We start from the raw sequence: 55903 nt of genomic DNA, 5'->3' as shown, positions 1-55903 counted from the left end.
GCAAAAACGTACTGATATAGAAGGTTATTTTGAAGGAAAATTAACCAAAAGCTATACCAATGCTTTCTATGAAAAACTGATAGATAAGGAATATATGATAGAACGCTTACAGATGTCGTTCTTAAATCAGGTACTCTTTCCTCGTATGGAGTGGTTTCATAAGGACAATGAAAAGTGGGAAGAGGAGTTTTGCCCTGTGCAGGGCAGTGCTTTTATTCCTTATGAGTTAGAAGCAGAAGTGGTATTTGAAAAAGAGGAAATTGTAACAATTGTAAAGGGTGAGTTAAAGAGGAATTATAACCTATGGGATTTGTTGGACGGTATTAGAGCTATAGATGATATAACTCCCATTAGAAGTAGTTTTGAAATTACATATAGAACCCAAAGAGATACACAGCAACTTCTCAAAATAGATGCAGAGATAACGCTCTATAATGAAGGAAAATTGTATAGAAAGAATAGTATCAATCTAAAATCTATAAAACACTAAAAATATGCCAGACAAAATAGCAATTACATTCGATGAAAAAAATAAGCCAACAACCAAAGGAGGAACTTTTTACGTTACCATAAATGACGAAAAAACTTCTAAAAGATATAGATGGTGTATCTATAAGAAGGGAAATGGTAATCCTTTTATTAATGAGATAAAAGAAGATAAAAAACCATTGAAACCAATGAAATTTGGATCTTTTGGAAAAGACGGAGGTACATTTATCATTAAAATATATGATATTGAAAAAGTAAAAGAAAAAAAAAATTCTGAGCTAAGTAATTTCTCAGAAGAGGCTTCTCTTGAAATAGAGATTAAAAAAGAAGAAGAAAAGGTAACAACAAGGCATAATATAGAACCTAAAATTTTAGAAGTACACCTTATGAAAGAGGGTGAAGGTAGTATAACAAAAGTAAGTTATCAAGACACTTTGATTGCTTTTGCAAAAACACAAGGATTACAGGGAAAAAAGATACATTTTCATCTATGGGAAAATGATAAACAAGAAAATGATTCAAAACATAGTTATTCAACTAAAGAATTTTCGGCTGAAGTTGAAGCTGATAACATAGCAAGGTTAAGAATCCCCTTAATAACCCATCAGAAAACATTACAATATCTTGCAAATCGTTATTTACCACAAGGAGCAAATGGTGAAGGTACAGAACACGAGTTTTGTGTAACTGCAAGTTTTGGAATTTTAGAAAAACATAGTAATGAGGTTCAGGTAAAAAGAGAAATACAAAAGGCTTATTTTGTTGATAAGGATAAAAATAAAATCACTAAAATAGAAGTTGGAGATGTCATTCAAGTATGTATAGAGTCTACAGGTATGATAGGAGCTGCCGTCAAGTATACTATTTGGGAGAAAGATGGTAAAACAAAAAAGGAAAGAATGGAAGAAGACGATCCTGTATATCAAAGTGGTCTTTTCTATTTATGGGAAGATCAATATTATTGTAATAAAATAACAGTTGATAAAGAATTTTTTGAACGAGGTAAGTATCTCTGGGAAGGAGATTCTGAAAGTCAGAACTACTCCATAGAGGTACATACTTTTAGAGATAGCAAGAAAAGTAAACCTTTTGAACTTGTATATGAAGATGTAGAAGTCAAATATGGTAAAAGCCCTGTAAAAGTAGAGGTTGGAGAAGTAAAGAAGGAAGAAAAGAAAGAAGAAAAGAAAGAAGAAAAGAAAGAAGAACCATTAGAAGAAGGGGCTTGCCCATATTGTCATAAAAAGCATATTGATTTACGTAGTAAGATAAAATTTAAACCTCAAGGAAAAGGGAACTTAAATTGTAATCTAACTTGTAGAGAAATTTTAAGCGGTATAAAGGAAGTGAAAAAAGATGAAGATGAAAACAAACAAGTCGTAACAACAACAGTAATTATGCCAGAAGGAGCTGGAATAGAATCTAAAGCTTATCCTAATAATAAATGGTATGAGTGTGAGTTTCAGTTAGCTGATGAAAACAAAGAACGAAATAAATTAATTTTTAGAGATATAGAAAAAATAAATAAAGCTTATGAATATTTAGATAAATCCTTGGAACATGGACTTCCTGTTATGGTTGGTGTGAATCATACATTTAATTATAAACCGAAGGATAAAATAGATAAAGAAGGTAAAAAATACAAAGATTACATCAATGAAACCACAACAGATCATTATGTTGTTATAGTAGGAAGAGAATGTGATAATGGTAGTATAAAATACAGATTTTGGGATGTAGGTTCTTCAAAAGGAGATAACGATTGGTTTTTTGAAAAACAAGAAGATGGAATATTTACAGCCTCTAAAACACATAATTCAAAAGAATATACAATAACACAAATAAGACGAAATATAAGAAAAATAACAGAAGAAATAACAAACAAAAAAACAAATGAAAAAACAAAAAAAACAAAAAATAAAATTATTACTTATTAGTTTATTTTTAATAGGGACAGTGAGTTCTTGTGAAAATGTTGTTAATAATAACACTGAAAAAGATCCACTAAATGAATCATTAAGTATCGAATCTGATACCAAAATAAACAATCCACTAGCGAACAAAAAGTTTTATTATTTAGATAAAAAAGAGGAGAATGGGGAATTGAGGCTCTTAATATACCCATATCTTGAAGACGATTATGATATGGCTAAAATTATTTTTACTGACTCAATGCTTATTGATGGTTGGAATATTATGGAACCACATGAGTGGAAAATAGAAAGGGTTTCCCAACAAGATTCTCTTTTAATCTATTACTTACAAATGATGTATTATCCAGAAACTCAAGATACTTTTTATTTTAATTATAATGAAAAAAAAGGTATTTTATATAGAAAGGATAGAGATACGACTTATATTTTAATAGATTCTTTAAAGAGTAATAGTGTGAGAAAAGTAAAAGCAGAGTTGATACCATGATTTATATCTCAGTTATGTTCTAAAAAAAATAGAATCTATATTTCTATAAAAAACCTTACCTTTGCAACAAAATTAACAAGATAGAACAATGAACAATCTACTCACCCATTATCCTGTGAATTGGATAGACGGAATGAAGCTAAGCAGCAGGCATTTTACTGCTGTGCAGGACTTTGTTACCGACAGCATTAGAGATGCCATAGCCTTGCAAACCACAGACCTTAACTACGGCTTACAGCCAGTGGAAGGCGATGCGGTAAAGATGCACGTGCTGATGGATCACTACAATCAGCTGCAACTAACCCTTGAAGAATGCCACGCTGTTACTCCTAATGGAATACGTATACAAATCAGTGCCTCACAAGAAGGACAAACCTTAACGCTAAGCAAGGATATGACAGAGATGAAGGGTAATGCCACCTTCTTCGTGTTTATCACCGCTGAATTGTTTAAACCAACTCCTTACGGAGAGGCAGCGGCACAAGAATACCCACCGCGTATTCCTTTTTTGCGCCCTACCTACTCCCTTTACCTCTATACAGATGAAGAATTAAAGAATAAGGATTTGGGTGATGGTTACCTTATGATAGGTAGGGTGATTATGGACAATGGACAAGTGCGTTTGGACGATACCTATATACCCCCTTGCAGCTGTGTGATAGCACATCCTTCCTTACAAACCCTCTACCATCGCATTCGTAGCTTTTATGCTAAGATGGAGAACTATGCCATACAAATCTCACAAAAGATCCATATCAAAAAGCAGAATAACGAGCTATCAGCAATGATAGACAAGATAAATGAGCGTATGTTGGTGTTTTTAGGGCAGGAAATCAATCGTTTTGAACTGCTGTCGCCTTATAACCCACCTTGCGAATTACTGCTTTCAGTAACAGCCTTTGCACGTATTGTGAAGAACTTTACAGATGCTCATTCAGGCGCAGGCAAAGAGGAACTGCTGAACTATTTTTCTGAGTGGTGCAACCTTACCCAAGGTGCTTTTGAGCAGGTATTCAATACCCTTATCAACACCCACTACAACCACAACCATATCCGCAAGCATATCAAAGTAGCAGAAGAGTTTATGGACTTGATAGAAGACTTGTACAACAACCTAAGCCGCTTGGATTATATCGGTAAAAAACCTGATGGCGGTATATTTGTGGCTGAAACAACCAATGAAAATCAAGATATAGTAAGGCGTACCCGCAGCCTATTGGTAGATTAATTTGTTAAATAATTAAAGTTATAAATACTATGGAAATAGTCAATAAAGAACAACGCACAAAAGCCTATTGGTTTTTCGTCCTCTTTTTTGTCCTCACAGTTACCATTGTGGTGGTAGCGATGTTTGCCAATGTGCACTTCCCTTTTGAGGAAAACAAATTGCTTAAGGAGAAGAACGCCAAGTTGGAAAAGGATATCGCCATACAAAACCATTTCGCTGCTGATTTAGAGAAGGTAAAAGTCGCGATGGACTCCATTGGGGTATCCAATCTTAAAGACGATTTTTTCAATGAGAAATTAGCTTTTTCTATTTTGACAGATATGTATAAGCCTTTCTTGAAGAGTGATACACTGACCAATAAGAATATGTACAACAACACCATTCTTATTTGTAAGCAGTATATTGATGCTAAAAAGCACATCAAAAAACTTACTGCTGATAGGGTTTTGTTGGATAGCCTAAACGACATCAATCAGATCCTACAAGAGGAATACGATAAGATGAAAGTAGACTTAGAGGTTTGTAAGCAACTATATCAAAATCAGTAAGTAAGCCAATGCCACAGAGAACGTATATCGCTATAGCTTTTGCACTTTTAAGTTGGCTTACCACAAAAGCACAGTCCTTACCTTTGCCACAACCTAAGGTGATGGAACAGTGCGATGTCAGTCAACCTAAAACCAAATTAAACGGCTTGCCGTATGTAAATGTCCCTCCTATGTACCTGAGAGTGGACAATGAGGAGTACACTTACGCCGCTTTGCAATTAGGAAAGAGGAAGAATAGTATCTTCCTATTTTTGAATATACTTGCCCCTTCCACTTGTCTGAAAAAGGAAAAGATTGTAGATGTCTATTTTGAGTCAGGAGAGATGATAAGCCTTAAGAATCAGTATCCACTCAATTGTGATGGTTATTTTGTAAGACAACTAAGCCGCTCAGAGCTTAAAAAGATGCGTAATGATAAGATTACAAAGATTTTAGTGTATTCATTCCAAAAAGTGTACGAGTTCTATCTGGGAGAAGGTGGAGATAAAGAACTCAAAGAACACTTAAAATGCCTTTATTACTATCGTTTAACCACTAATTAAGAGCCGTTATGTCCTTTATGGAACTTGACCTAAATATCCGAATGAGTGAAAACCCGCTGGCATTAAACAAGAGCGATGCGGGTGAGGAGGTAGTGGTAGTACGTGAGGAAAGCAGATTTAAACAGCATACCATCAGTATGCTTATCTCAGATAAGGAAGCAGGCAGTGTGCAGCTCAATATAAACGGTACTTTATTAGAAGTGCCTACCTACAAACTCACTATAACCGATGATAAAACAGAAGAGATAAAGGTGTTTCAGATAACAAGGGATATTCCTCACTTTACAGAAGAAAAGCAGCATAAAAGCCTACTTTCGTTTATAGGCATCAAGCGTTTTGATACGACTTCCTATTTGTATGAGAATATCTGCTTTGAACCCGACAAGGACGGTATCACTGAATACACACTAAGCAAATACCGAAGGAAGACCGAAGACAGCCTCTCTTATACTTTTACTCACGAGGGACAAACTGTTCTCTTATATGCTGGTGATATTGAAAACTTTCAAAAGCCCAATGATGTGGATTACTTCTTTATCATTGTAGATACGCATGATGGACAGAGTTTTATCGGCGATATACACTACCGCGAGCAGCTACTCAAACTCACCCCCAAGGTACAATTGCAGCTTATCAAGCGCAAACAACTCACCAAAGAGATAGAGTACACCCAAAAGGGACAGATAAAAAAGAAAATATATTTATGATGATGAAAGGCACTTACTACAAAACCCCCATAGACTTCAAGGCACTGATAGAGAAGCGCGACCTTGCTAAGACCACGTTAGAGACCTCCATTGACCAGCAACTCTTCCTACTGGCTACCACAGCTTGGGGAGAGTGTAAGTTTGATGAAGGCTTTGGCATAGGCTTTTGGGAAGCAGACTTTGATATGCTTAAAAGTGATGCCAACCTAAAACTCTTGGTAAAAGAGAGTTTAAAAGAAGCTATACAGCGATACGAAAAACGTCTATTCGTGCAAGAGGTTGAAGTAGAGGTAACCAATCAAAACCTGAGTACCTTAGAAAAGACCCGTACAAAGAAGAAAGTAATAATCTATATCAAAGGATTTATAAGAGAGACTAACAACCCTTATGAGTATAGAACACACTTGTTTATAGCACCTTTGTCTTATTAATAAACACATCTAAAAATGAATTAAAGATGAATCAAGATAGAATAAGAGACCGCATATTAAGACGTGCCTCACGTATGTGGGGCTATAGTGAGAGCGAAACAGAAAACTCCTTTGACCCTTTGGTGGGACTACTGATTTCGGCTTGCGCCTCAGAACTTGAAAAACTCAGCTTTGAACAAGAAAACTCACGCGCAAGGATTATAGACCGCATTTTAGAGGTGATGTTCCCTGAAGAAGTTGCTGGGGCACTCCCTGCACATACAATCTTGCAAGTATACCCTTCCCAAAACAACAAGCCTATCTCATTATATAACAGCTTTGCAACAAAGAAAAGAGTTCAAGATATCTATAACCCTCAAGATACTAAAGAAATAGATATCACTTTTTTTCCAACGATTCCCTTAAAACTCACTACTGCCAAAGTAAAATATATCGCTTATGGCAATGAACTGATAGAACAAGAGAGCTTTTTCTTTGATGAGCAAATAGCCAAAGGAATAAAACCACTCCCAGTAGGTGAGCTATGGATTGGAATAGAAAATACCAATAATGAACCTTTGGAAGACCTTCAGTTTTTTATCAATGTGAACAACAATGAACATAAAGAACTCTTCTATCACTATTTAAAATTAGCTACTGTAAGTGCTCAAAACAAGAAGTTTACGCTACTCAATGGATACAATGTTGCAGATAAACACCTTGATTTAGAGCATATCATTACCAAAAATAATAACTCATTAACCTCTATATACAATGAGGTCAATCAATTCTATCAGCCTAATTTCTATACCCTTAAAGGTGTATTAGAACCTATTAATTCAGATAGAGATGAAGAAGTGGTATCTCAGTTATATAGTCATTTTCCTAATATAGAAGAGCAGATCAAGGAAAACATTCAGTGGATTAAATTAGTGTTCTCCACGGTAGTACACTCAGAGGTTTTTCGCAGTGTCCGCTTTATGCTCAATTGTGTGCCTGTCATCAACATAGAACACAGAAAATTCTCACAAATACTCAAAGGAAGTCTTAATATATTTCCATTACCCACAGAGCATCACTTTTTGGATATTGATTATATTATTGATAGCTACCAGAATAGAATTGACTTAAAAAACCACCAAAGCAAAGAGCAAGATACCGTTGCAGTGGTCAGACGAGGAGGAGTTGCCCGACTTGACAACAGAGAGGCAACCGAGCTATTGCAATACCTTTTAGAGGTTATAAAAAATGAAGCTGCAGCCTTTGCTGCTGTTGGAGGCGATTACACTAAGGATGTGCTAAAAGAGATTTTTCAGCATATAGCCTCTTTGGAGCAGAGAAAAGATAAACAAGGTATCGTAAAGGATAACAATACATATCTTATCATTTCCACTACTAAGAGCGAAGAGCAAAATAACTGTGAGGTAGCTTTCTGGCATACCTCAGGAGCGGAAGGCAATGGACTAAGAGCAGGAACAAAATGTAGCCCACCTACTCAAACTTCTTATTTTACAGCACCTGCTACTATCCTAAAAACCTCAGTAGGCGGTAGAAATAGACTCACTTCTGAGGAAAAACTCTTAGAGCTAAGAAGTGCCTTGCTCTCACGCGGTAGGATAGTAACCATCGCGGATATAGAAGCTTTTGGGATGAGCCATTTTAAGAGTGCTATAACCGCCATTGAGGTAACAAAAGGCACTAAGAAAGAAGTATCTACTACCCAAGGCTTTAGCCGTACTATAGACATCTACCTTACAAAGAGTGATACTGTAAAGAATATGGAGAGAGAAGAATGGGACTACCTTAAAGAGAGTTTTATGCTAAAGCTAAAAAACGCCTCTGCTAATATGTACCCCTATCGACTTTTTGAGAGGGGGTAAGAACTCTCCCCTCACCCAATAGCTTATATGCACACTATATAAACACTATGTATGTAAATTCCGTATATAAGATGTATATAGGTTTGCGAGTTATCTACTTTTGATGGTGGAATATCACAAAAAAACTCACGAATCTGTTAAAGTTTTGTTAAACTTGATAAAAGCTCTTGTGTGTTAAATAATATTGCGTAGTTTTGCACCGAGATGCATCTATAGATTTATCCATTCTTGGATTTGAATGGGAAAGTAGGTGCGAAGAAGCGTAATAAAGAAACAATATTAACTTAATACATAAATACTATGGCAGTTAGCAGTAAAGGTATAGGCGGAAATGAAGTCCCCTTAGATGCCAATGAGGCAATTGCAGACATTCCTCAGAATAGAACCCTGATAGCACAAAAGCTAACAGCAGATGACCCCATCAAGCCAGAGCTGGTAGAAGGGCTTACTACTGTTGAAAAAGTGTTTGAACATTTTAAGCCACACGTAAATATAGATTTTGAGGATGCCCAAGGGGCAATGAAGAAAGAAACGCTTTCTTTTGCTAATCTGGGAGATTTCGGAGTAAAAGGCATTACAGCGCAAAGTAGCTTTCTTACAGGTTTAGAGACAGAAAAAGACCAATTGCAGAAAATTGTCAAGCAACTCAAGAGCAATAAAGTGCTCAAGGCAGCTTTAGAAGACCCTGAAGCCAAGGCGGCGCTGCTCAGTACCTTGCAGGGACTAATTGGTGAATTAGAAGAAAAGAAATAGTTTAGTGATTAATTTAATATATTAGAAACAATGGCAGATAATGCAGCTAAACAAACACAAGGTGCTCCCTTAGCGCAACAAGGGAAACCTGTTTCAATAGAAAAATCCATTGAGGCTTTAGCACGCTATGGCGGATTTGACCTTTTAGAGAGTTCTATTGAGAATATCCAAAATGTAAATCCTGAGCGCAAAGCGCGTAGAAATATCTTTTTATCAGAGGCTAACAAAGCCAAAGAGCGCGAGACCTTGAAAAAAACTTTAGAGTTATGGCTCAATGTACTTAGCGATAATGAAACAATCACTGATATGGTTGCCTCTTGTGAGGATCAGAAAAAAGCCTCTGAGGAATTACTCACAAAGAACTTGGCTTATGCTGTAGACGCCACCAAAGAATTAGAAGCTAACTATCGTACAGTAGCCCTATTCTATAAAAACACCGAAGAAGATAAGGTTAAGAATGTAACGATTGTCAATGCTACTCTTGACCAGTTAAAAGATTTAGACAACACCCGTTTTATTGATGCTGTCCACGCAGAACTTACTGATAATTACGATAGATTAGACCTTAAAAACAACTACTCTATCTTGGTTATACCAGGTTACTTAGGTTCTAATGCAGTACTTGAGAAATGGGCTAAAATAGCACATAGCAATAAGGTAATGCTCGTTACCGACTTCCAACACTTGGATGAACCAGATGATGTAATGGAAATGTTTGACGAGGCAAACCACACAGGAGGAGATGTATACCGCTCTAATGTACTGATGACTTGTAATTGGCTTGTAGGTCGTGGGCGTTTTGAAGAAATAGAAGAAGCAGATGATTTATTTGTACCCCCTTCAGCAGCTTTGGCTGGTAAGATTTACAAGACATTGATGTCTCAGGTAACAGCGGGTAAGAAATTTGGGGGTATCAATGAAGTAGAAGGGGTGAAGTTTGACCTTAAGAAGAGTGAGATCGCGAACTTAGAGAGTTTGGGACTTATCCCGATGGTCAATGAATACGGCAAGGTAATGGCATTTTCAGCCAAAACCTTATTCAATGGGGATAATATAGGTTTGCAGACCTACTCAGTGGTACGTGTGTTTGATTATGTAACCAAAGTACTAATGGATTTCTTGAACAGACGCGCTTTTGAGAACTATTCCTCAGTAACCCGTAAGGAGATTATGGGACAGATAGTTCGCTTTTTAGATAGCATCACAGGTCCTTATAAGCTGATTGAAAAGTTTGAAATCAAGCGATTTGAGCAAGATGCTATACAAAAAGACAAAATCCATTTGGATATTCATATGACCCCCTACTTCCCAGCAAAGAACTTCCTCATTAAGATGGATGGACAAAAGGGTGATGATGGCAACGAGTGGGATGTAGAATATGCACAGAATTAAAGAAGAATCAAAAATATATAATATACATAATTATTGTAATTAAGATGATAAATTAAGAAAAGCCAATTGAAAATTAATAGAGAGTAAGGAGAGAAAGAAGGCAAAATATATTTTCCATAGTTGGTAGTATTAAGTATTTAAATTTTAAAATATATTTAACATGGCATTTAAAGCAAAATTAGTGGTTGCGGGTAAAGAGCGCAACATTCTTTCCGTAGACTACGGAATGTTACAGGAAACCGATGCGTCAGGCAGACCATCAAGTATCTCAAGAGGTGGAAAGATCCACATCACTGTGGAAAGTACAGGGGATACCGACCTCTTTGAGTGGATGACCAATTCTTTTGAAAGAAAGGATGGGAGTATCGTCTTCTTAAAACGAGACAGTGAGGCAACTTTAAAAGAGTTGAAGTTTAAAGAGGCTTATATTGTTAAGTACCAAGAAGATTTTGATGCTACAGGAAATCAACCTCTTAAAGAAACCTTTACGCTTTCAGCTAAAGAGATTGAGCTTGGCACAGGCAAACACGTCAACGAGTGGGTGTAGCATTAGGTAATTTATTTTATTAACTCTTTAATTTTCTAAAATTATGGCTTTTAAGGCAAAATTAAAAGTAGCAGGCAAGGAGTTTAACATCCTTAAAGTGAGCTACGCGTTGTTCCAAGAGACAGACGCAACAGGAAGACCGTCAAGTGTTGCCCGAGGAGGTAAGATTGACATAGAGATTGAAGGCACTGAGTCGCCTGAGTTTTTTGAGTGGATGGTTAATTCGTTTGAGAGAAAAGACGGCAGTATCGTCTTCTTAAAACGAGATAGCGAGGCAACGCTTAAAGAACTCAAATTTACTGAGGGGTATTTGGTAAAGCACAGAGAGAACTTTGAGGCTTCAGGACAAAAACCTCTGACGGAATCCTTCACAATCTCTGCTCGTAAGATAGAGATGGGTACAGGTGCGTTTGAGAACGAATGGGTTTAGAAGTATAGAGAGCAGGTGTGAGCAGTTCATACCTGCTCTTTCTACAAGTATACAATAAATAAAGATACAAAGTATTAATAGAACAACTCAAAAATAAAAAGATTAGATTATGTCGTTTCTTGCAAAATTAGAATTAGATGATAAGACTTACAATGTTTTGGAGTGTGAATACGATTTCACTCAAAATATTGATGAAACAGGTAAACCCAAGGGAATGCCTTATGGTGGTGAAATATCCATTAGAGTAGAGAGTACAGGAACACCTGAACTGCTCAATTGGATGTTAGACCACAACCAAACTAAAGATGGTAAAATTATTTTTTACCGTAGAGATGCTATGAGTAAGCTCCAAGAAGTGCTTTTCAAAAAAGCTTTTTGTATTAAATACAAAGAACATTTTGATGCGCAAGGTACTGAGCCTTTGCAGATAGAAATACGACTCATCGCACAAGGATTTGATGTAGGTGGGGTAGCTCACAATAAGATGTGGAGAGGATAAAGCTATTTTAAATTACTAATACTAATATCTTAAAGAGCATTTTTTTATGGAGTTAAAAGATTTCAAATTAAAAAGTTTTACAGAGTTTCTTAATGATAAGACCAATCCTGTGGTTTATTGTCTGCTCAGTTCCAATGGCAAAGATTTCTTAGCCAAAGAAAGCTATAAAGTAGAGCTACACCAATACAATTGCCAGCACGATACCTTTACCATTGAAACCCCAGAGGACTCGTTTGATAAGTTCCACGAATACATTATGGAGCACTCTCGCGATCTGCTTGGCGATCCTCTTACCATTAAGTTTTATCAGTATGGCAAGGTAGTACAACACTTCTCGGGAATTATCACTAAGATTCATTGTAAACGAAAGACAGGAGGCGGCTATGGCACGCTCTATATCTCAGGCAATGCACCAAGCATTCTCTTAGATAGCGGTAAGGAATGTCAATCTTATGAGAATAAAACACTACAAGAAATCGTTGCAGCGGCTACCCAGGAGTATGATGAGTCCGCAAAAGTGGATACCTCAGCAGGGGTGAATACCACAAGGACGCTTCCTTATACGGTACAATACCAAGAGTCTGACTACGACTTTATTTGTCGTTTGGCTAAGTATTACGGAGAATACTTTTATTATGATGGCAGTAAACTTATTTTTGGCAATAAACTCCAAGAGACCATTGAATTAGGTGAGAACCTGAACCTGATTGATGAAGAGTTCTTCTTAGAGGTAAAACCACAGGATTTTCAGTATATAAACTATAATATACATCAAGGAACATCTGAAAATAATGACTCACGAGATGCTGCTAATGAGTATAAGAATAACCCTATACAAACTGATGCAAAGAATGCTTCTAAAAAAATCTATAAAAAGATCCCTCAAAAATATCACTCGGCTACTTCATTAGAGCAATCAAGTATAGATTTAGAGGATGTAGTACGCTTAGAGAAAGACAAACGCGAATTGTTGCTCAAAGTAAAAGGACAAAGCCGTGACCCGCGTCTCAGGATGAATACCTTTGCGTGTCTTACTGATATTAATGCACGTGCAATGGAGACTTATAGGGTGGTAAAAATATCACATTATCACAGTGGTATGGAGTATTACAATTCCTTTGAGGGTATCCCGATGATGCGTACGCCTGCTGATTTTGATGAGAATGCTTTTCCTCGCAGTGAGCAGCAACCAGCAATTGTAAAAGACAACAACGATCCTTTAGGAATAGGACGTGTACGCGTGCAATTCTTATGGCAGGCAAAACGCAATGAAATGACCCCTTGGATACGTGTAGTGCAACCTTATACAGGAGGTGGTAAAGGTTTTTATTTTATCCCTGAAATAGGTGAAGAGGTAATGATAGATTTTGAAGGAGGCAATGCCGAACGTCCGTTTGTGCTTGGAGCGCATTATAATGGTGAGGCAAAGAGTGGGTATCACAATGCTGATAACCGTGTAAAGGCAATTCACACCAAAAGTGGACATAAGCTCATCTTTACTGAAGATGAGAGTATCCTGCTTACTGACAAGAATGGCAATGTGATTAAGTTAGATACTCAAGGAAAAAACATTGAGATTTCTGCTCCTGAGACAATTAATATCACTGCTAAGAACATCAACTTAAAAGCAAGTGATAGCATTGATTTAGATGCCAGTGTAAATATCACCGAAACGGCTGGAAAGGCTAAGAGAAGTGATATTTGTGGGGATATGTTTGTATATGTGAATGGTGCTTTAACTGAGGTGATTGAGGGTGATTTGCATAGTGAAACAAAAAAAGGGAAAACTATGCTAAATAGTGGAGAAGGAATTGAAACTATTTCTGAGAAAAACATAAAAAGAAATGCAAAAGAACAGATAAAGACCAATAGCGGAGAAAAGTCAAAACTATAATAACTATGAGCAGAACAAGAATTGTAAAAGGCAAAACAACTGAAATCATTGGAGGAGATTATAGTATATATTCATTAAATGGAGATATAGTAGAAAAATCTCAAAAATTGATCATTGAAGATAGTCCAGAGATAATTTATGGGAAGTACGAAAAGTATACTACTACTTTTTCTAAATTAAAGAGAAGTAATTATAAGTTAGAAAGTTCTTTTGCTTTAGAACAACTTTTTTATTTTGCGGGAAAAGATAGTATGATAATGTTTTATTTTTTAATGGTTGATATTTTTGGAAGAGATATACCAATAGAGGCATATGAACAATTGTATAAGGATGCAAGTGATAAAAAGAGTAGTATAAATCCACAAATTATTGTGGTTGAAAAATTACCAGGCTCTTTTATGGCAGCATACTATATGGGAGAAAATGAAGATTTTAAAAACAAAATTCTTGTCTCAGAGTATTTTATAGATTTTGCCCTAAAAAACAATGAGAAAAGTCAAATGTTAATGCTTGCTCTTGTTGAAGAGTTTGGGCACCATCTTGATTATCTATTGCGTTATAAATACTCTTCTATAGGTGGAGATGCTATAGGTGATGAAGGAGCCAAATATACTTCCACTGCTAATAAGACATATAATAAGTTTTTTATTGATCCTTTTGAAAAAAAAGAACAACCTTATGCAAGACTGACAATAAAAGGAAAGATAAAACAACTTGTTTGGGATTTTTCTGATATTCATTTAGCTTTGAAAGAATATGTTGATAATCGTATAGAACTTGATGATAATGATTATGCTGATTATGAGTTTTTTTCAGCAGGAAAAGGAAATTCTATACATGGATTTGGACATAGATATATCGAAAACAAAGCATTTGAATCTATTAAATGGGAAGAGGAGAATGAGGAAACCTTAGTTAAAGATCAAATCTATTTAGGGAATTGGTTACGAGATTATTCCCAATTTGTAGATCCTATGGTTATTAGACCAATGGCAAACATTTTAGCTTCTGATATTTCACAATTTGATTACAAAAAAATTTCAGAAAAACTTAAAAATCTATTTGATGAAAATAAACTTAGAAAAGGAAATAACAATTGTGGATGTGATATAAAGGTAAAAAAGAGTATACCAACTGACTTCGAATTTTCTTTGTTTCCCCCTAATTTTTCTATAACAAAATGGGATGAAATAAAATTAAATCCAGTCAAGTTCAGTAGAGCTACTATAACAAACTTAGTAGGTTATCTAGCTCTGAAAGAATTTGGGGAAATAAAAATTAAAGAAGATGAAAAAGGGAATAAAAAACCCTCTAATTATTTTAAATATATAGAAAAATTTAGAAGTCGTTTCATTTATATAACTCCTGAAATTTTAGGAGTTTATCGACCTGAAGAACATATAGATAATCCTTATGCTTTAATAAGAAAATCAGGAGAAAAGAATGTTAATAATAAGTTAGATTGTGATTTTGTTAAAGACCCTATTGATGCTCAATGGGATAAAAATAAAACTCATGGAACAAGAAAATATATCCGTACTGATAATGAAAAAGATGAAGATATCTTTCCATTTCCAACATCTTTTAAATGTTTCAAAGATTTTATTAATAAATCTGATCCTAACAGCGTTATAGGAAGAATTAATTTTGGTGCTGCATTACATATCTTAGAAGATTATTACGCACATAGTAATTTCTGTGAATTAGCTGTTATGAAGGTATATGATCCTAAAGTTTATCCTTGGGATAATCCTAGTATGACTTCTTTAAAAAAAACAAAAAATTCCAAATTAAAGAAAGGAGAAAAAATTAATTATTCTAACTACTATATACAAACAGGTAGTTTTAATAGATTAGATACTATAGCAAGCATTTTACCTAAATTAAATGAGCATTTTTTCTCAGTTACTATTAAAGATGAAAAAGAGATAGAGAAAGGAGAAAGAACTTGGAAAGATGCTTTCATCTATGAAATACTAAAAGATATATCTTCTGCACAAGATACTGACGCATCAGAAAGTAATCCTAACTATAAAGGGAAAAAGAATGATTCATATACAAAAATATATGATAAATATTTGTGTATTAGAGATGCTTATGTTGAAAAACGTGATTTTGGTTTTTTTGGAAAACATTCTTATAAAGATATTTTGGAAATCTTTGGTATTTTTAACTTTTTAGAAGATTATATCCGAATAGCTAAAAATGCTCTAACTCATTTTTTAATTCTTTCAGCAACTAGTTTAATTGATGACTATCAGACTTTTTTATATTCAGAATTACTAAAAATAGAAGATGAAGAACATCCATTTTGGAAATTAAATGAATATGGACCTTCTCATACACAATTAGCAAAAGATAGTGGACTACAGCCTCTGCATGGATTAGCTATTGAATGTGCAACAGAAGCTGTTACAAAAGTTTTAAAAATTTTTCTTGATAAGAAAAAAACACTTGAAGATAAGAAAACAGAAATAATTAATATAGTAGGAGAGTATATGCAACATCCAATATATACAGATTCAATGGATGATATTGTATTAAAATGGTGTGAAAAGAATGAGTTTAAATTATCATTAACACATGAGCCTAGTATTCTTTTATGGGGAATTAAAACTTCTATAGATGAAATAGAATCTTTCTCAAATAAAATAATAGAGACAAAAGGTATAAAGAATGTGAATATCAGTAAGATAAATGACATTGTAAATAATATAAAATTTTTGAAAAATATGGAACTAAATGCTGATGAGTATTTTTCTATAAAAAATAATGCAGATGGAATAATTTTCTTAAGAAACAAACTTAAAGTATTATGGAAAAAAAATAATATGGATTCTAATCTATTAAATACAAAAGTCCATCATAATCATTAAAATTATATTGTAATATGAGAAATATTATATACCTATTTTCTATTCTATCTGTTAGTTGCCAACAATTTACAGGATATTCATCTAACAGTCCTAATATTGATACACTCAGTACTAAAAACTACACTTCTGATACAGGAAATCACTTCCGTGTGGAAGAAGATACTATATTGTACTACAACGGGAAGCAGTTCCTTTTAACAAACTCAATACAGGAGTTGATAGGAATCATCAATGTACCTTATAGAAAAGAAGAAATGATTGAAAACACCTCTATTTCAAAGCGTTGGTATTGGAAAAAAGGAGCTCTGGCTTATTGGTATAGTGAAGATGATGGTGGTATTCGTTTTTTCAAGAGTAAAGAAGACTACGAGAATGTAGATATAAGCGCCACCGAATACTCCTCAGAAAAAGAGATGATAAGAGCACAAGGAATGTATGATAGCCTGTATGTGAAGGAATACCCAGAGAAAGTGCTATCTACTTTTTATATATGGGATGAATTAGGCTTTAATATTTCTACACGAGGTACAAGCGATACTATTGCAAGAATTTGTATATTCCCTCTACCTATGCGAGCCATAAGGAGTCCTTTTAGCAAAAATAAACCTAATAGCCAGCCAAAAGCCATAGCAGCAGAGAAAAAGGACTATGAAGATTACACAAGAAGTCTTCCCAAAGGTGCTTTTAAAGGAAAAATCACTTATAATGGAAATACTTGTGATTTCTCACAACTAAAAGCAACTGATTGGGATAAAATGGTAAAACAATTGGGGCTTGAAGGTGCATACTATGATGACCCTGGTGATTCAAAACAATGGAGTAGGAGGAATAGATCTTACGAAGTTCATATTACCTTTAATCGTATGACTAATGAAGGATCTATCGATTACCGCTCTCCTGATGAGGTTGGTAGTATAGATTTTGTGGAGAAAATCATTATATCTAAGTAACAGTATTTATCCCTCCTTCTCCACCAAATACCTCAGCTCAGGATCGTTGGCGATGCGTTCTTTTTCGCGTTCAATGATTTCAACGACATCTAACTTTATTTGACGGTAATTGGCTTCTACCTGTTCTTTGGTAGTGTCGTTGCCGTTGGCATCGGTAAAGGATAGGACTTCAGGGATTTTCTGGTAGGCTTTGGTCTCAGCAGCTACTTTCTTGTTATCTACTATAATCTGAGCGTGGAATATCTTCTGCTCAATACGCTCGTCAAAGTTGTCAGAGACTGCCCCAACGAACATTCCTTGGGTGAGGTTCGCAATCTTACTGGCAGGGATAAGACTATCCAACTGCGTGGATATAGAGGTAGAGGTGTCATTGCGGTTAATCGTAGTAGATTGCCTTTTCTGCAATACCTTTCCAAAACGTTCAGAAAGGGTTTTAGCTGTTTCCCCTACTACTTGTCCGCTAAAAATATTCCCTACAGTATTCTGTATTACCTTGCTTTCCTTATCGCCATAATCACGGGTGAGCTGTGAATAATCTTGAAAACCTAAACAAACAGCTACTTTATTGCTTCGGGCTGTGGCTATTAGGTTATCCAATCCCCTAAAATATATCGTTGGCAGCTCATCAATAATCACTGAGGATTTGAGTTGTCCTTTCTTGTTGATGAGCTTTACAATACGCGAATTGTACAAACCCAAAGCTGCCGAATAGATATTCTGCCTATCGGGATTGTTGCCTACACAAAGGATTTTAGGTTCTTTGGGGTTATTGATATCCAACGAAAAATCATCGCCTGTCATTACCCAATAGAGTTGAGGCGAAATCATTCGAGAGAGCGGAATTTTAGCACTGGCGATTTGCCCTTGTAGCTGGTCTTGTGCGCCACCTTGCCAAGCATCCATAAAAGGCGATAGGTAATTCTCAAGTTCGGGGTACGAGGTGAGAATAGTAAAGACATCGGCATAAGGCTTGTTTAATAGCTCGATGGCGTGTGGAAAGGTACAGTACTTACCACCTTTGTAAATCTTCAAAAACCAAATAATAGCTGCCAATAGAATGATAGGCGACTCTACAAAGAAATCCCCTTGCTTTTGAATCCACGAGCGGTTGAGATTGAGCATAATCGTATAAGCAGATTCATAAGCATCGGAAATATCACTCATAAAGTTAGGGTTGATAGGGTTACAACGATGACTACGACGAGGATCATCAAAGTTTATCACATAGAACTTGGGCTTGACCTTGTACTTATCTAAATGCTTTAAGAGGTGATTATAGGCAATGGTAGAGAGGTCATCAAACTTGAAGTCGTAGATGTACATTGCAAAACCTTTCTCAATCTGTTGTTTGATATAGTTGTTCACTATGGCATAAGACTTCCCTGAACCAGGAGTACCCAGCACTATGGTTGCCCGAAAGGGATTTACCACATTGATCCAGCCTTTGTTCCACTTCTTGCGGTAGTAGAACAAAGTAGGTAGATTCACAGAATACTCGTTTGTCATCAGGCGTGTTTCCTGCATAAACGACTCGTTTTCATTGTTGAAAACATCATCTAAAAGGTTGTTTTTTAACAAGCGACTCATCCAAGAACCTGCCATAAGGAGCGCTATGTAGCCCAAAGATAGAGTAAGGATATAGAAAAAGGCAACCACTGAAGCAGGAAGGCGCAGGTATAAAATCCAAAAATTACCAAAGTAAAGAGCAGCTCCTACCCCCAGAGCGATGTAAATCTTTCGCCAAGTAATCTTGTCATTTTTTACACCTGTTGTTCCCAAACAGCTCAAGGCTAAGAGCAGGAGGGCAAAGCATTTGGTGTATAGCGGGTGAGAGAACAGTCCTGCTGTTCGTTGGAAGTTGGTCAAGATTCTATCCACTACAGCTAATATCCACTTTTCGCCTTGGAAAAAGCCATAACAATACCAATAGAGGTGCATTAGTACTATGAGAATACTTACTGCACGCATAAAAGCCATAATCTTGGCTAATGCTCTTAAATCATCATCGTTTTGCATATTTATTTCTGTTTTTAGTGTTTATCAATATTTTATACTTAGCTATGTCAGCTCAATAGCCACACCTAAGATTTGTTTTTCATTTTTCGCCGTTTGGTAGTAGCACGTTTCATTCTTCTGGTAAAATCCTCTTCTTCGTAATCTACCCCTTGATCATCCAAAGAGAAAAGAGTAAAGAAAGCATTTAAGGCTGAGTCCTTGCCAAAATTCTCTTGGTAATGTGTCCAAGAAGTGTCAGAAAAAGTATCCTCTTCAACAGTATTAGTATTGTCGTGATTTTTACTTGCATAAGGAGTTACAGATGGCATATTTACCTGAGAGGTTAAAGCCGTAGCAGGCTCTTCTAACGATTTTAGCCACTGATGAAAAACATTGGCAGAAAACTCCTTCCCCAGCTGAGAGCCATTATACACACTTTGGCTGTTGTGGTCGATAAAGGTTACCCCGTAGGTTCTCCCTTCTTTGTTTTCACGAAAGACAACCTCTATTCCTTTAGCTTTTAGTTCTTGAACAAATTCACTTTTGCTATGAGCTGTTTCTTTAGAAAAGGTGATATGTGCCTTTAAGGAAGTGGTGTCTTGTCCTTTTAGGTATTCGTGTCCCTTTTGCAAGTGTTTTTCGATATAAGGTAAGCTCAGTGTTTTGCCGAGCTTGGAGGCTTTAAAAGGATGGCTTGCCTTATTGCCATTTTCATCCAATACCACATATACCAAGCCCTTTTTAGGAATACCTTGCAGTTCGCCTTCTACCTTTTCTACCGCTATGTTAAACTGATTGAGCAAGGCGTTAAATGCTCCTAACGAGGCAAAATGATAGTGTTTTAGCAGTTGCTTTACCATATAAGTCATTTGCTTTTTAAGGTCGTTTTGTCGGTAATCTAAGGGGACTAATTTAGACAAAGGCAAGAGCTCATCATCTGTTAGCTGTGAATCATTGGTGATAGCAGGGATAAGTTGGTATTTCGTTTCCAACTCTCGGCATACTTTCATTGAACGTATTTTTTCAAAAGTATCAGAGATTTTCTTGCCGTTTTCATCTATCCCCAGCGATACAATGTGAATGTGTTTGCGCTCAATATCTGAATGTTTGTAAACCACAAAAGGTTGGTTGCCAAAGCCCATTCGCTGCATATAGTCAGTAGCCAACTTTACAAAGGTCTCGTCGCTTACCTTATCGTTAGGATCGGGATTGAGGGAGATGTGTAGGATAGGTTTTTCTGTCCTTATGTTGGCATAGAGATAAGGGGCAAAAGAACGAGATACTTCCGAAATGCCTACACTTCCTTGCAGAGGTTGTATCACTTTTTGAGCGTATAACACCTCACCTTGTCCTTTAGATACCTTGTTGTGATTGTACAAAAGTACTCCTAACAGCTGCGCCCCTCGATGTATTTTTGCTATCATAAACTGCTGTTTTCTTCTTAAAAACTACTTTAGTTTTTGCTCCATTTGTTGCGAAAGTTCTAATATTTGTTTGCAGATAGCAATCAATTGGGTAGTTTCTTTCTCCAATTTATAGAGGTAAGCAGCCGCTTTCTTCTCCGAAAAATTACGGTAGAGTATCTTTACAATCTGATTGTAATTGACCCCTACCGAACGAAATTGCGCATAGAGTTCAGTGAGTTTAGTGTAATAATCTAAAGCAGATTTATCAATTTTCACCACTTTTATCTCTCGGTTAAAAAGCAAAGAAGTGATAAAATGTGCTTTGACTTTCATTCCTGATTGCTCAAAAAGGGAGAGAAACTGATTGTTTTCTTCTTCATTCAATCGAAAAACATATCTAAAAGAAGTAGGATTTATCTTTTTGTTCCTACCTATGGGGCGTTTGTGAGTTGTTTTCTGTAAGGTCATATAAATTCAGTATTATTAAAAAACCACGACTTCGGAGTGCGTTTTAAGCTCCCTGCAAGGGCAAGTGGTTTTGAGGTGCCTACACGCCTAATGCGTGCCTCAAAACACAACTTGCTCTGTTCGGGTGAACAGAAAATTCTCCCTAACGGTCGAATTTTAATTAGCCATAAAGAGAGAAATTAACACTACGAGCGGGTAAAGTAATTTCAGGGTGCAAAACAAGTGATTTCTTAGCAAAGGATTTGTATATAACATAAAGCCAATCACTTCCTTATAAAGCCATTTACAACCCTACATAAGGCTATATGTATATTTATATGTTCCTTTGCACCCGCATACCAAAGCAAGTATGTATGGAAGTAAAAATGTATTTGCGTAGCTATGTAGCTACACAGCTATAAAGCTACCAATGTATGTACATACGCAAGTAATTAGTCAATTAGATAATTAGCTAATTACTTATATAACGGTATAGTTACAGAGATAATTACTTAAATAAAGATAGTTGTATTTGAATAGCTATGCACTTATATACTTACTGAATTACAAACATATTTAAACACATATATATGACATCAACGACAAAATTCATTAGCTTTTCCACCCAGAAAGGAGGGGTAGGAAAAAGCACTTTTACTACCTTAGTAGCCAGCTTGCTACACTACCGAATGGGCTATAATGTAGCAGTGATGGATTGTGATTATCCACAATACAGCCTACACCGAATGCGAGAGCAAGATCTTAAAACAGTGATGAACAACGAGCATTTTAAGAAAGCTGCTCATAGACAGTTTAGTGAGCTAAACAAAAAGGCATACCCCATAATACAATGTAAGCCCAATGAAGCCCTTGAAAAGGCACAACAGCTCATCGCAGAGACACCTTTCCCTATAGAGGTTATACTTTTTGATATGCCGGGGACAGTAAACACCGCAGGGATATTGACCCTGCTAGCACAAATGCATCACATTTTCTCACCTATCACTGCCGATAGAGTGGTAATTGAAAGTACTTTGAGTTTTACTGAGGTACTTTCCAATATCATCGCTAAGAATACTGAAAGTGCTATTAAAAGCGTACATTTGTTTTGGAATCAGGTAGATGGGAGAGAAAAATCGCCTTTGTACAAGATTTATGAGCAAGTGATCGCTGATTTAGGTTTGAACCTGATGCAAGCCTATATCTCTGATAGCAAGCGTTTTCGCAAAGACGGCACAGAAAACCAACGATTGGTATTCCGTTCTACTTTAATGCCTGCTGATGAGAAGTTGATGAGTGGTTGTCATTTGGACGACTTTATTAATGAGTTGGTACAGATTATTCAGTAAGCCTTAAAGATATGAAGACAGTAAAACCTATAGACGAAAACGAACTAATGGAGCTAATGGCAGGCAAGCAACCCACGCCTGCCCCTGCCATTGCTACGGCTCCAATAGAGACAGAGAAAGCACCCCAGAAACCAGCTCCTACCAAGAAGAAAAAGGCAGAACTCTATGAGTATGAAAGTTATTTTTTTGAGCAGGGAGAGACTTCAGCAAGAGAAGGAAAATCGGTGTATATACGCCCTGAGTTTCACCAGCGAATAGCCCGTATTGTACAGGTGATAGGAGAAGACAAGATCAGTCTGTATAACTATTTAGACAATGTACTTAAAGCGCATTTTGAGCAGTACCAAGAGGAAATTACACAGAGTTTTGAACAGAAATACAAACCTATATTTTGACAATGGAAAAGATTATCATTTTACTGCTTATTGTGGTCATTTTGTTGTTGCTATCGGACAAAATGCCTATAACACTATCTAAAAAGAGAGCTACTAAACCTAAAACGACCTCTATACCCAAGTCGGCTTCCTCAACTTCGGTAATGGGGGAAAGCAGGTTTGTGCCTTCTACAAAGGTAGCCACTACAGCTATCCCCTTAACAGAAAAAGAGCAACAGGATATTCTGACAGAATGGGAAGAGGAACCTACCATAAACCTTGAAGATGAAGAAGAGGATTTACGCAGTTATCGCACAGAGGCAGAGGACAATGATTTTGCCACAGGGCTTTCGTTTGAGGACTTGGAAAAGGTAGCTACTTTCCTCTCTGAGGACAAAGAAGAAGTTACCACCGAGAACATAGAGCTACTACAAAAGGTAGAGGGTACCAGCCTATTAGAAGCCATAGAAAAAGCCTTACCCCAAGCAACTCTTAAAGTGAGTGCGCTCTTGGAGAAGGCGTTGCCTAAAACTGTAGAGAGTAAAACGGAGTTTGATATTAGGGAGTTTGTGTAATATTTTATGTTATAAAATACTCTTCATCTTTCTTTTTTTCCTGAATAATTCGTTTGCTTAACTCGTTTATATTCTGCTGTGCCCATTCTGAAACTATAGGATTACTATTGTCCACAATGCTTTCAAGTAATTTTTTATTAGATTCAAGTAAGGGTACAATAGAACCTGACCACGAGAAGCTATTCATATTAGCCCCTAATCTGTCAAGAACCTCTTTTATATTTCCAAATTCATCTATTAATCTTTTTGCAATAGGATTCCATTCAGTTCGGTCTTCATTATATATAGGAACTAATTCAGCAATAAGAGTAGGTGCAATAGGTTGATTTTTATTACACCAGTCTATAATTTTTTCAACATTATCATTGTTAAATAATATATCTTTTTTTGTATATATGTTACTAACATATCCTCCCAACAGTTGCTTTATTCCCCAGAATTTCATATATCCATCATTCTCATTGATTATAGCAGAGGATATAATAGCCCAAGTGCTATCAAAATAATCACTCAATGCAATTTCAAATATGCTTCTATATGGTTCCAAACTAAGTGCAGTATCCCAGTTTATATAATTGATAATATCGTTTACCACAAATGAACATAATTTCTCATCTTTTTCTTCGTTTTTAAGAATATTTCTTATATGATTAAAGTATTGAAAGTTATCAATGTTATTATTCCATTGTACTCCTATTTTATATATACACTCTTTCAAAAAACCATCTATGACAATTTGTTTTTCAGCATCTTGAGTACGAATAGAACTTAATAGCTCAAAAATCATTATATACCCCTGTATCTCATAATTTAATAGCTTATTTTGTAAAGATTCAATCTCTTGTATACTGAGTTTTTGTAAAGCCATCCTATACTTTAAATGCCCTAAATAACTAAACAATTGAGGGTGATTATCTATTAATTTAAATAATTGATCAAAGTGCTCAACTCCTTTCTCATCATTAGCAACAAAAATAAACAGAAGATAATTTAAATACGATTTTTCTCCTACTTTTTGATAAAAATATTTCTTAATTTCTCTTTCTGATTGCTCAATAAAGCCTAATAGAATTGAATAATCAAACAATTCTTCGCCTAATTCTTCTGCTATTGATAATGATATATTAATAAATTTTTCACTTTTATCTATATTATCATTAAAAAAATCACTTATTGATTTGCCAAAATATGATTGATATATTACATAGATACCTTGCTCTCTTTTGTAAAGTTTAAACAGTAGTTCTCTTTGTTCTACTTCTTTAAACTCTATAAAAATCTTAGCTAAAGAATACATTCGTTCCTTTTCTTTCTCTTCAAAGTTTTCAAAAGAGTAATCTTTATCATAGAACTTATCATAACTTCTAAAACGAGTTATAAAATCCTCTGATAATTCTTCTATAATCTTTTGTAAGTGTGTTCTATGTTCTTCTGATATTTTATTACCTTCAAAAGCTAAGGTCATTCTAATACTATCTAATCCTTCTTGCCAAATTCTATTTTTTATAGCAATAACTTCATCTATATATGGTAGTACTATAGCTATCAAGCCTATATTAGTTAAACCTCTAATGGAATCAGCAATAATTTTACTTACTTCATCTATATATATACCTTCACTTCTAATAAGATTGATAAGTTCATCTAATATACTCTTATAGTATTCTGATATTTCATCATATGTAGGGACATAATCTTTTATTTCATCTATTCCTTGCCTTTCTGCACCTTTCATTCTTGCAAAATGGTTAGTTGTTAAACCAGAAGCCATTGCTTTAATAGCTAATTGGGTGAACTTTTCGTCTTTCATACCTAACCCCCATTTGATAATCTTTAATCTCTCCTTTAGAGAAACTTCTGTCCCAGCTAAGAAAATATGGAATAATTGCAAAAATTGTCCAGTTGCATTATTAGCCCACGACTCATTCTCTGCAACTGCAAATCTATATAATATCTTAGCACTATTACTGAACGTATCCTTATTGAAGCATAGTTTTTCTAATGCCCATATTATATTTCGTCTTCCTTCTTTAAATTCTAATAGCTTTTCTGTTTTTTCATTGTTAAATTGTCTATAAAAGTTATCAGATATCGCTACTGGATTCACTTCTACAAATGAACGGAAGAGGCGTGAACCCAACTCAGTATTTAAAACTTCTATACTATCAAAATAAGATTTATACCCTACAAAATTATCAATGATTGTTCTGATATCTGTGTTATATCCTAAATATCTAATTTGTTCTGATAAATAGTTCATAAGTTCTTCTTTGTGAGGTTTTTCTAATTTATCTTGTATATCTTTAATAATATTGTGAAAATGTTCTGAACTGATACTTTCCAAATATTTACTTGCTAATAGAACTGACAAAAAGAACGGTCTTATAGATAAATAACGACCTCTTTTTTCAAAAATTCCTCTTTTAATATAATATTTGACGGCTTCCTCAGATTCCTTAAGTCTCACAATATGATTATTATTAGAGATTGTTAGATTTTCATTAGTAACAATAAAATTATATTGTTCTTTCTTTTCATTTTCATAACCAACCTTCCTAAATAAAGAACAAGAATCTAAAATATACCTCCATTTTTCACCCTTCTTACCTAATATCTTATCTAATAATCCTTTGTTATCTGGTTCTTTCGTTAGTTTCCCATTTACAATATTTTCACACAATAGAATAGCTATAAGAGGTACTCCTTGTGAAATTTGTTTAATTATTTCTATTGTACTTTGTTCTAAATTGTCTGATTTAGCCTTTATAATATCTTCTATGGAGTCCAATAAATCTTCGTTCCCAATTTTAATATATTGGCTATCTTCATAATTCTCTTCAGGATTTGAATCAATAGAAATTAAGGATAGTTTGAACCCTTTTAAATTTCTAATAAATTTTTCATAACCATCTGCATTACAATTATCTATAATTAAAATAGCGTCTGACTTTTCTCTATTTATCGTATTAATAATTTCAAGATGATTATTTGAGAAATCATCATAGTTTAAGTAGAGTACTCTATTTGAGAGTAGAATAGTTTTTTCATCACCTTCTATTTTTCTAAATATCTCAAATAAAATTCGTGTTTTTCCAATTCCTGAAAGACCTGTAATCCTAATTGGTGATTTATTAGGATTATCAATTTCCTTCATTATAGTATCTCTAATTTCTTTTATCTTCTTATTCTCTATAAACTCATTTTGTATATTAATCTCATCTTTCCATTGTTCCCAAGTTTTAAAAGGTCTATATTTATTTTTTTGTTCTCTAATAATTTTTGATATAGTTATATCTAAAGCACCTGATAAGTGTTTTGTTAACTCATTTTTTTCTTTTTCTCTTTTTTCTTTATCAGTATAAATTTCTTCATTAATTGAGTATTCTATAGGAAACCTATCAGATCTAATATCAAAAGGTATCAATTCTGGATCATTATGAGGAGAACCAAATTTACTATTCAACACACTTATAATTTGAGATTTTCCAATATGAGCTATTGCTTGACCATACTCAAGGAGTACATTCGGATTAGGAGTATATTTTGTCTTAGCTGAAGCCCCATCGTTGTTAATTATTGTCATATCAGCTATAAAAATATGACAATTTTCAATTTTCTCAGCTATTGTTTCGGGAATAGATATTTGTCCTGACTCATCACGAAGGGCTTCTGTTATTTTAACTTCTATTGAATTATATTTTTGCTTTATTTGTTCCACAGCTTTCTTAATACAATCAAGTATAAAATAGCGATTGTATTTACTTTCTATTGTTGACTGCCACGAATAGAATATTGTTATTTTCATAAAGTCTCTAATTATTAGAATTCCACGCCGCAAAATTACAAAAACTTTTCCATATACAACCATATTAAGCCAAACCCTACCACTTTCATTCTCCTCATCTCCTATTCCCCTACCTTTGCCCCGAATTTTAAAATAACAGATTATCAATGAAGCGAAAATCAATTCTAAAACGGCTCCTTCTGCTCACGATGATAGGAGTTACACAATTTTCCATTGCTCAGGGCAATGGCGTAGGAGGTATCAACGAAGCTACCCGTATGGTTACCTCGTATTTTGACCCAGCTACCAAGCTCATCTATGCCATAGGGGCTGTGGTGGGACTCATCGGTGGGGTGAAGGTATATAACAAGTTTAGTAGCGGCGACCCCGATACCAGCAAAACGGCTGCCAGTTGGTTTGGGGCTTGTATCTTCTTAATTGTAGCGGCTACCATCTTGCGTTCGTTCTTCTTATAGATTATGGAGACAAAAAACAGCTATTCTATCAACAAAGGCATCGGCAGAAGTGTAGAGTTCAAAGGACTCAAAGCGCAGTACCTCTTCATCTTTGCAGGAGGACTGCTCTCGGTGCTCATCTTGGTGATGATCCTCTACACGGTAGGGGTCAATTCTTTTGTATGCTTGGGGGTAGGCGTTAGTATGGTTAGCCTTGTGGTTTGGCAGACTTTTTCACTAAACCAGAAATACGGTGAACACGGCCTGATGAAACAAGCAGCTCGCAAACGCCACCCCAAATACCTACGTCACCAAAGATCACCACGAAAATTTATTCGTTACCCTAAACCTAAAACAACCCTCAATGAGAAATAGTTCTAAAATCAACACCTTAGAGAGTAAATTCCCTATTCTTGCCATAGAACAAGACTGCTTGCTCACCAAAGAAGCCGACATCAGCGTCGGCTTCGAGGTGCAGCTCCCAGAGCTCTTTACCATTTCGGGTGAGGACTATGAGATACTCCACTCACTTTGGCATAAGGCTATCAAAGTATTGCCACAGTATACCGTTATCCACAAACAGGACTGGTTTATCAAGGAACAATACGAACCTGAACTGCAAGGCGAGAATTTGAGTTTTCTCTCTCATTCGTACGAAAAGCATTTTAACGAACGCCCGTTCTTAAATCACAGATGCTACCTATTTATCACCCAAACCACTAAAAACCGAATGAGAGCCCAAAGCAACTTTTCCTCCCTTTGCAAAGGGAACTTCTTGCCTAAGGAGCTCACTAACCGAGAACACGCCACTCAATTCTTGGAAGCGGTAGCGCAGTTAGAGCGTATTTTAAATGACTCTAACCTGATAAAGCTCCGTCAGCTCAAAACAGAGGACTATATAGGCACTCCCCACAAAAAGGGACTCTTTGAGCAGTATCTGAGCCTTTCCACTAATGAGAAAGAGAGCCTGCAAGATATATGCCTCTCTGCCGAGCAAATGCGCATTGGTAACCAAAGACTCTGTGTGCATACCTTATCAGATGCAGAAGACTTGCCTTCTAAGGTACAAGCCGATAGCCGTTACGAGCGACTCTCTACCGATAAGAGCGATTGCCGTTTATCCTTTGCAGCTCCTGTGGGCTTGCTACTGAGTTGTAACCATATCTACAACCAATATCTGTTCTTGGACAATTCCGATGAGAACCTCAGACAGTTTGAGAAGTCAGCACGCAATATGCACTCGCTTTCAAGATACAGCCGTAGCAACCAAATCAACAAAGAATGGATAGAGCAATACCTCAATGAGGCACACTCTTACGGACTTTCCTCTATCAGAGCGCACTTTAATGTGATGGCGTGGTCGGACAACCCACAAGAGCTTAGGAGCATTAAAAACGATGTGGGTAGTGCTTTGGCGTCAATGGAGTGTAAGCCTCGCCATAACACCATTGATACGGCAACTCTCTATTGGGCAGGTATAGCTGGCAATGCAGCCGACTTCCCCAGTGAAGAGACTTTCTACACGTTTATAGAGCCTGCTCTGTGCTTTTTTACTCAGGAGACCAACTATCAAAGTTCTTCCAGTCCTTTTGGAATTAAGATGGCCGACAGACTCACAGGCAAGCCTATCCATTTGGATATCTCCGATGAGCCTATGAAGAAAGGGATTATCACCAACCGTAATAAGTTCGTCTTAGGACCTTCGGGTAGTGGTAAATCCTTTTTCACGAACCACTTAGTAAGGCAATATTACGAACAAGGTACACATATCGTTTTAGTAGATACAGGGAACTCCTATCAAGGAGTCTGTGAGCTTATTCACCACAAGACTAAAGGAAAGGATGGGATTTACTTTACTTATACCGAAGACAATCCCATTGCCTTTAACCCTTTCTACACCGATGATGGGGTGTTTGACATTGAAAAGCGCGAGAGTATCAAAACACTGATACTCACCCTTTGGAAGCGAGACAATGAGCCTCCTACACGTGCGGAAGAGGTAGCCCTTTCCAATGCAGTGAACCTTTACCTGCAATTGGTAAAAGACAATCCCTCGCACACACCCTCTTTCAATGGCTTTTATGAGTATATCAAGAATGACTACCGAGCCATACTACAAGAGAAGCAGGTAAGAGAAAAGGACTTTGACTTGGCTAACTTCCTCAACGTGTTAGAGCCTTATTACAAAGGAGGGGAATACGACTATCTGCTCAATTCCGATAAGGAATTAGACCTGCTTTCCAAACGCTTTATTGTCTTTGAAATTGATGCGATTAAAGACCACCCCATACTCTTTCCTGTGGTTACTATCATCATTATGGAGGTGTTTATCAACAAGATGAGGCGCCTGAAGGGTATCCGCAAGATGATTCTCATCGAAGAAGCGTGGAAAGCGATTGCCAAAGAAGGAATGGCGGAGTACATCAAGTACCTATTCAAAACCGTGCGTAAGTTCTTTGGTGAGGCAGTGATTGTAACCCAAGAGGTAGATGATATTATCCATTCACCTATCGTGAAAGAATCTATCATCAACAACTCCGATTGCAAGATATTGCTTGACCAGCGCAAGTATATGAACAAGTTCGATGCTATCCAAGCGATGTTAGGACTTACCGAGAAAGAGAAGTCGCAAATCCTATCTATCAATCTCTCCAACGACTCTCGTCGCAAATACAAAGAAGTGTGGATAGGCTTAGGAGGTACACACTCTGCGGTGTATGCTACAGAGGTAAGCCGAGAAGAATACTTTGCCTACACCACTGAAGAGAGCGAAAAACACCAAGTGATGGAACTCTCCGAGAAGTTAGACGGCAATTTAGAAAAAGCCATCGTACAAATGGCTAATGGACTGTAATAAACTAATAATCATACGTAAATCATAATAATTAAAGTCAATGAAAAAAATGTTATTAACGGGGCTTTTTGCTATAGCTATGCTGGCAAGCCCCAAACTAAGCGCACAATGGGTAGTAACTGACCCAACTAATTTTGCTCAGAGCATTATCAACACTACCCAGCAGATAGTGCAAACCTCCTCAACAGCTAAGAATATGCTCAACAACTTCCGAGAGGTGGAAAAGCTCTACAACCAAGGCAAGGAGTATTACGATGCTCTGAAAAAGGTAAATAACTTGGTAAAAGATGCTCGCAAAGTACAGGAAACGGTGCTACTGGTAGGCGACATCTCCAAGATGTATGTAACCAACTTCAAGAAGATGAGCCAAGACCCTAACTTCTCCTCTCAAGAGTTGTCGGCTATTGCCAATGGCTACTCCAAGCTCTTGGGCGAAAGTTCTAAGCTACTCAAAGACCTGCAACAAATTGTCAATAGTTCCTCACTCTCTATGAACGACAAAGAGCGTATGGACATTATCGACAAGGTGCACAAGGAAGTGAAAGAGTACTATAACTTAGTACGCTACTACACCCAGAAAAACATCTCGGTAAGCTATCTACGTGCTAAGAAGCAAAACGATGCGCAAAAGGTACTCTCACTCTATGGAACAGAACTCAAATACTGGTAAAAGACTGATAAATGGAAAATCTACACCAAATACTTCGTACTTTATACGATGAGATGATGCCCCTAACAGCTCAGATGTCTGCCATAGCCAAAGGCTTGGCAGGCTTAGGGGCACTGTTCTATGTGGCAATGCGTATATGGCAAGCCTTAGCCCGTGCCGAACCTGTGGATGTGTATCCCTTGCTCCGTCCCTTTGCCATAGGGCTGTGTGTGATATTTTTCCCTACTCTGGTGTTAGGAACAATGAATACAGTGTTAAGCCCTGTGGTAACAGGTACCCACAGTATCTTAGAAGGACAAACGCTCGATTTGCATAAACTACAAGAGCAAAAAGACCGATTAGAGCGAGAAGCACAATTGCGCAACCCCGAAACTGCCTATCTCGTCTCGGATGAAGAGTTTGACAAAAAGATTGATGAATTAGGTTGGATGCCCGAAGATATGGCTGTAATGGCAGGAATGTACATCGAAAGAGGGATGTATGACCTCAAGCAAAGCATCCGATCGTGGTTTCGTGAACTACTCGAAATGCTCTTTCAAGCAGCTGCTTTAGTGATTGACACCATACGCACTTTCTTTCTTGTGGTGATGTCTATCTTAGGACCTATAGCCTTTGCCATTTCGGTATGGGATGGATTTCAATCTACCTTACTACAATGGGTTACCCGCTATGTAAGTGTCTATCTATGGCTTCCTGTATCCGATTTGTTCAGTGCTATTTTAGCACGTATCCAATCCCTTATCTTACAACGAGACATCGAGCAACTCTCTGACCCAAGTTTTATTCCTGATACTACCAACACAGCCTACATTATCTTTATGGTCATTGGTATCATAGGCTATTTTACCATTCCCACCGTAGCAGGTTGGATCATACAAGCAGGAGGTATGGGTAATTATGGTAGAAATGTAAACCAAGCTACCTCCAATGCAGGTAATATAGCAGGTGCAGGAGCTGGCTCTCTTTCAGGTAATATTACAGGTAGGTTAATGAAGTAAAAACAAGTCTAATTGAATACTAAAATTAATGGAATTTAAAATCTTTAGAAACATCGAAAACGGATTCAAGCAAATCCGTATGTATGCCATAGCCTTTGCTGTGCTCTGCTCAGGTGTGAGTATCTTCGCTGTAGGCTATGCCTATTACTTTGCCGAGAAACAGCGCGAGAAAATCTATGTGTTAGACAATGGTAAATCACTAATGTTGGCACTCTCTCAAGATGAGAAAATCAATCGCCCTGTCGAAGCTAAAGAACACGTGCGCAGGTTTCACGAACTCTTCTTCAACTTAGCCCCCGATAAGAAAGCAATTGAAGACAATACCAAACGTGCCTTCTTTATGGCTGATAAATCTGCCTTTAACTACTATAAAGATTTGGCTGAAAAAGGCTATTACAACCGCATCATCTCTGGTAATATCCTCCAACGGGTAGTCATCGATAGCGTGCGCTGTAACTTTAATAGCTATCCTTATCAGGTGGAAACCTTTGCCAAGCAGTTCATCACTCGTGCCAGCAACATCACCGAAAGGAGTCTTATTACCTCCTGCAGGTTGATTAACTCCGTGCGTTCTGATAACAACCCTCAAGGATTTATCATCGAACAGTTCAATGTAATAGAAAACAAAGACCTTAGAACCGTAGAGAGATGATAGCCAAAATTCAAAGAGAGATACATTCTCTAAAAAAGCAAACCCGAAGCTATTGTCAGGGACTTTCACCCTCACAAAGAAAACGCTTGGTACTCTTAGCTTTTGCAGTCTACTCGCTACTTACTCTTTTTATACTATGGCACGCTTACCAAGAGTACCACCAAGGCGAAGCCCCTGCCATACAGCATATTGACAACAAGGCTATTGTACCTACAGAGGGGAATACCCCAAAAAAGGATTCGTTAATTTTTAAACAACTTAATAATGGAAAAGAACACACCCCTTCCAGAGCAAAACGGTAATACCCCTGCCTCTGATAAGGCTAACGCTTCTTCTACACCGAGTTTCTTGGTCAGTGAAGAAGAGGAAAAAGCCCTCCAAGAGCGCAATGAGGAAAAAGCCCTTGCTAAAAAACAACAACTCAAGAAAATTGTCATTTATGCCCTAATGGGGATAATCTTCCTCGCTTGTATGTATCTGCTTTTTGGTGGCGGAAGTGAGCAAGAGCAAACACAAGTAGGTATCAATGAGGCAATACCACAAGCTACCGAGACACTCTTGCCTTCTGATAAGGAAAAAGCTTACGAAGAAGCCCTCTTAGAAGAAAAAGAAGCTGATAAAAAAGCCTCTCTCAATGCGCTGTCGGACTATTGGCAAGAAGACGAAGGCGAGGAATATCCTGAAGCTATCGAAGAGGAAGAAGAACCCACTCCGCGTTATCGCAAGGCTACCCCTAATGCCTTTGAGCGTTCTGCTCAGTCTTATCGCGATATTCACCAGACTTTAGGCAGTTTCTACCAAGACAATAGTGCTTACGAGGAGCAACAAAAACTCAAAGAAGAGATAGCCTCACTCAAGTCTCAACTCTCCAACAAGCAAGATCCTACCTCTGTAGATGCCCAAATGGCATTGATGGAAAAGTCTTATGAAATGGCTTCAAGATATTTGCCTAAAGGACAACAAAACCCTTCAATGATGGGGGGGGCAGGCTCGCAAGAGGGCGAGGGAAACAATAGTAGCGAAGCTGACAATGTAGAACAGAGTAAAAACATCGCTCCTGTCTATACCCCAGAGGAAAAGGTAGTCAGTCGTTTGCCCCGCAAGCAGTCCGAGAAGGAGGCTCTGCAAGAATGGGTAAAGGAGCAACAGACCTCTTTTTTCAATGGCGAGAGCTTTAAGCCACAAGGTAGTATCCTAAAGAATAGCATTCGCGCTTGTACACATATCGAACAGCTATTAGGAGAAAACTCGAGGGTGCAGCTAAGACTTTTAGAGCCTATACGAGTAGCAGGCATACTCATTCCTAAAGGAGAACTGCTTACAGCCTCTGCTAAAGTGAGTGGTGATAGATTGTTACTCACTGTAAAATCCTTAGAATACAAGGGCAAAGTGATTCCTGTCTCTATAGCTGCCTACGACATCGATGGGCAACAAGGGTTATACCTGCCCGCTTCTTCCGATGCCAATGCCTTTAGAGAAATAGCAGCGGGAATGAGCAAAAGTTCAGGAAGTAGCTTTACCTTTAGCTCTTCAGCCAAAGACCAAATTGTCTCGGAGCTGAGCAAAGGGGTCGTACAAGGAGGTACCTCCTTTCTTTCTAAAAAGATCGCACAGCCTTCCATAAGGGTTAAAGCAGGTTATCAGCTCCTGCTCATCTCTAAGAAATAGCCTTTCAGACAAACCCATAAACACACAACAAAGCACAAAACAACACAATTATTTATTTTTCAACCTATTAAACACACTTAATATCATTTTATTTATGCGTAAATTACACTTATTATTATCGGTAACAATGCTTACCATTACCGTGCAAGCCCAGAATGAGGCAAAGGAAAACACAGCCCTCAGTACTGAGAAAAAGGAACTTTTAGCTCAATCAGGAAAGGTAGTGCCTTATCCTTTGCAGGTGGCTTATGACCAAACAACCCATCTTATCTTTCCCGCTTCTATCCGCTATGTAGATTTGGGAAGCGAAAACTTAGTAGCCGACAAGGTGAAAGATGCCGAGAATGTACTAAGGGTAAAGGCAGCTAAAACAGACTTTACCGATAGCACCAACCTATCGGTTATCACTCAAGACGGAGGCTTTTATAGCTTTGAGGTGAGTTATCACACCACACCACAACCTCTTACCATTGATTTTGGTAGAGGAATGCCCCAAGGCAACAATGTGAAATCGGATATTCTCTTTTCTGACACAGGCTGGGAATCACCTGCGGTAGCACAGATTATTATGTCGTCTATCTACCATCAGAAGAAGAATTACATCAAGCATATAGGTTCGGAGAATGCAGGTATACAATGGCTACTAAAAGGTATCTATGTACACAATAGCAAACTCTATGTAGACGTGCAATTGTCCAATCGTTCTAACCTGCCTTTTGAAGTAGATTTTATCACTTTTAAAATCATTGATAAGAAGACCACCAAAAAGAGCATTGTACAAGAAGTGCCCATTGAGCCCTTGCGCGTATACCAACCTATATCCCTACTAAAGGCTCATAAAGAAGCCCGTTCGGTGTATATGTTAGACCAACTCACCCTTTCTGATGACAAGGTTTTGCGGGTAGAAATCTTTGAAAAAAACGGCTCTCGCTACCAATCGTTCCTTATCACCAACGAGGAGATTATAGCCGCTCGCCCTATTGAACAGTTTAACCTTAAATTTTAATGCCAATGCTAAGAATTATCACTTGTATTTGTCTGTGCTTTTTAGGAGGCTCCATTGCCCAAGCACAGCGATTGTTACCCAAGCAAAAAGGTATCTCGCTCTCTTGGGTTGCACCTGCAGAGGCTTTTACTTCCTCTTTTTCTGATGATTTTGGGGTGCAGTTAGGCTATAGTATCAATGCTAAAATGGGTAACTACAAGCATTTTGCTCTTGAATATCAAAGGCGATTGTACCCTTACAAGAGTCTGAATATACCCGTTGAGAGGTATATAGGTGCAGGAGGCTATAGCTTTGCCTTAGTCAGTGACAGCAGTAAAACGGTAGCTTTGAACTTAGGAGCAGAAGCTCTTTTGGGCTATGAGGTAGTCAATCACAGCAAAAGCCTCCTTCCTGATGGGGCTTTGCTAAAGAATGAAAACCATTTTCTCTATGGCGCACAGGTAGGTTTGCAGATAGAGACTTACCTAAGTGATCACTTTTTAGTGCTCTGCTCTGGCAAGGTAGCAGCTCTGTGGGGAAGTTCCTTTGAGCTACTGCGTCCCTGTGCTACTGTAGGACTGCGTTATATGTTTTAACCTTTAAAAAGACAATACGATGAAGAAAATAAATCAGAAAATTGTAATAGGACTCATTGCAATGCTATGTGTGAGCCTATTCACCTCTTGTAAAAAAGAGTTGGACGTACAACAAAACTTTCCTTTTGAGGTAAAGGTATTGCCTGTACCTAAAAGTATAGGTAAAACCGATACGGTAGAAATACGTTGTGAGTTGCACTCTCCTTACCAGTACGATGAGAACCGCTATTTTATTCGTTACTTTCAGTATGAGGGAAAAGGTAGTTTGCGTACCTCTCCACAAGGAGAAGTCTTACTTGTTAATGATGTTTATCCACTTGCCTCCAAAGGAGCGTTTAGGCTTTACTACACTTCTGCCTCAGAAGCTAATCAGTCTCTCTCCGTTTGGATAAGCGACTCCTTCGGCAATGAACAAAAACTTGATTTTGAGTTTAATGTAAAGAAAGAGTAAAGATATAAAGCCAAAATCCTCCTTTCTCTTCCAAAACAAGCCTACTTCTAAAAGTGGGCTTGTTTTGTTTTACCTTTGCGCAAAATAATGCAAATGGAAGTAGTAGTTATAGAAAAATCTGTTTTTGAACAGATACAAAAAGACGTACAGCAACTCAACAATTCTCTGCAAGTGGTAATGGATACTTACAAAGGTATTTGGCAAAAAGAAAAGTGGTTGGACTCTCAGGAGGTTTGTCTGCTTTTGGGCATTAGCAAGCGTGCCTTGCAGTATTATAAAGACCAAAAACTCTTGCCTTTCTCGTGCATCCACCGCAAGAACTATTTTAAGCGTAGTGATGTAGAACAGCTTTTAACCTCTAACCTTCAAACCCAATGAACTTACTCACAGAAACACACCAGGAACTAAGCTCTTACCTTAGTCAGCTTGAAAACCTTAAACAGCAAATGGACTTTATCCTTAAAAACTTCCGTCCTGTATTTGATGGCGAGGTATTTCTATCAGGAAAGGAGGTCTGTGAGCTGCTGCATATCACCAAAAGAACCCTACAGCAATACCGTGATGACGGGCTTTTTCCTTATATCCAAATTGGTGGTAAAATTCTCTTTAAACAAAGTGATATTCTAAAGATTTTGGAGGCTAACTATAAGAAATAGCTCCTTTTTTTATATTTAATAGCTATCTTGTAAGATTTCTCTTTATCCTAAACTAACAAAAAATCTATCTGTAAGGTCTTTCTTTTGCTTCTTTTCTTTCTCAAAGAAAAGAAGGTCGTGAGCCACGACAGGCAGTCAGTAGCACAGACAAACAATCATAAAAAACACCTCTTAGAAATACTCTAAGAGGTGTTTTTATTAAGGATTAAACCAATAAGGGTTGTGTACGAAAATCTTTGAGGTTGAGGAAAAAGCCTCTGTAAGAAGTGAGTCCTTCTCTGAATAAGTTCCAAAGTAGGGTGCTTCCCATTTGTGAGAGAGTGGCGTTAATGAACAAATCTTGCTTGATTAAGGCTTCGGCAAGGGAGCAACTTGGGATATTGTCATTATGCTCGGATTGTGTCAATAATTCTCCAAAGGCTTGGGTAATAGTAGGCAGGGTGTCTATAGGGATAAAGGTATCACTATGAGGTTGCTCAATGGCTTGTAAAGTACCTAAAATCACTTGTCCTGAATGGGTGCTGTTGCCAAAATCTAACCAATACTTAGGGTTGTTGTGGTAGTGGTGAGCTCGTTCTAAATGAGTGAGTACTTCCCCAATGTCAAAGCGTGCCTTTACGCTATCTACACACGAAAGGTAAATGCTTCCTCTCATTGTTTCTTCTTCAGAGGAAAAGGTCTCAGTGCTGAATAGCTGTGTTTGCGCTCTCCAATCTGTACCAAAAAAGCGATTGATACGGCTTATTAGAGCAGTGGATTTGTACATTCCTAACTCACAAGCTGAAAAGAGTTGTCTGCCGAGATTGGCAGGACTTACAAGGTCATTATCCCAAAGGGTTACCGATAACCCTGCGTGTCCTAAAGCAACCAAAGCGTGGTTGATACGTGCTAAAGCAGTGGCTACTTGTGAGCCTGTGCCTCCTGCTCCTATCAGATGTACTTTAATAGGATTGGTAGCATTGAGCAAAGCAGTATCAGTAAAATGTACCCGCTCTTTGTGTGTTTGGACAGAGGTATTGAAAGGGTTGAGGGTGTTTGAGGAGTTTAGAGTCTGTTTCATTGTTATAGGATTTGTTGTAAGGTGAGGTGATTGGGATTAAGCAGTTCGTAAGGAAAAGGCTTATTACTCTGAGTGAGTTCCTGCCAAAGGCTTATTAAGGGTATTTTGGTTATAGGATATGAGCCTAATTGATGAGAAAAATAGCTATTGAAAAAATAATCTTCCCATTGGGTGATAAAATCTTCTAAGCAAGAGGCTTTACGCTCATTTACCTGCACTGACCCCATACACACATTGCCATTTTCATAGACGTTGAAAAAAGGCGCATAGCACAGAGGGGTATTAAGGTGTGGTTTTTGGTTTTTCGGCAGGGCATATATCCAAAGGCTCTTGGGGGTAGCTTTCCACAACAGAGGAGGTAAACTTACTTCTTTGCTTTCTATAGCAAGGGAGGAGGCAAAAAATAACTGCTTTTTTTGTGCTTTAGAGTACCAAACAGCCTGCCCCTCACCTTTATGGGATAGATGGAGCACCCTGCGAGGAATAATACCTTTGGGGACTAAAAAGACTTGTGCTTGCTCTTTTTCGCAGGTGAGCGTTTTGGCAAGTGCTTGCGCTTGGTCGAGGGTAAGCGGTTGTGCGCTTGTAGGGTTACCATTGCTATCAAGGTGTAAGTACTCTACATAACTCTGTGGGTTGTAGCGGTTACTGTCTTCGTAAAAAACAAGTGCTGATGTAGGGCGATATACTTCCCCTACTTCTGGGGTGAGGTCTGTGTATTTCATTTTAAATGCGGTTTAAAAGGGTTATAAGTTCAGTTAAGAGAGGAAAGAAACGCTGTTCAAAATCAAAGTTAGCAAGGGGTGTTGTGCTGTTGAAATGTTTGTAAATGGTAGGGAGTTCTATCTCACTACATTGGGAGTATTCTCCATTGAGCCAATCTAAAAGATAGGTATGGAATAGGTCGCTTTGGTCTTCATAGACAAAAGATAGGTATTTCTCTACCTCAAAAAGTTCCTCTTCACCTTGCTCATAGCCCTCTGCTCTGTGCAAATGGGTATAGATAGAGTGGTTAGGAAAATCCTGCCACAAGGTATAAAAGGCTTGTGAGAGGGTAAGGCATTCGGCTTCTAAATCATTCTTAGGAATAAAGCGGTTTATACGCCTTTGAAAAAAGTCTAAATGGCAAGGGTTGCGTATCTTTTTGGAAAGAATAGTACCTATTTGTTGTGTCTGCTTTAAAAGGTGCAGGAGGTGGTCTTTTTCTGCTATTTCTTCATAGTCTTGGTTAATACAATCCTGCAACATTTCATAGGCATAAGCCACAAAACAATCTTCTTGTACATAGTTTGCTATAAAAGCACGTTGGTTTAGGTAGGCATATACCGATAAAAATAGTTCATAAAGTGGTTTGTTTTTATGTACTTTCAGAAGTCTATAAAGCGGTTGCAGAGGGACAAGAAACACTTCGTTGGGCAAATAAAAGCGTTCTTCGCAAGAGAAAAAGGCATTGCCATTGGGGGCTTTCAATACTTTTAGTTCACAGAAAGTACCTTTGGTATCTCTCTTTTTGATTTGCTCTTGGCTGTAAGAAAGGGCTAAGGCAATCCCGCAAGAAAGGTCGTACTGCTCTATGGGAAAGGGAGTAAAGCCGTAATGGTCTGCCATTTGAGCAAGGGAACACTTGAGAGTGGTTTTTAGCTGAGCTTGCTCCTCTCCACTAAAAATGATGTGCTTGCTTGAATGATACACTTTAGGAGGAAAGGTCGTTTTTAGAAAACCATTGGCAAAAGAGTTTTCGGGGCTACTTGTTGCTGTTCTTGACGTATCTGTGAGCGGTCTTTGGAGCGTTGGACTGCTTTGGAAAACTCTCTTAACCTGCGGTAGAGTTCTCTCTGTGCTTCGCTTTGTATGGATGCGAGGTTTTGTTGGGATTGCTGTGGCATACATTTTTAGTTTATTTTTAGTTTTTGATAATGTTTGTAATTTTAGCTATAAGCCTTGTTTTAAGCTGTTTTACAAGGCTCATAGCTTTAGAATTAGTAGAGATTTAGCCTTTTGTACCCATTGTGATTTGTAAGGGATAGACAACGCTGTCTCCCTCTACATAAGGTGTGCCTGCTTTGGCATTGGTGAGCAGGGGGTAATGGGTGCTGTAAAAATTCTTGACTTGCTCTACTGACCACGATGGATTAGGGTCGGCAAGGTGAATAGTTTGTCGGTTTTCTTCGAAGACAAACATTCTTTTCAGTTGGGTAGCTATGAGCATAACAATACTTTTTTTAGAGGTTAATACTTATTCTTCAAACAAGGTAGGGGCAAAGTGTGTGGATAGTTCTGACCTTTTTTTGCGGATTTTATCGGCATAGTTAGGGAACTCATCGGGAGGAGGTAGTTTTGACCACGCTTCTCGGTACTTGCCCTGCGCTTCTAAATCAGCTACTTTTTTCATAGCCTCATCGTATTTCTTTTGTTGTTTCTCAGCTTTTTCTTTCTCCATAGCTGATTGCCTTTGGGCTTGCTTTTGCGCCTCGATGTACTGCTCCATATTCACAAACAGAGACGAGGTTTCTTCTAAGGGTTGGGTGATGCTTTGAAAAAAGCCTGCATCTAATTCTTCGGCTGTGCCTCTAAGTACTAAGGGAGGCAAAAGGTGCTTGGCAGGGTCTGAACATTGTTCATTCTCAAGCAATACCGATACAACAAGCTGGCTATTTGCTTCTTGGGTTATGACTAAGTGCAGTTTGCCTTGTATGGCTAACTGAGCAATTTGATTGAAAAAATGGGTTTCCATTGGATACTTCGTTTTTAAATTAATACTTCTGTTTTTATATCCTTATCTTTTAAGGGGCTTTTTTTGATAGTGTTTTCAGTGCGATAACTCACTGTGTAGCCGTTTGCCTTTACGATAGCTTCTAAGGCTTGTCGGGCTTTGAGGGTTGCCTCTCGGTCTTGGTCGCTAAGGTTCATAAAGTGCAGTGGTTCAAAAGTTCGGATGATTATCCCTATATAGGACAGGGCTTGGGTGTCGGTTGCTAAGGGTTGTTTGAGTGGTTTCATTTAGATACACTTTTAGGTTAAACTACTTCTTGGGGTTCTATTTCAAACTCAATGCTTCTTTTGCTACATTGGGTTTGGTCGTACCATTGCAAGTTGGTTAGGTCGTCTTGGGTAAAGGGTAGCTTGTACCGCTTGCAATAGGCTTTTATCACTTCGATAGCTTTGTACTTGCTTGTGCATACTTGCATAAGGACACGGCTACTCATATAGTGCCAGCTGTCGGTTTTATAGACTAAGTAAACGCTTTCCATAGGCTGTTAGGTTTTATTAAGGGTTGAGTTTTGGGCTTCTTTGAGTTGCTTTAGTTTAATATATAAGTCCTGCCAATAGGCTTTTAGTCTCTTGTCTAACGCCTTGTGGGTGTTGTCAGTATGCTTATACCCTCTAAAGCTATCGGCTTGCGCTAAGGCTTTATCAAGGTCGGTTACCTCTATAGGTGCGCCATTGAGGTCTGTTATTATCATTTTTCAAAGGTTTTAAAAAGTTCTTCAAAACGGATGTCGTCCGTCCAATACTCATCGGAGGAGTATTTTCCATAGGCTTTTATATAGAAATCATCGTATCGGGTAAATACGCTTCGGTAAATATCCAAACGGCTTTCAGGCGTATTGAAAGAGGCTAATTCCTCCTCAGTGAGTTCCACAAAAGCCCAAGTACGTTCTTCTAAAAAGGATAAATCGGGCTGTTCCTCATCGCTGAGGGTATAAAAGTCGGTTTTTGCCTCATAGAAACTAAGGTTTACAAAATCGGGGTCGCTCTTTAGGGTAGATACTTGTTGGGCTACATTTTTCACTTTCTCAAGCCATTGCTCGGTAAGGGTGATAAGGGCAAAGTCACAACTATCCCATTCGCTATTGGTATAGGCACGCACCAAAAGGTGTGTTGTAGGTGTTTTGCTGATATTCATTTTTTGTTCAATTTTAAAGGGTTATACATTTAGAAAGGCAAATCGTCCTCGTCTTCCTCTGCTACTTGCCCTGCTGTGACTTGGGGCTTTGGCAAAGGTGTTATGGCATTTGCGTTATTTGTCTCACTTGCAGAGGTATTAGGTGTTACTTCTGCTTTCTTGCTAAAGTGGAATTTGATTTTGGAGGTGTGAAAGTTCAAGCCTGCTTGAGGTTCTCCCTCACGATTGAGCCACGCTCGTGCCGATACTCGTCCTTCCAATTCAACCAATGTGCCTTTGGTAAGGTACGGAGCAACCCCCGTACTGAGCCAATAAGCACAGTCAAAAAAGGAGGTTTGCTGTACGTTTTCACCTGCTTTGTTTCGGTAGTTGTCGTTTACTGCTACAGAGAAATTAACGACTTGTTTGCCATTTGATAGGGTTTGCACTTGTGCATTTTCGGTAAGTCTTCCTACGATATTCATAAGCGTTCTATTTGTTATTAGGTTACTAAATTTCTACTATTTGGTCTATGCGCCCATAAAGATAGGCACGGAGGCTGGTGCGGTCGATAGCATAGTATTCATACCAAGTATTATACTGCTTTACAATGAACTTTTTCAGTACATCGGAAAAGTCAAATCGGTAGCCCAATAAAGGGATAGCATTTCTGAAAAAGCAGTTACTATTGACCGCTTGGGTAATCCAATTTTTCTCTGTTCGGGTGAGTTTCTCACCGCTATTGAGCTTTACACGGAGCTGATAGACTTGGCAGTCTTTCAGATGTTCTAAGGGGCTTATTTCGTGAGACACGAATTTAGTTGCGATACAGGGTTCTTTTTTCATCTTGTTGCATTTTAGGAGTTTTATGCTGCTTTACGGCTTGTTTGGACACGATACGCACGATTTTCGGCTTTTAGGTTGTCTTTTTGAAATTTTTTATTCGACAATGGGAGGAAAAGCGGTATTCGTTTCAAAAAACAATCTGTAAGAAGCGGCATTTTTCTCATATTTGACATTTTTTTTATTCGCTTAAAGGTCGGAATGAGCTGGTTTCGTTTCGAGTGCCATAAAAGGTCTGTGTTTAGCTTCTGCAAGGTTTTTCAAAAAAATACTACCCGCAGGACAACGGACAAGGGCTGGAGATTTTTTTGAAAACCCATCGGGCTTGACCTTGCAAGAAGCGTTAATAACACAGAAATACCTTTGCACTCGAACAACGAACCGCCATTACGTGCCTTAAGTGTTTAAAACAGGGAAAATAGGTAAGTCTTAATGACGTATTTCTTTTTGTGACAAACGAATACCCTTTTCCTTATTTGTTGAAGTCTTTTTCTCTTCTAATAGCTTTCTGTAAGGCAACAAAAAAAATCCATTGACACATCTCTTTTTGAAATGTTATCAATGGATTTCTAATTTTTAAAAGACACTGAGAAGCTATCCTATCTTTAAATTCTTTAATCGTTCGGCAGCAATTTCCATATCCTTGCTAATTTTCTCATTGGTGATTTTAGCATAAATCTGGGTGGTTTTGATATTCTTATGTCCCATCATCTTGCTAACACTTTCCAAGGGAACTCCTTCTGTTAAGAATAGAGTACCAAAGGTATGGCGTGCCCAGTGAAAAGAGATAGGTTTTTCGCGAATGATGTTGCAATCTTTCATCATCTTTTTGATCAGAAGATTGCAATTAGCGTTTGAAGGTACTGGGAATAAAGTATCTGTGCGAGTTGTGCCGTCGTATTTTTCGATGATTTTCTCGGCTATATCCAATAGACGAACATTGCAAGGAACATCTGATTTTTGACGGCGTTTGATAAGCCATTTGTTGCCGTCAAAGAACGATTGTAAGTGACTTTTCTTGAGCTGCTTGATATCAATATACGAAAAACCTGTAAAGCAACTAAATACAAATAGGTCTCGTACTAATTCAACAGAAGCACTCTTAGGGTGATATTGTAAAAGAGTTTCTACTTCCTCTCTAAGCAAATAACCTCTATCTTTCTCCTCCATAGAACTTATATAATTCTTAAAAGGATTGCGATAGATGATACCCTTGTCTATAGCTATTTCTACCATTTTACAAAGGGGCATCATATAAACCCATATTGTGTTGTGAGTAAGGCTTTTATTGACTCTAAGATAGAAGTCAAAGTCATTGATAAAGTCTTCTGTAAGCTCTTTGAAAGAAATATCACTTCTGTGGTATTTGTACTGGATAAACTCACTCAAATGAGTGTATACATTTTCGTATTTATTAAGTGTTCTCCAACTTCTAACACCTTTTTCTACCATCAAGGCAAAGTCCTCTTTGAACTTCTCATAGACTTTTAGCAAGGAATCTTCCATTACTCCTATACCTAGGAAAGTGGCTTTTAGCTTCTGAGCAGTAACCACTCCCTCGTACTTCATCAGCTCCTCATAATGAGTAACCATACGTGAGCGGATCTCTTCCAGCTTTCGGTTGAGTTGGGTAGCTTCCTCTGTTTTACCTGTTACCCTTCCGTACTTCAAATCCCATTTCTGTGGAAGAATTTCAAGTTTGGTACTAAACTGAGCTACCTGATTGTCAATGGTAATACGCCCCATAATAGCAACCTTACCGTTCTTCTTTGGGGCATTCTTTTTAAGGTAAAACAATACCTTAAAGGTTGAGCGTTTTACTTTTTTCATACTCTAATTTTTTAATTTGCGAAAGTACTTTTTATCAAGTTACTGTACAATATGAAAAAAGGTGTAAAACACTGAAATATAACCTACTAATAAAAATTATTTTTTAAGGTATTAGGTAACGATTTAGAAACCTAATTTTGAAAAAGCCTGTCCAAATCATCTAAGACTCTGTCTTCTCTTATCTTCCTTTCAAAAAAATAATCCCCTTTGTATGAGCTAATTATATTATTTTTTGTAGTTTTGCATTTTAAATTCTATTTTTTGCTAAAAAAAACAAGAAAAATTTAAGTTCATTTTTTTCTGGAAAAACTCGTATCATAGAAGAAAAAGAACTTGAACAGTCATTTATGCATCATATTCATTTTCTACAAGATATCGAAAGGAGTGATAATACACTCTATGAGGTAGCAGAACGGATATATATGGGGTCTATTATTGCTTCATTCTTAGAATCTGGTATAGAGTTAGAAGCAAAAATAGATGATAATATTATTTATTACTTAGACACTCAAATTATTTTAGAGGCATTAGATCTACAAAGAGAAGAAGATACGTTACCAACAAAGGAGTTACTAAAGTTAATAAGAGATACAAAAGGTGAAGTAAAAATACTTAATATAACAATTAATGAAATTTCTCTAATAATAGAACAAGCAATAAGTAAATTTGATAAAGATAATCCAATATCTACAATAAATGAAGCGTGTATACGATTAGGGAAAAATAAAACTTGGTTAATTAATATTAATGGGAAATTAGAAGACTTTATAAGAAAGGAATTAGGAGTAGAGGTTGATACTGTTCCTGATTCTGAAATAAGAAAAAATGCTACTTCTGAAGATGTTGCTTTATTAGGACAGACTCGTAGACGTAAGAATAGTGCTATTCACGATGTTACAGCCTATTTGTACGTTAGAAAACGTAGAGGAAATAATATTAGATTACATCAAAAAGCTAAATATTGGTTTGTTACAGCAAACAAGAATTTATCGGAATTCAATATTACTTGTAAAACAAATGGATTTATTGGTGAGACAATAATGCCTGATGAACTGACCAGTTTATTATTCTTAAAGAACCCTCAGCATTTGGCAGCAAGAGTAAGTCAGATAGGTCTTAATGAACTTATAGCTCAAACTCTTTCTGAAGAATATCCAAGTAGGGAACTCTTAAATGAATTTGATATGGCGATTAGAGAAAATTTAAATTTGAAAGAAGAAGATTATAACATTCTACTCAACTCAATAGCCTTTCAATCAACAAAAAGTATTCAAGGATTACTTGATGAAGCAGGGGATAAACAAAAATTTGCTAATAGTACTCATAAATTAATAGAAAAAGGAAGAAATGAAAAGGCTAAATCAGAAAAAGAAATGCGTCAATATGAAAAAAAGATAAAAAGTATTAATGAAGAAAACATTTTTATAAAAAAGGAAAATAAAAAGTTAAAAAGCCAGATAGCTGAAAATAGAAAAATGGAAGAAAAAAAAGCAAGATATTTTCCAATAAAAACTAGCAATGCAATAATTATAATTCTTATAGTATTGGTCTTATATTTATACACATTGTTACATCCAGAATTATATTTATGGATAAAAAAAATTATATATTTTATAAGCTCTTTAGGAGGATTGTGGGGGTTTGCTAATCTTCTATTTAATTTGGCTAAACACTTTTTTAATACAAAATCATAAAAATTATATGTAATTTCTGCCTCTCACTGCCAAAAACTGCCAGCTGAGAGGTTTTTCTGTGCTTACATCCTACCTTTGCACTCAAAATCATAGCAAAGTAGTAACAATGGAAGTATTAGTAATAGAAAAAGAGGTATTTCAGGAGGCTTTTAATGAGTTGTCAGCCCTTACAGATAGCTTACAGCAGTTTATTAGTACCTATCCGATAGGTAAAGAGAAGGAAAAGTGGTTAGATGCCCAAGAAGTGTGTCAGCTGTTGGGAATTAACAAGCGTACCTTACAGAATTACAAGGATAAGGGCATATTAGCCTCGTCCTCTATTTTTAGGAAGAACTACTTTAAGTTTGCTGAGGTACAGCAGCTATTAAGCACAGGAACGTCTCACTTAAAACATCAACCCAATGCTCAGTAATAATCAAGAAGAAATTGCACAATACAAGGCGGCACTCACGCGCCTTCAAGAACAAATAGCCTTTATTCAGGAACACTTCCGACCCTTAGTAGGTGGGGAGTTATACCTCAATGGCGAGAAAGTCTGTGAGCTACTGCATATCACCAAAAGAACCCTACAGCAATACCGTGATGATGGGCTTTTTCCTTATATCCAAATTGGTGGTAAAATTCTCTTTAAACAAAGTGATATTCTAAAGATTTTGGAGGCTAACTATTAAGAAATAGCTCCTTTTTTTATCTTTAATAGCTATCTTGTAAGATTTCTCTTTATCCTAAACTAACAAAAAATCTATCTGTAAGGTCTTTCTTTTGCTTCTTTTCTTTCTCAAAGAAAAGAAGGTCGTGAGCCACGACAGGCAATTAATAGCACTGACAAGCAGTCATAAAAAATGCTTGTCAGTGTTGTTGTTTATACAGCTAAGGGTTGTGTACGAAAGTCTTTGAGGTTGAGGAAAAAGCCTCTGTAAGGAGTGAGCCCTTCTCTGAACAAGTTCCAAAGTAGAGTGCTTCCCATTTGTGAAAGGGTGGCGTTAATGAACAAATCTTGCTTGGTTAAGGCTTCGGCAAGGGAGCAACTTGGGGTATTGTCATTCTGCTCGGATTGTGTTAATAGTTCTCCAAAGGCTTGGGTAATAGTAGGCAGGGTGTCTATGGGAGTAAAAGTATCGCTATGAGGTTGCTCAATGGCTTGTAAAGTACCTAAAATCACTTGTCCTGAATGGGTGCTGTTGCCAAAATCTAACCAATACTTAGGGTTGTTGTGGTAGTGGTGAGCTCGCTCTAAATAAGTGAGTACTTCCCCAATGTCAAAGCGTGCCTTTGCGCTATCTACAGACGAAAGGTAAATACTTCCTCTCATTGTTTCTTCTTCAAAGGAAAAGGTCTCAGTGCTGAATAGCTGTGTTTGCGCTCTCCAATCTGTACCAAAAAAGCGATTGATACGGCTTATTAGGGCAGTGGATTTGTACATTCCTAACTCACAAGCCGAAAAAAGCTGTCTGCCGAGATTGGCAGGGCTTACAAGGTCGTTGTCCCAAAGGGTTACCGATAACCCTGCGTGTCCTAAAGCAACCAAAGCATGGTTGATACGTGCTAAAGCAGTGGCTACTTGCGAGCCTGTGCCTCCTGCTCCTATCAGATGTACTTTAATAGGATTGGTAGCGTTGAGCAAAGTAGTATCAGTAAAATGTACCCGCTCTTTGTGTGTTTGGACTGAGGTGATGAAAGGGTTGAGGGTGTTTGTACTCTGTTTCATTGTTATAGGATTTGTTGTAAGGTGAGGTGATTGGGATTGAGCAGTTCGCAAGGAAAAGGCTTATTACTTTGAGTGAGTTTCTGCCAAAGGGTTATTAAGGGTATTTTGGTTATAGGATATGAGCCTAATTGATGAGAAAAATAGCTATTGAAAAAATAATCTTCCCATTGGGTGATAAAGTCTTCTAAGCAAGAGGCTTTACGCTCATTTACCTGCACTGACCCCATACACACATTGCCATTTTCATAGATGTTGAAAAAAGGCGCATAGCACAGAGGTGTATTAAGGTGTGGCTTTTGGTTTTTGGCTAAGGCATATATCCAAAGGCTCTTGGGGGTAGCTTTCCACAACAGAGGAGGTATACTTACTTCTTTGCTTTCTATAGCGAGGGAGGAAGCAAAAAACAACTGCTTTTTTTGTGTTTTAGAGTACCAAACAGCCTGCCCCTCGCCTTTATGGGATAGATGGAGCACCCTGCGAGGAATAATACCTTTGGGGACTAAAAAGGCTTGTGCTTGCTCTTTTTGGCAGGTGAGCGTTTTGGCAAGTGCTTGCGCTTGGTCGAGGGTAAGCGGTTGTGCGCTTGTAGGGTTACCATTGCTATCAAGGTGTAAGTACTCTACATAACTCTGTGGGTTGTAGCGGTTACTATCTTCGTAAAAAACAAGTGCTGATGTAGGGCGATATACTTCCCCTACTTCTGGGGTGAGGTCTGTGTATTTCATTTTAAATGCGGTTTAAAAGGGTTATAAGTTTGGTTAAGAGAGGAAAGAAACGCTGTTCAAAATCAAAGTTAGCAGGGGGTGTTGTGCTGTTGAAATGTTTGTAAATGGTAGGGAGTTCTATCTCACTACATTGGGAGTATTCTCCATTGAGCCAATCTAAAAGATAGGTATGGAATAGGTCGCTTTGGTCTTCATAGACAAAAGATAGGTATTTCTCTACCTCAAAAAGTTCTTCTTCACCTTGCTCATAGCCCTCTGCTCTGTGCAAATGGGTATAGATAGAGTGGTTAGGAAAATCCTGCCACAAGGTATAAAAGGCTTGTGAGAGGGCAAGGCATTCGGCTTCTAAATCATTCTTAGGAATAAATCGGTCTATACGCCTTTGAAAAAAGTCTAAATGGCAAGGGTTGCGTATCTTTTTGGAAAGAATAGTACCTATTTGTTGTGCCTGCTTTAAAAGGTGCAGGAGGTGGTCTCTTTCTGCTATTTCTTCATAGTCTTGGCTAATACAATCTTGCAACATTTCATAGGCATAAGCCACAAAACAATCTTCTTGTACATAGTTTGCTATAAAAGTACGTTGGTTTAGGTAGGCATATACCGATAAAAATAGTTCATAAAGTGGTTTGTTTTTATGTACTTTCAGAAGTCTATAAAGCGGTTGCAGAGGGACAAAAAACACTTCGTTAGGCAAATAAAAACGTTCTTCGCAAGAGAAAAAAGCATCGCTATTGGGGGCTTTCAATACTTTTAGTTCACAGAAAGTACCTTTGGTATCTCTCTTTTTGATTTGCTCTTGGCTGTAAGAAAGGGCTAAGGCAATCCCACAAGAAAGGTCGTACTGCTCTATGGGAAAGGGAGTAAAGCCGTAATGGTCTGCCATTTGAGCAAGGGAACACTTGAGAGTGGTTTTTAGCTGTGCCTGCTCCTCTCCACTAAAAATGATGTGCTTGCTTGAATGATACACTTTAGGAGGAAAGGTCGTTTTTAGAAAACCATTGGCAAAAGAGTTTTCGGGGCTACTTGTTGCTGTTCTTGACGTATCTGTGAGCGGTCTTTGGGGCGTTGGACTGCTTTGGAAAACTCTCTTAACCTGCGGTAGAGTTCTCTCTGTGCTTCGCTTTGTATGGGTGCGAGGGTTTGTTGGGATTGCTGTTGCATACATTTTTAGTTTGTTTTTAGTTTTTGATAATGTTTGTAATTTTAGCTATAAGCCTTGTTTTAAGCTGTTTTACAAGGCTCATAGCTTTAGAATTAGTAGAGATTTAGCCTTTTGTACCCATTGTGATTTGTAGGGGATAGACAACGCTGTCTCCCTCTACGTAAGGTGTGCCTGCTTTGGCATTGGTGAGCAGGGGGTAATGGGTGCTGTAAAAATTCTTGACTTGCTCTACTGACCACGATGGATTAGGGTCGGCAAGGTGGATAGTTTGTCGGTTTTCTTCAAAGACAAACATTCTTTTCAGTTGGGTAGCTATGAGCATAACAATACTTTTTTTAGGGGTTAATACTTATTCTTCAAACAATGTAGGGGCAAAGTGTGTGGATAGTTCTGACCTTTTTTTGCGGATTTTATCGGCATAGTTAGGGAACTCATCGGGAGGAGGTAGTTTTGACCACGCTTCTCGGTACTTGCCCTGCGCTTCTAAATCAGCTACTTTTTTCATAGCCTCATCGTATTTCTTTTGTTGTTTCTCGGCTTTTTCTTTCTCCATAGCTGATTGCCTTTGGGCTTGCTTTTGCGCCTCGATGTACTGCTCCATATTCACAAACAGAGAGGAGGTTTCTTCTAAGGGTTGGGTGATGCTTTGAAAAAAGCCTGCATCTAATTCTTCGGCTGTACCTCTAAGTACTAAGGGAGGCAAAAGGTGCTTGGCAGGGTCTGAGCATTGTTCATTCTCAAGCAATACCGATACAACAAGCTGGCTATTTGCTTCTTGGGTTATGACTAAGTGCAGTTTGCCTTGTATGGCTAACTGAGCAATTTGATTGAAAAAATGGGTTTCCATTGGATACTTCGTTTTTAAATTAATACTTCTTTTTTATATCCTTATCTTTTAAGGGGCTTTTTTGATAGTGTTTTCAGTGCGATAACTCACTGTGTAGCCGTTTGCCTTTACGATAGCTTCTAAGGCTCGTCGGGCTTTGAGGGTAGCCTCTCGGTCTTGGTCGCTAAGGTTCATAAAGTGCAGTGGTTCAAAAGTTCGGATGATTATCCCTATATAGGACAGGGCTTGGGTGTCGGTTACTAAGGGCTGTTTGAGTGTGTTCATTAGGATACTCTTTTTTAGGTTAAACTACTTCTTGGGGTTCTATCTCAAACTCAATGCTTCTTTTGCTACATTGGGTTTGGTCGTACCATTGCAAGTTGGTTAGGTCGTCTTGGGTAAAGGGTAGCTTGTACCGCTTGCAATAGGCTTTTATCACTTCGATTGCTTTGTACTTGCTTGTGCATACTTGCATAAGGACACAGCTACTCATATAGTGCCAGCTATCAGTCTTATAGACTAAGTAAACGCTTTCCATAGGCTGTTAGGTTTTATTAAGGGTTGAGTTTTGGGCTTCTTTGAGTTGCTTTAGTTTAATATATAAGTCCTGCCAATAGGCTTTTAGCCTCTTATCTAACGCCTTGTGAGTGTTGTCAGTATGCTTATAGCCTCTAAAGCTATCGGCTTGCGCTAAGGCTTTATCAAGGTCGGTTACCTCTATAGGAGCACCATTGAGGTCTGTTATTATCATTTTTCAAAGGTTTTAAAAAGTTCATCAAAACGGATGTCATCTGTCCAATACTCATCGGAAGAGTATTTTCCATAGGCTTTTATATAGAAATCATCGTATCGGGTAAATACGCTTCGGTAAATATCCAAACGGCTTTCAGGCGTATTGAAAGAGGCTAATTCCTCCTCAGTGAGTTCCACAAAAGCCCAAGTACGTTCTTCCAAAAAGGATAAATCGGGTTGTTCCTCATCGCTGAGGGTATAAAAATCGGTTCTTGCCTCATAGAAACTAAGGTTTACAAAATCGGGGTCGCTCTTTAGGGTAGCTACTTGTTGGGCTACTTTTTTCACTTTCTCAAGCCATTGCTCGGTAAGGGTGATAAGGGCAAAGTCGCAACTATCCCAATCGCTATTGGTATACGCTTGTACCAATAGGTGTGTTGTAGGTATTTTGCTGATATTCATTTTCTGTCCAATTTTAAAGGGTTATACATTTAGAAAGGCAAATCGTCCTCGTCTTCCTCTGCGACTTGCCCTGCTGTGACTTGTGGCTTTGGCAAAGGTGTTATAGCATTTGCGTTATTTGTCTCACTTGCAGAGGTATTAGGTGTTACTTCTGCTTTCTTGCTAAAGTGGAATTTGATTTTGGAGGTGTGAAAGTTCAAGCCTGCTTGAGGTTCTCCCTCACGATTGAGCCACGCTCGTGCCGATACTCGTCCTTCCAATTCAACTAATGTGCCTTTGGTAAGATACGGAGCAACCCCCGTACTGAGCCAATAAGCACAGTCAAAAAAGGAGGTTTGTTGTACGTTTTCACCTGCTTTGTTTCGGTAATTGTCGTTCACTGCTACAGAGAAATTAACGACTTGTTTGCCATTTGATAGGGTTTGCACTTGTGCATTTTCGGTAAGTCTTCCTACGATATTCATAAGGGTTCTATTTGTTATTAGGTTACTAAATTTCTACTATTTGGTCTATGCGCCCATAAAGATAGGCACGGAGGCTGGTGCGGTCGATAGCATAGTATTCATACCAAGTATTATACTGCTTTACAATGAACTTTTTCAGTACATCGGAAAAGTCAAATCGGTAGCCCAATAAGGGGATAGCATTTCTGAAAAAGCAGTTACTATTGACCGCTTGGGTAATCCAATTTTTCTCTGTTCGGGTGAGTTTCTCTCCGCTATTGAGTTTTACACGGAGCTGATAGACTTGGCAGTCTTTCAGATGTTCTAAGGGGCTTATTTCGTGAGACACGAATTTGGTTGCGATACAGGGTTCTTTTTTCATCTTGTTGCATTTTAGGAGTTTTATGCAGCTTTACGGCTTTTTTGGACACGATACGCACGATTTTTGACTTTTAGGTTGTCTTTTTGAAATTTTTTATTCGACAATGGGAGGAAAAGCGGTATTCGTTTCAAAAAACAATCTGTAAGAAGCGGCATTTTTCTCATATTTGACATTTTTTTTATTCGCTTAAAGGTCGGAATGAGCTGGTTTCGTTTCGAGTGCCATAAAAGGTCTGTGTTTAGCTTCTGCAAGGTTTTTCAAAAAAATACTACCCGCAGGACAACGGACAAGGGCTGGAGATTTTTTTGAAACCCCATCGGGCTTGACCTTGCAAGAAGCGTTAAGAACACAGAAATACCTTTGCACTCGAACAACGAACCGCCATTACGTGCCTTAAGTGTTTAAAACAGGGAAAATAGGTAAGTCTTAATGACGTATTTCTATTTGTGACAAACGAATACCCTTTTCCTTATTTGTTGAAGTCTTTTTCTCTTCTAATAGCTTTCTGTAAGGCAACAAAAAAATCCATTGACACATCTCTTTTTGAAATGTTATCAATGGATTTTAATTCTAAGAAGAAATTTGTTAGTTAGCCTATCTTTAAATTCTTTAATCGTTCGGCAGCAATTTCCATATCCTTGCTAATTTTCTCATTGGTGATTTTAGCATAAATCTGGGTGGTTTTGATATTCTTATGTCCCATCATCTTGCTAACGCTTTCCAAGGGAACCCCTTCTGTTAAGAACAGAGTACCAAAGGTATGGCGTGCCCAGTGAAAGGAGATAGGTTTTTCACGAATGATGTTACAATCTTTCATCATCTTTTTAATCAGGAGGTTGCAATTAGCATTGGAGGGTGTAGGAAATAGTGCCTCTGTACGAGTTGTACCCTCATATTTTTCAATAATTTTCTCGGCTATATCCAACAAACGTACATTACAGGGCACATCGGATTTCTGACGTCGTTTGATAAGCCATTTGTTGCCGTCAAAGAACGATTGTAAGTGACTTTTCTTGAGCTGTTTGATGTCAATATACGAAAAACCTGTAAAGCAACTAAACACAAATAGGTCCCGTACTAATTCAGCAGAAGCACTCTTAGGGTGATATTGTAAAAGAGTTTCTACTTCCTCTCTAAGCAAATAGCCTCTATCTTTCTCCTCCATAGAACTTATATAATTCTTAAAAGGATTGCGATAGATAATACCCTTGTCTATAGCTATTTCTACCATTTTACAAAGGGGCATCATATAAACCCATATTGTGTTGTGAGTAAGACTTTTATTGACTCTAAGATAGAAGTCAAAATCGTTGATAAAGTCTTCTGTAAGCTCTTTGAAAGAAATATCACTTCTACGGTATTTGTACTGGATAAACTCGCTCAAATGAGTGTATACATTTTCGTATTTATTAAGTGTTCTCCAACTTCTAACACCTTTTTCTACCATCAAAGCAAAGTCCTCTTTGAACTTCTCATAGACTTTTAGCAAGGAATCTTCCATTACTCCTATACCTAGGAAAGTGGCTTTTAGCTTCTGAGCAGTAACCACTCCCTCGTACTTCATCAGCTCCTCATAATGAGTAACCATACGTGAGCGGATCTCTTCCAGCTTTCTGTTGAGTTGGGTAGCTTCCTCTGTTTTACCTGTTACTCTGCCGTATTTCAAATCCCATTTCTGTGGAAGGATTTCAAGTTTTGTACTAAACTGAGCTACTTGATTGTCAATGGTAATACGCCCCATAATAGCAACCTTACCGTTCTTCTTTGGGGCATTCTTTTTAAGGTAAAACAATACCTTAAAGGTTGAGCGTTTTACTTTTTTCATACTCTAATTTTTTAATTTGCGAAAGTACTTTTTATCAAGTTACTGTACAATATGAAAAAAGGTGTAAAACACTGAAATATAACCTACTAATGAAAATATTTTTTCAAGTCATTAGGTAACGATTTAGAAACCTAATTTTGAAAAAACCTGTCCAAATCGTCTAAGACTCTGTCTTCTCTTATCTTCCTATCAAAAAAATAATCCTCTTTGTATGAGTTAATTACATTATTTTTTGTAGTTTTGCATTTTAAATTAGCTTTTGTGGCAAAAGTGCAAGAAGAGCTTCATTCTCCTGCTTTTGGGAAAGATGAAAGTATATTAAATATATTGAAAGAAAAGTTGAATTTTTATGAAGACATAGCTTCTGTTTTCTATTTTATTTATAGGGAGGATAGTGTGAAATATCTGGAAAAAAGAGCCCTGATATTGGATAATTTGACTCCTATAGAATGTGTTGCCACAGAAGAGTTGGTACATAGATTACGAGAAGCATTGTTGAGATATCCTTATTAAAAATACTATGGAAACACTTTATACGACACGCCTTTTGCTTCGGGGGTGGGAAGTTACTGATGCTGAAGCTTTATACGTACAAGCGCACAATCCTATTATAGGCAAGATGTGCGGCTGGATGCCTCACAAAAGTGTAGCGGAGAGCCGAGATATTATAGAAAATGTACTTCGCAGCCCTCGTTCGTTTGCTATTTGTTTGCCTGATAACACGGTTATTGGTAGTGTGGGATTGCTTTTGCAGGGCGAGAGTAGACTTGGGGTAGGTGAAAATGAAGCTGAAATAGGCTATTGGATTGGAGAAGACTTTTGGGGTAAAGGCTATGTTACAGAA

Annotated in this window: 68 protein-coding genes (2 of these 68 cut by a window edge); 38 read left to right on the top strand and 30 right to left on the bottom strand. The window is 37.6% G+C overall.

Features of this window, described 5'->3' with window-relative positions; translation table 11 throughout:
• The 17 genes from C4H12_RS05650 to C4H12_RS05565 all read left to right on the top strand — a co-directional run.
• On the top strand, nucleotides 1-490 hold the 3' end of the coding sequence (locus C4H12_RS05650; protein WP_106098048.1) for a LysM peptidoglycan-binding domain-containing protein. The gene continues 518 nt to the left of window position 1, outside the view; the window shows 490 of its 1008 coding nt (coding positions 519-1008); its start codon lies off the left edge, out of view; the stop codon is at nucleotides 488-490.
• A 4-nt stretch (nucleotides 491-494) separates the two neighbouring features.
• A complete protein-coding gene (locus C4H12_RS13770; protein WP_217352121.1) occupies nucleotides 495-2426 on the top strand; it encodes a hypothetical protein in 1932 nt (643 codons plus the stop codon).
• Nucleotides 2383-2910 (top strand): hypothetical protein, encoded by a 528-nt coding sequence (locus C4H12_RS13845; RefSeq protein ID WP_106098047.1) that lies wholly within the window; start codon nucleotides 2383-2385, stop codon nucleotides 2908-2910. The genes C4H12_RS13770 and C4H12_RS13845 overlap by 44 nt, the downstream gene beginning before the upstream one ends.
• Before the next feature lie 88 nt (nucleotides 2911-2998).
• Nucleotides 2999-4138 (top strand): hypothetical protein, encoded by a 1140-nt coding sequence (locus C4H12_RS05635; protein ID WP_106098046.1) that lies wholly within the window; start codon nucleotides 2999-3001, stop codon nucleotides 4136-4138.
• A 29-nt stretch (nucleotides 4139-4167) separates the two neighbouring features.
• On the top strand, nucleotides 4168-4686 hold the full coding sequence (tssO, locus tag C4H12_RS05630; RefSeq protein WP_016421288.1) for a type VI secretion system TssO: 519 nt from the start codon (nucleotides 4168-4170) through the stop codon (nucleotides 4684-4686).
• A gap of 8 nt (nucleotides 4687-4694) precedes the next feature.
• Nucleotides 4695-5228, top strand: coding sequence for a hypothetical protein (locus C4H12_RS05625; RefSeq protein ID WP_106098045.1), 534 nt, complete (start codon nucleotides 4695-4697; stop codon nucleotides 5226-5228).
• Nucleotides 5229-5236: 8 nt separating this feature from the next.
• Nucleotides 5237-5935, top strand: coding sequence for a hypothetical protein (locus C4H12_RS05620; protein WP_106098044.1), 699 nt, complete (start codon nucleotides 5237-5239; stop codon nucleotides 5933-5935).
• Complete coding sequence (locus C4H12_RS05615; RefSeq protein WP_106098043.1) at nucleotides 5932-6366, top strand: GPW/gp25 family protein; 435 nt, start codon at nucleotides 5932-5934, stop codon at nucleotides 6364-6366. Before C4H12_RS05620 ends, C4H12_RS05615 begins: the two co-directional genes overlap by 4 nt.
• A 26-nt stretch (nucleotides 6367-6392) precedes the next feature.
• Nucleotides 6393-8225 (top strand): type VI secretion system baseplate subunit TssF, encoded by a 1833-nt coding sequence (locus C4H12_RS05610; RefSeq protein WP_106098042.1) that lies wholly within the window; start codon nucleotides 6393-6395, stop codon nucleotides 8223-8225.
• Between the two features lie 300 nt (nucleotides 8226-8525).
• On the top strand, nucleotides 8526-8978 hold the full coding sequence (locus C4H12_RS05605) for a hypothetical protein (RefSeq protein WP_016421283.1): 453 nt from the start codon (nucleotides 8526-8528) through the stop codon (nucleotides 8976-8978).
• 30 nt (nucleotides 8979-9008) lie between these two features.
• A complete protein-coding gene (locus tag C4H12_RS05600) occupies nucleotides 9009-10370 on the top strand; it encodes a DUF5458 family protein (RefSeq protein ID WP_016421282.1) in 1362 nt (453 codons plus the stop codon).
• A 160-nt stretch (nucleotides 10371-10530) separates the two neighbouring features.
• The gene (gene tssD, locus C4H12_RS05595; protein ID WP_009412188.1) at nucleotides 10531-10917 is read left to right on the top strand and encodes a type VI secretion system tube protein TssD; all 387 of its coding nucleotides are present in this window, start codon (nucleotides 10531-10533) and stop codon (nucleotides 10915-10917) included.
• Nucleotides 10918-10960: 43 nt separating this feature from the next.
• On the top strand, nucleotides 10961-11347 hold the full coding sequence (gene tssD / locus C4H12_RS05590) for a type VI secretion system tube protein TssD (protein ID WP_009744733.1): 387 nt from the start codon (nucleotides 10961-10963) through the stop codon (nucleotides 11345-11347).
• Between the two features lie 109 nt (nucleotides 11348-11456).
• The gene (tssD, locus tag C4H12_RS05585) at nucleotides 11457-11846 is read left to right on the top strand and encodes a type VI secretion system tube protein TssD (RefSeq protein ID WP_009412186.1); all 390 of its coding nucleotides are present in this window, start codon (nucleotides 11457-11459) and stop codon (nucleotides 11844-11846) included.
• A gap of 46 nt (nucleotides 11847-11892) precedes the next feature.
• The gene (locus C4H12_RS05580) at nucleotides 11893-13740 is read left to right on the top strand and encodes a type VI secretion system Vgr family protein (RefSeq protein WP_106098041.1); all 1848 of its coding nucleotides are present in this window, start codon (nucleotides 11893-11895) and stop codon (nucleotides 13738-13740) included.
• Between the two features lie 5 nt (nucleotides 13741-13745).
• On the top strand, nucleotides 13746-16616 hold the full coding sequence (locus tag C4H12_RS05570) for an HET-C-related protein (RefSeq protein ID WP_164997591.1): 2871 nt from the start codon (nucleotides 13746-13748) through the stop codon (nucleotides 16614-16616).
• A 14-nt stretch (nucleotides 16617-16630) separates the two neighbouring features.
• A complete protein-coding gene (locus C4H12_RS05565) occupies nucleotides 16631-17566 on the top strand; it encodes a hypothetical protein (protein ID WP_034544229.1) in 936 nt (311 codons plus the stop codon).
• Nucleotides 17567-17572: 6 nt separating this feature from the next.
• Here C4H12_RS05565 and mobC read toward each other — a convergent pair whose 3' ends face one another.
• The 3 genes from mobC to mobA form a co-directional block, all read right to left on the bottom strand.
• Nucleotides 17573-19582, bottom strand: coding sequence for a conjugal transfer protein MobC (gene mobC, locus C4H12_RS05560; RefSeq protein ID WP_106098038.1), 2010 nt, complete (start codon nucleotides 19580-19582; stop codon nucleotides 17573-17575).
• A 65-nt stretch (nucleotides 19583-19647) separates the two neighbouring features.
• Nucleotides 19648-20985, bottom strand: a complete 1338-nt coding sequence (gene mobB / locus C4H12_RS05555; protein WP_106098037.1) for a conjugal transfer protein MobB — start codon at nucleotides 20983-20985, stop codon at nucleotides 19648-19650.
• Nucleotides 20986-21009: 24 nt separating this feature from the next.
• Entirely contained in the window at nucleotides 21010-21435 is a 426-nt protein-coding gene (mobA, locus tag C4H12_RS05550; protein ID WP_106098036.1) for a conjugal transfer protein MobA, read from the bottom strand.
• 569 nt (nucleotides 21436-22004) lie between these two features.
• Here mobA and C4H12_RS05545 point away from each other — a divergent pair.
• From C4H12_RS05545 to C4H12_RS05535, 3 genes are read left to right on the top strand one after another with little or no spacing between them, the layout of a single operon-like run.
• On the top strand, nucleotides 22005-22763 hold the full coding sequence (locus C4H12_RS05545) for a ParA family protein (RefSeq protein WP_016421299.1): 759 nt from the start codon (nucleotides 22005-22007) through the stop codon (nucleotides 22761-22763).
• 11 nt (nucleotides 22764-22774) lie between these two features.
• A complete protein-coding gene (locus C4H12_RS05540; protein ID WP_009389064.1) occupies nucleotides 22775-23158 on the top strand; it encodes a DUF3408 domain-containing protein in 384 nt (127 codons plus the stop codon).
• Nucleotides 23159-23160: 2 nt separating this feature from the next.
• A complete protein-coding gene (locus C4H12_RS05535; protein WP_106098035.1) occupies nucleotides 23161-23712 on the top strand; it encodes a hypothetical protein in 552 nt (183 codons plus the stop codon).
• 4 nt (nucleotides 23713-23716) lie between these two features.
• On the opposite strand, the gene C4H12_RS05530 is transcribed toward C4H12_RS05535, so the two are convergent.
• Nucleotides 23717-27517, bottom strand: coding sequence for a TIR domain-containing protein (locus tag C4H12_RS05530; RefSeq protein ID WP_106098034.1), 3801 nt, complete (start codon nucleotides 27515-27517; stop codon nucleotides 23717-23719).
• A gap of 188 nt (nucleotides 27518-27705) precedes the next feature.
• On the opposite strand from C4H12_RS05530, the gene C4H12_RS05525 reads away from it, so the two are divergent.
• The 13 genes from C4H12_RS05525 (at nucleotide 27706) to C4H12_RS05465 (ending at nucleotide 37481) form a co-directional block, all read left to right on the top strand.
• Entirely contained in the window at nucleotides 27706-27972 is a 267-nt protein-coding gene (locus tag C4H12_RS05525) for a DUF4134 domain-containing protein (protein ID WP_074698907.1), read from the top strand.
• A 3-nt stretch (nucleotides 27973-27975) separates the two neighbouring features.
• Entirely contained in the window at nucleotides 27976-28326 is a 351-nt protein-coding gene (locus C4H12_RS05520; RefSeq protein ID WP_106098033.1) for a DUF4133 domain-containing protein, read from the top strand.
• A complete protein-coding gene (locus C4H12_RS05515; RefSeq protein WP_106098032.1) occupies nucleotides 28316-30805 on the top strand; it encodes a TraG family conjugative transposon ATPase in 2490 nt (829 codons plus the stop codon). The genes C4H12_RS05520 and C4H12_RS05515 overlap by 11 nt, the downstream gene beginning before the upstream one ends.
• Nucleotides 30806-30845: 40 nt before the next feature.
• Entirely contained in the window at nucleotides 30846-31475 is a 630-nt protein-coding gene (locus tag C4H12_RS05510) for a DUF4141 domain-containing protein (protein ID WP_009389083.1), read from the top strand.
• 11 nt (nucleotides 31476-31486) lie between these two features.
• Nucleotides 31487-32473 carry a conjugative transposon protein TraJ gene (gene traJ, locus C4H12_RS05505; RefSeq protein WP_009389084.1) on the top strand — a complete coding sequence of 329 codons (987 nt, stop codon included), beginning with the start codon at nucleotides 31487-31489 and terminating at the stop codon, nucleotides 32471-32473.
• Between the two features lie 28 nt (nucleotides 32474-32501).
• Nucleotides 32502-33125, top strand: coding sequence for a conjugative transposon protein TraK (gene traK / locus C4H12_RS05500; RefSeq protein WP_009389087.1), 624 nt, complete (start codon nucleotides 32502-32504; stop codon nucleotides 33123-33125).
• The gene (locus tag C4H12_RS05495; protein WP_095900548.1) at nucleotides 33122-33427 is read left to right on the top strand and encodes a TraL conjugative transposon family protein; all 306 of its coding nucleotides are present in this window, start codon (nucleotides 33122-33124) and stop codon (nucleotides 33425-33427) included. The genes traK and C4H12_RS05495 overlap by 4 nt, the downstream gene beginning before the upstream one ends.
• The gene (gene traM, locus C4H12_RS05490) at nucleotides 33390-34793 is read left to right on the top strand and encodes a conjugative transposon protein TraM (protein ID WP_106098031.1); all 1404 of its coding nucleotides are present in this window, start codon (nucleotides 33390-33392) and stop codon (nucleotides 34791-34793) included. The genes C4H12_RS05495 and traM overlap by 38 nt, the downstream gene beginning before the upstream one ends.
• Before the next feature lie 94 nt (nucleotides 34794-34887).
• Entirely contained in the window at nucleotides 34888-35799 is a 912-nt protein-coding gene (gene traN / locus C4H12_RS05485; protein WP_106098030.1) for a conjugative transposon protein TraN, read from the top strand.
• 5 nt (nucleotides 35800-35804) lie between these two features.
• On the top strand, nucleotides 35805-36374 hold the full coding sequence (locus C4H12_RS05480; RefSeq protein WP_254424822.1) for a conjugal transfer protein TraO: 570 nt from the start codon (nucleotides 35805-35807) through the stop codon (nucleotides 36372-36374).
• A gap of 19 nt (nucleotides 36375-36393) precedes the next feature.
• A complete protein-coding gene (locus C4H12_RS05475; RefSeq protein WP_106098028.1) occupies nucleotides 36394-36825 on the top strand; it encodes a TraQ conjugal transfer family protein in 432 nt (143 codons plus the stop codon).
• Nucleotides 36826-36918: 93 nt separating this feature from the next.
• Nucleotides 36919-37203 (top strand): helix-turn-helix domain-containing protein, encoded by a 285-nt coding sequence (locus C4H12_RS05470; protein ID WP_174688419.1) that lies wholly within the window; start codon nucleotides 36919-36921, stop codon nucleotides 37201-37203.
• A complete protein-coding gene (locus C4H12_RS05465) occupies nucleotides 37200-37481 on the top strand; it encodes a helix-turn-helix domain-containing protein (protein ID WP_009750747.1) in 282 nt (93 codons plus the stop codon). Before C4H12_RS05470 ends, C4H12_RS05465 begins: the two co-directional genes overlap by 4 nt.
• Nucleotides 37482-37686: 205 nt before the next feature.
• On the opposite strand, the gene C4H12_RS05460 is transcribed toward C4H12_RS05465, so the two are convergent.
• The 13 genes from C4H12_RS05460 to C4H12_RS05400 all read right to left on the bottom strand — a co-directional run bounded on the left by C4H12_RS05460 (nucleotide 37687) and on the right by C4H12_RS05400 (nucleotide 45100).
• On the bottom strand, nucleotides 37687-38541 hold the full coding sequence (locus C4H12_RS05460; protein ID WP_106098027.1) for a PRTRC system ThiF family protein: 855 nt from the start codon (nucleotides 38539-38541) through the stop codon (nucleotides 37687-37689).
• Nucleotides 38542-38543: 2 nt separating this feature from the next.
• The gene (locus C4H12_RS05455) at nucleotides 38544-39266 is read right to left on the bottom strand and encodes a PRTRC system protein B (RefSeq protein WP_106098026.1); all 723 of its coding nucleotides are present in this window, start codon (nucleotides 39264-39266) and stop codon (nucleotides 38544-38546) included.
• A gap of 1 nt (nucleotide 39267) precedes the next feature.
• The gene (locus C4H12_RS05450; RefSeq protein WP_254424821.1) at nucleotides 39268-40233 is read right to left on the bottom strand and encodes a hypothetical protein; all 966 of its coding nucleotides are present in this window, start codon (nucleotides 40231-40233) and stop codon (nucleotides 39268-39270) included.
• A 20-nt stretch (nucleotides 40234-40253) separates the two neighbouring features.
• A complete protein-coding gene (locus C4H12_RS13840; protein WP_254424820.1) occupies nucleotides 40254-40427 on the bottom strand; it encodes a hypothetical protein in 174 nt (57 codons plus the stop codon).
• Nucleotides 40428-40531: 104 nt separating this feature from the next.
• Nucleotides 40532-40750, bottom strand: coding sequence for a PRTRC system protein C (locus C4H12_RS05445; RefSeq protein WP_009744763.1), 219 nt, complete (start codon nucleotides 40748-40750; stop codon nucleotides 40532-40534).
• Between the two features lie 27 nt (nucleotides 40751-40777).
• Nucleotides 40778-41275 carry a PRTRC system protein E gene (locus C4H12_RS05440; protein WP_002672163.1) on the bottom strand — a complete coding sequence of 166 codons (498 nt, stop codon included), beginning with the start codon at nucleotides 41273-41275 and terminating at the stop codon, nucleotides 40778-40780.
• Nucleotides 41276-41289: 14 nt separating this feature from the next.
• Nucleotides 41290-41541: a hypothetical protein gene (locus C4H12_RS05435; protein WP_106098024.1), complete on the bottom strand. Its 252-nt coding sequence runs from the start codon at nucleotides 41539-41541 to the stop codon at nucleotides 41290-41292.
• Nucleotides 41542-41558: 17 nt separating this feature from the next.
• Nucleotides 41559-41792, bottom strand: a complete 234-nt coding sequence (locus C4H12_RS05430; RefSeq protein ID WP_009389118.1) for a hypothetical protein — start codon at nucleotides 41790-41792, stop codon at nucleotides 41559-41561.
• Between the two features lie 6 nt (nucleotides 41793-41798).
• Nucleotides 41799-42005: a hypothetical protein gene (locus C4H12_RS05425; RefSeq protein ID WP_016421160.1), complete on the bottom strand. Its 207-nt coding sequence runs from the start codon at nucleotides 42003-42005 to the stop codon at nucleotides 41799-41801.
• The gene (locus tag C4H12_RS05420; protein ID WP_106098023.1) at nucleotides 42002-42448 is read right to left on the bottom strand and encodes a hypothetical protein; all 447 of its coding nucleotides are present in this window, start codon (nucleotides 42446-42448) and stop codon (nucleotides 42002-42004) included. The genes C4H12_RS05425 and C4H12_RS05420 overlap by 4 nt, the downstream gene beginning before the upstream one ends.
• A 29-nt stretch (nucleotides 42449-42477) precedes the next feature.
• Entirely contained in the window at nucleotides 42478-42912 is a 435-nt protein-coding gene (locus tag C4H12_RS05415) for a single-stranded DNA-binding protein (protein ID WP_009413225.1), read from the bottom strand.
• 25 nt (nucleotides 42913-42937) lie between these two features.
• Nucleotides 42938-43273, bottom strand: coding sequence for a hypothetical protein (locus tag C4H12_RS05410; RefSeq protein WP_009389122.1), 336 nt, complete (start codon nucleotides 43271-43273; stop codon nucleotides 42938-42940).
• Between the two features lie 591 nt (nucleotides 43274-43864).
• Complete coding sequence (locus tag C4H12_RS05400) at nucleotides 43865-45100, bottom strand: site-specific integrase (protein ID WP_106098022.1); 1236 nt, start codon at nucleotides 45098-45100, stop codon at nucleotides 43865-43867.
• Between the two features lie 347 nt (nucleotides 45101-45447).
• Here C4H12_RS05400 and C4H12_RS05395 point away from each other — a divergent pair, with 347 nt between their 5' ends.
• From C4H12_RS05395 to C4H12_RS05385, 3 genes are all read left to right on the top strand, one after another.
• On the top strand, nucleotides 45448-46794 hold the full coding sequence (locus tag C4H12_RS05395) for a hypothetical protein (RefSeq protein ID WP_106098021.1): 1347 nt from the start codon (nucleotides 45448-45450) through the stop codon (nucleotides 46792-46794).
• 106 nt (nucleotides 46795-46900) lie between these two features.
• Nucleotides 46901-47206 (top strand): helix-turn-helix domain-containing protein, encoded by a 306-nt coding sequence (locus C4H12_RS05390; protein WP_106098020.1) that lies wholly within the window; start codon nucleotides 46901-46903, stop codon nucleotides 47204-47206.
• Complete coding sequence (locus C4H12_RS05385) at nucleotides 47196-47465, top strand: helix-turn-helix domain-containing protein (RefSeq protein ID WP_106098019.1); 270 nt, start codon at nucleotides 47196-47198, stop codon at nucleotides 47463-47465. The genes C4H12_RS05390 and C4H12_RS05385 overlap by 11 nt, the downstream gene beginning before the upstream one ends.
• A gap of 191 nt (nucleotides 47466-47656) precedes the next feature.
• Here the strand turns inward: C4H12_RS05385 and C4H12_RS05380 are convergent, their stop codons facing one another.
• From C4H12_RS05380 to C4H12_RS05320, 13 genes are all read right to left on the bottom strand, one after another.
• Nucleotides 47657-48502, bottom strand: a complete 846-nt coding sequence (locus C4H12_RS05380; RefSeq protein ID WP_106098018.1) for a PRTRC system ThiF family protein — start codon at nucleotides 48500-48502, stop codon at nucleotides 47657-47659.
• Between the two features lie 2 nt (nucleotides 48503-48504).
• Nucleotides 48505-49227, bottom strand: coding sequence for a PRTRC system protein B (locus tag C4H12_RS05375; protein ID WP_106098017.1), 723 nt, complete (start codon nucleotides 49225-49227; stop codon nucleotides 48505-48507).
• A 1-nt stretch (nucleotide 49228) separates the two neighbouring features.
• Nucleotides 49229-50194 (bottom strand): hypothetical protein, encoded by a 966-nt coding sequence (locus tag C4H12_RS05370; protein ID WP_254424819.1) that lies wholly within the window; start codon nucleotides 50192-50194, stop codon nucleotides 49229-49231.
• Between the two features lie 20 nt (nucleotides 50195-50214).
• On the bottom strand, nucleotides 50215-50388 hold the full coding sequence (locus C4H12_RS13835) for a hypothetical protein (RefSeq protein ID WP_254424818.1): 174 nt from the start codon (nucleotides 50386-50388) through the stop codon (nucleotides 50215-50217).
• 104 nt (nucleotides 50389-50492) lie between these two features.
• Nucleotides 50493-50711, bottom strand: coding sequence for a PRTRC system protein C (locus C4H12_RS05365; protein WP_009744763.1), 219 nt, complete (start codon nucleotides 50709-50711; stop codon nucleotides 50493-50495).
• Between the two features lie 27 nt (nucleotides 50712-50738).
• Nucleotides 50739-51236, bottom strand: a complete 498-nt coding sequence (locus C4H12_RS05360; protein ID WP_002672163.1) for a PRTRC system protein E — start codon at nucleotides 51234-51236, stop codon at nucleotides 50739-50741.
• A 48-nt stretch (nucleotides 51237-51284) separates the two neighbouring features.
• Nucleotides 51285-51500 (bottom strand): hypothetical protein, encoded by a 216-nt coding sequence (locus tag C4H12_RS05355; protein ID WP_106098015.1) that lies wholly within the window; start codon nucleotides 51498-51500, stop codon nucleotides 51285-51287.
• 19 nt (nucleotides 51501-51519) lie between these two features.
• Complete coding sequence (locus tag C4H12_RS05350) at nucleotides 51520-51753, bottom strand: hypothetical protein (RefSeq protein WP_106098014.1); 234 nt, start codon at nucleotides 51751-51753, stop codon at nucleotides 51520-51522.
• A 6-nt stretch (nucleotides 51754-51759) separates the two neighbouring features.
• Nucleotides 51760-51966, bottom strand: a complete 207-nt coding sequence (locus C4H12_RS05345) for a hypothetical protein (RefSeq protein ID WP_016421160.1) — start codon at nucleotides 51964-51966, stop codon at nucleotides 51760-51762.
• The gene (locus C4H12_RS05340; protein WP_106098013.1) at nucleotides 51963-52409 is read right to left on the bottom strand and encodes a hypothetical protein; all 447 of its coding nucleotides are present in this window, start codon (nucleotides 52407-52409) and stop codon (nucleotides 51963-51965) included. Before C4H12_RS05340 ends, C4H12_RS05345 begins: the two co-directional genes overlap by 4 nt.
• Nucleotides 52410-52438: 29 nt before the next feature.
• Nucleotides 52439-52873, bottom strand: coding sequence for a single-stranded DNA-binding protein (locus C4H12_RS05335; RefSeq protein WP_009413225.1), 435 nt, complete (start codon nucleotides 52871-52873; stop codon nucleotides 52439-52441).
• A 25-nt stretch (nucleotides 52874-52898) separates the two neighbouring features.
• Entirely contained in the window at nucleotides 52899-53234 is a 336-nt protein-coding gene (locus tag C4H12_RS05330) for a hypothetical protein (protein ID WP_009389122.1), read from the bottom strand.
• 589 nt (nucleotides 53235-53823) lie between these two features.
• Nucleotides 53824-55059, bottom strand: coding sequence for a site-specific integrase (locus C4H12_RS05320; RefSeq protein WP_106098011.1), 1236 nt, complete (start codon nucleotides 55057-55059; stop codon nucleotides 53824-53826).
• A 207-nt stretch (nucleotides 55060-55266) separates the two neighbouring features.
• Here C4H12_RS05320 and C4H12_RS05315 point away from each other — a divergent pair, with 207 nt between their 5' ends.
• Both C4H12_RS05315 and C4H12_RS05310 read left to right on the top strand, forming a co-directional pair.
• Nucleotides 55267-55572 (top strand): hypothetical protein, encoded by a 306-nt coding sequence (locus C4H12_RS05315; protein ID WP_129588209.1) that lies wholly within the window; start codon nucleotides 55267-55269, stop codon nucleotides 55570-55572.
• A 7-nt stretch (nucleotides 55573-55579) separates the two neighbouring features.
• Nucleotides 55580-55903 carry the 5' portion of a GNAT family N-acetyltransferase gene (locus C4H12_RS05310; RefSeq protein ID WP_106098009.1) on the top strand. 201 nt of this gene lie beyond the right edge of the window, so the window shows 324 of its 525 coding nt (coding positions 1-324); its start codon is at nucleotides 55580-55582; the stop codon falls past the right edge of the window.

This window comes from Capnocytophaga sp. oral taxon 878 (assembly GCF_002999135.1).
Taxonomy (GTDB): Bacteria; Bacteroidota; Bacteroidia; order Flavobacteriales; family Flavobacteriaceae; genus Capnocytophaga.
Note: the sequence above shows the minus strand (reverse complement) of the source record. Positions and strands in the feature narration are given on the sequence as shown.

Excerpts from the sequence above, each read along its gene's own strand:
- C4H12_RS13770 (WP_217352121.1), top strand. The coding sequence starts at position 495 with ATGCCAGACAAAATAGCAATTACATTCGATGAAAAAAATAAGCCAACA.
- C4H12_RS13845 (WP_106098047.1), top strand. The coding sequence starts at position 2,383 with ATGAAAAAACAAAAAAAACAAAAAATAAAATTATTACTTATTAGTTTA.
- C4H12_RS05635 (WP_106098046.1), top strand. The coding sequence starts at position 2,999 with ATGAACAATCTACTCACCCATTATCCTGTGAATTGGATAGACGGAATG.
- tssO (WP_016421288.1), top strand. The coding sequence starts at position 4,168 with ATGGAAATAGTCAATAAAGAACAACGCACAAAAGCCTATTGGTTTTTC.
- C4H12_RS05625 (WP_106098045.1), top strand. The coding sequence starts at position 4,695 with ATGCCACAGAGAACGTATATCGCTATAGCTTTTGCACTTTTAAGTTGG.
- C4H12_RS05620 (WP_106098044.1), top strand. The coding sequence starts at position 5,237 with ATGTCCTTTATGGAACTTGACCTAAATATCCGAATGAGTGAAAACCCG.
- C4H12_RS05615 (WP_106098043.1), top strand. The coding sequence starts at position 5,932 with ATGATGATGAAAGGCACTTACTACAAAACCCCCATAGACTTCAAGGCA.
- C4H12_RS05610 (WP_106098042.1), top strand. The coding sequence starts at position 6,393 with ATGAATCAAGATAGAATAAGAGACCGCATATTAAGACGTGCCTCACGT.
- C4H12_RS05605 (WP_016421283.1), top strand. The coding sequence starts at position 8,526 with ATGGCAGTTAGCAGTAAAGGTATAGGCGGAAATGAAGTCCCCTTAGAT.
- C4H12_RS05600 (WP_016421282.1), top strand. The coding sequence starts at position 9,009 with ATGGCAGATAATGCAGCTAAACAAACACAAGGTGCTCCCTTAGCGCAA.
- tssD (WP_009412188.1), top strand. The coding sequence starts at position 10,531 with ATGGCATTTAAAGCAAAATTAGTGGTTGCGGGTAAAGAGCGCAACATT.
- tssD (WP_009744733.1), top strand. The coding sequence starts at position 10,961 with ATGGCTTTTAAGGCAAAATTAAAAGTAGCAGGCAAGGAGTTTAACATC.
- tssD (WP_009412186.1), top strand. The coding sequence starts at position 11,457 with ATGTCGTTTCTTGCAAAATTAGAATTAGATGATAAGACTTACAATGTT.
- C4H12_RS05580 (WP_106098041.1), top strand. The coding sequence starts at position 11,893 with ATGGAGTTAAAAGATTTCAAATTAAAAAGTTTTACAGAGTTTCTTAAT.
- C4H12_RS05570 (WP_164997591.1), top strand. The coding sequence starts at position 13,746 with ATGAGCAGAACAAGAATTGTAAAAGGCAAAACAACTGAAATCATTGGA.
- C4H12_RS05565 (WP_034544229.1), top strand. The coding sequence starts at position 16,631 with ATGAGAAATATTATATACCTATTTTCTATTCTATCTGTTAGTTGCCAA.
- mobC (WP_106098038.1), bottom strand. The coding sequence starts at position 19,582 with ATGCAAAACGATGATGATTTAAGAGCATTAGCCAAGATTATGGCTTTT.
- mobB (WP_106098037.1), bottom strand. The coding sequence starts at position 20,985 with ATGATAGCAAAAATACATCGAGGGGCGCAGCTGTTAGGAGTACTTTTG.
- mobA (WP_106098036.1), bottom strand. The coding sequence starts at position 21,435 with ATGACCTTACAGAAAACAACTCACAAACGCCCCATAGGTAGGAACAAA.
- C4H12_RS05545 (WP_016421299.1), top strand. The coding sequence starts at position 22,005 with ATGACATCAACGACAAAATTCATTAGCTTTTCCACCCAGAAAGGAGGG.
- C4H12_RS05540 (WP_009389064.1), top strand. The coding sequence starts at position 22,775 with ATGAAGACAGTAAAACCTATAGACGAAAACGAACTAATGGAGCTAATG.
- C4H12_RS05535 (WP_106098035.1), top strand. The coding sequence starts at position 23,161 with ATGGAAAAGATTATCATTTTACTGCTTATTGTGGTCATTTTGTTGTTG.
- C4H12_RS05530 (WP_106098034.1), bottom strand. The coding sequence starts at position 27,517 with ATGAAAATAACAATATTCTATTCGTGGCAGTCAACAATAGAAAGTAAA.
- C4H12_RS05525 (WP_074698907.1), top strand. The coding sequence starts at position 27,706 with ATGATAGGAGTTACACAATTTTCCATTGCTCAGGGCAATGGCGTAGGA.
- C4H12_RS05520 (WP_106098033.1), top strand. The coding sequence starts at position 27,976 with ATGGAGACAAAAAACAGCTATTCTATCAACAAAGGCATCGGCAGAAGT.
- C4H12_RS05515 (WP_106098032.1), top strand. The coding sequence starts at position 28,316 with ATGAGAAATAGTTCTAAAATCAACACCTTAGAGAGTAAATTCCCTATT.
- C4H12_RS05510 (WP_009389083.1), top strand. The coding sequence starts at position 30,846 with ATGAAAAAAATGTTATTAACGGGGCTTTTTGCTATAGCTATGCTGGCA.
- traJ (WP_009389084.1), top strand. The coding sequence starts at position 31,487 with ATGGAAAATCTACACCAAATACTTCGTACTTTATACGATGAGATGATG.
- traK (WP_009389087.1), top strand. The coding sequence starts at position 32,502 with ATGGAATTTAAAATCTTTAGAAACATCGAAAACGGATTCAAGCAAATC.
- C4H12_RS05495 (WP_095900548.1), top strand. The coding sequence starts at position 33,122 with ATGATAGCCAAAATTCAAAGAGAGATACATTCTCTAAAAAAGCAAACC.
- traM (WP_106098031.1), top strand. The coding sequence starts at position 33,390 with ATGGAAAAGAACACACCCCTTCCAGAGCAAAACGGTAATACCCCTGCC.
- traN (WP_106098030.1), top strand. The coding sequence starts at position 34,888 with ATGCGTAAATTACACTTATTATTATCGGTAACAATGCTTACCATTACC.
- C4H12_RS05480 (WP_254424822.1), top strand. The coding sequence starts at position 35,805 with ATGCTAAGAATTATCACTTGTATTTGTCTGTGCTTTTTAGGAGGCTCC.
- C4H12_RS05475 (WP_106098028.1), top strand. The coding sequence starts at position 36,394 with ATGAAGAAAATAAATCAGAAAATTGTAATAGGACTCATTGCAATGCTA.
- C4H12_RS05470 (WP_174688419.1), top strand. The coding sequence starts at position 36,919 with ATGGAAGTAGTAGTTATAGAAAAATCTGTTTTTGAACAGATACAAAAA.
- C4H12_RS05465 (WP_009750747.1), top strand. The coding sequence starts at position 37,200 with ATGAACTTACTCACAGAAACACACCAGGAACTAAGCTCTTACCTTAGT.
- C4H12_RS05460 (WP_106098027.1), bottom strand. The coding sequence starts at position 38,541 with ATGAAACAGACTCTAAACTCCTCAAACACCCTCAACCCTTTCAATACC.
- C4H12_RS05455 (WP_106098026.1), bottom strand. The coding sequence starts at position 39,266 with ATGAAATACACAGACCTCACCCCAGAAGTAGGGGAAGTATATCGCCCT.
- C4H12_RS13840 (WP_254424820.1), bottom strand. The coding sequence starts at position 40,427 with ATGCCACAGCAATCCCAACAAAACCTCGCATCCATACAAAGCGAAGCA.
- C4H12_RS05445 (WP_009744763.1), bottom strand. The coding sequence starts at position 40,750 with ATGCTCATAGCTACCCAACTGAAAAGAATGTTTGTCTTCGAAGAAAAC.
- C4H12_RS05440 (WP_002672163.1), bottom strand. The coding sequence starts at position 41,275 with ATGGAAACCCATTTTTTCAATCAAATTGCTCAGTTAGCCATACAAGGC.
- C4H12_RS05435 (WP_106098024.1), bottom strand. The coding sequence starts at position 41,541 with ATGAAACCACTCAAACAACCCTTAGCAACCGACACCCAAGCCCTGTCC.
- C4H12_RS05430 (WP_009389118.1), bottom strand. The coding sequence starts at position 41,792 with ATGGAAAGCGTTTACTTAGTCTATAAAACCGACAGCTGGCACTATATG.
- C4H12_RS05425 (WP_016421160.1), bottom strand. The coding sequence starts at position 42,005 with ATGATAATAACAGACCTCAATGGCGCACCTATAGAGGTAACCGACCTT.
- C4H12_RS05420 (WP_106098023.1), bottom strand. The coding sequence starts at position 42,448 with ATGAATATCAGCAAAACACCTACAACACACCTTTTGGTGCGTGCCTAT.
- C4H12_RS05415 (WP_009413225.1), bottom strand. The coding sequence starts at position 42,912 with ATGAATATCGTAGGAAGACTTACCGAAAATGCACAAGTGCAAACCCTA.
- C4H12_RS05410 (WP_009389122.1), bottom strand. The coding sequence starts at position 43,273 with ATGAAAAAAGAACCCTGTATCGCAACTAAATTCGTGTCTCACGAAATA.
- C4H12_RS05400 (WP_106098022.1), bottom strand. The coding sequence starts at position 45,100 with ATGAAAAAAGTAAAACGCTCAACCTTTAAGGTATTGTTTTACCTTAAA.
- C4H12_RS05395 (WP_106098021.1), top strand. The coding sequence starts at position 45,448 with ATGCATCATATTCATTTTCTACAAGATATCGAAAGGAGTGATAATACA.
- C4H12_RS05390 (WP_106098020.1), top strand. The coding sequence starts at position 46,901 with ATGGAAGTATTAGTAATAGAAAAAGAGGTATTTCAGGAGGCTTTTAAT.
- C4H12_RS05385 (WP_106098019.1), top strand. The coding sequence starts at position 47,196 with ATGCTCAGTAATAATCAAGAAGAAATTGCACAATACAAGGCGGCACTC.
- C4H12_RS05380 (WP_106098018.1), bottom strand. The coding sequence starts at position 48,502 with ATGAAACAGAGTACAAACACCCTCAACCCTTTCATCACCTCAGTCCAA.
- C4H12_RS05375 (WP_106098017.1), bottom strand. The coding sequence starts at position 49,227 with ATGAAATACACAGACCTCACCCCAGAAGTAGGGGAAGTATATCGCCCT.
- C4H12_RS13835 (WP_254424818.1), bottom strand. The coding sequence starts at position 50,388 with ATGCAACAGCAATCCCAACAAACCCTCGCACCCATACAAAGCGAAGCA.
- C4H12_RS05365 (WP_009744763.1), bottom strand. The coding sequence starts at position 50,711 with ATGCTCATAGCTACCCAACTGAAAAGAATGTTTGTCTTTGAAGAAAAC.
- C4H12_RS05360 (WP_002672163.1), bottom strand. The coding sequence starts at position 51,236 with ATGGAAACCCATTTTTTCAATCAAATTGCTCAGTTAGCCATACAAGGC.
- C4H12_RS05355 (WP_106098015.1), bottom strand. The coding sequence starts at position 51,500 with ATGAACACACTCAAACAGCCCTTAGTAACCGACACCCAAGCCCTGTCC.
- C4H12_RS05350 (WP_106098014.1), bottom strand. The coding sequence starts at position 51,753 with ATGGAAAGCGTTTACTTAGTCTATAAGACTGATAGCTGGCACTATATG.
- C4H12_RS05345 (WP_016421160.1), bottom strand. The coding sequence starts at position 51,966 with ATGATAATAACAGACCTCAATGGTGCTCCTATAGAGGTAACCGACCTT.
- C4H12_RS05340 (WP_106098013.1), bottom strand. The coding sequence starts at position 52,409 with ATGAATATCAGCAAAATACCTACAACACACCTATTGGTACAAGCGTAT.
- C4H12_RS05335 (WP_009413225.1), bottom strand. The coding sequence starts at position 52,873 with ATGAATATCGTAGGAAGACTTACCGAAAATGCACAAGTGCAAACCCTA.
- C4H12_RS05330 (WP_009389122.1), bottom strand. The coding sequence starts at position 53,234 with ATGAAAAAAGAACCCTGTATCGCAACCAAATTCGTGTCTCACGAAATA.
- C4H12_RS05320 (WP_106098011.1), bottom strand. The coding sequence starts at position 55,059 with ATGAAAAAAGTAAAACGCTCAACCTTTAAGGTATTGTTTTACCTTAAA.